We start from the raw sequence: 57,671 nt of genomic DNA, 5'->3' as shown, positions 1-57,671 counted from the left end.
CCGTCGCTGCCGCCAGCTACCGGCTGTTGCTGCGCCACCCGCCCGGCGGCGCGCAGCGGTGGTCGCGGCGCAACTTCCGCGGCACCGAGGTCAGCCTCCTGGCCGGCCCCGCTCTCGCTGCCGGCCTGGTCGCCGGCAGCGCGGTCGCGGGCGGGCGATCGGGGTGCGCGACGGCGATCGGCGTCGGCGGGGCCGCGGCCTTCGGCCTCCTCGACGACCTGCACGGCGGCACCCACGCCCGCGGCTTTCGCGGGCACCTGCGCGCGCTCGGCCGCGGCGAGGTGACCTCGGGGTTGGTGAAGCTCGTCGGCATCGGGGCTACCGGCCTGGTCGCCGGCCTGGTGATCGAGCCGCGGCCGCGGGACGCCGCCGTCACCGGCGCGCTCGTCGCGGGGACGGCCAACCTCGTCAACCTGCTCGACCTGCGTCCCGGCAGGGCGCTCAAGGCGGTGCTCGTGGTCGCGGTGCCCACCCTCGTGGGCACCGGCGCGGCGCCGGCCGCCGCAGTCGCCGGTGCGGCTGCGGCGCTCCTGCCGGAGGACCTGGGGGAGCGAGCGATGCTCGGCGACACCGGGGCCAACGCGGCCGGGGCGGCCTTGGGCACGGCGCTCGCCGCCGCTGCCCGGCCCGGCGCCCGGCGCACCCTGCTGCTCGGGGTCGTCGCCCTCACCGCCGCCAGCGAGCGCGTCAGCTTCACCGCGGTCATCGACGCCACCCCTGTCCTGCGGACGATCGACCGGCTCGGCCGCCGTCGGGACGGGCAGCCATGACGGAACCGGTCGTGCGTGACACGGCCCCGGTCGCGCGGCCCGGCGCCGGCCTCGCTCGCGCGGCGCTGATGATCACGGCAGTCGCGGTCATCGCGCGAGCCGTGGGCTTCGGCCGGGTCCTCGTCTTCGCCCGCACCGTCGGCCCGACGTGCCTGGGCGACACCTACTACACCGCCAACACGATCCCGAACATCGTCTTCGACATCGTCGCCGGCGGCGCGCTCGCGAGCCTGGTCGTGCCCGTGCTGGCGGGTGCCGTCGATCGCGGCGACGAGGAGGCGGCGCGGCGTACGTCGTCGGCCTTGCTCACCTGGGCCGTCGTCGGGCTGGCGCCGCTGGCGGTGGTCGGAGCTCTGCTCGCCCACCCGCTGATGTCGTTGCTCGTGGGGGGCGGGCACCCCGGCTGCGATCGCGACGCGGCCGTCGACGTCGGCGCGCGCATGCTGGTCGTCTTCATGCCCCAGGTGGTGCTCTACGGCATCGGCATCGTGCTCACCGGCGTGCTGCAGGCGCACCGCCGCTTCCTCGGTCCGGCGCTGGCGCCGTTGCTGTCCAGCCTCGTGGTGATCGCCGCCTACGTCGCCTACGGCGTGGTGTCGTCCGGCCAGAGCCACGACCTGCGTCACCTGCCGCTCAGCCAGGAGCTCCTGCTGTCGGTCGGCACGACCGTCGGCGTGGTGGCGCTGTCGTTGCCGTTGTTCCTGCCGCTCCGGCGTACGCCGGTGCGCCTGCGCCCCACGCTGTCGTTCCCGCCCGGAGTGGCGAGACAGGTCCGCCGGCTGGCGGTATCGGGAGCGGCCGTCCTCGCCGGGCAGCAGGTCGCCACGGCGGTCGTGCTGCGCCTGGCCAACGCCGGTGGGTCGTCGGGTGCCGTCGTGGTCTACGGGCTGGCCTGGACCCTGTTTCTCGTGCCGTGGGCCGTGCTCGCCGTGCCCATCGCGACCAGCGCGTTCCCGACGCTGACCGCCCGGCACAGCGACGGCGACGAAGCGGGATACGCCGACCTGGTGGCCCGCACCACCCGGATCGTGGTCATCGTCACGGCGGCCGCTGCCGCGATCCTCGCTGCGTCGGCCGGACCGGCGGCACGGGTGCTGGTGCTCGGCACCAGGGGCGGGGTCGACCCGGTCGAGCTGGCGCGCGCGATCGTCGCGTTCGCCCCCGGCCTGCTCGGCTACGGGCTGCTCGCGCACCTCAGCCGTGCGCTCTACGCGCGGGGTGATGCGCGCGGACCCGCGCTTGCCGCGATCGCCGGGTGGGCGAGCGTCATCGTCGCCGACATCGCCCTGGTCGCCGCGCTGCCCCGGCAGTGGTCCGTCGCCGGGCTCGGCATCGGCAACTCGATCGGCATGACGGTCGCCGGCCTGGTGCTGCTCGCCGCGCTGGCGCGCGCGACGGGTGGCGCGGGCATGCTCGGCCTGCCCAGGGCGGCGGGGGCGGGCCTGGTCGGAGGGGTTGTGGCCGGTGCGGCGGGGGTCGCGGTCGCTGCGGCCGCGGGGTCGGTGGGGGCGCTGGCGAGCGTCGGGCAGTGCGCGCTGGTCGCCGTCGTGGTGGCCGCCGTGTTCGCCGTCGTGGCGCTGCTGCTCGACCGGCCCGACGTCCTGGCCCTCGCCCGGCGGGTATCGCGTGCCTGATCCGACGACGGTGGCGCTCGTGCTCGCCACCAGCACCGGCGGCGTCGGCCGGCACGTGCGTTCGCTCGTCGACGGCTACGTGGCCCGCGGGGTCGGCGTACGCGTCCTTGCTCCGGCCGACACCGACGCACGCTTCGGCTTAAGCGCTGCCGGCGCGGAGTTCGTCGACGTGCCGATCGCCGCGGGCACCCGCCCGCTCGCCGACCTGCGTGCCGCTGCGGCGCTGCGGCACGGGCTCGGCGACGCCACCGTCGTGCACGCCCACGGCCTGCGGGCCGGGCTGCTCGCCGTGCTGGTCGGCGGCCCCCGGCCCGTCGTGGTCACCTGGCACAACCTGGTGCTCGGGAGCGCCCCCGCCCGCAGCGTCTATGCGCTGCTCGAGCGCGTCGTGGCCCGCCGCGCGACGGTCACCCTCACCGTCTCGCCGGACCTCACCGACCGCGTACGCCGCCTGGGCGGGCGCGACGTGCGCCCCACGCCGGTCGCCGCGCTGCCGGGGCGCGGTGCCACCCGCGACCGGGCCGAGACCCGCGGTGAGATGGGGGCCACCGATCGCCCGCTGGTGCTCGCCGCCGGACGGCTGCACCCGCAGAAGGGGTTCGACACGCTGATCCGTGCGTCCTGCGCCTGGACGACGAGACAATCTCCACCGGTGGTCGTGCTGGCCGGTGACGGACCGCTGCGCGACGAGCTGGCCGGGCTGGTCCGGCGGCTCGACGCCCCGGTGCGGCTGCTCGGCCATCGCGACGACGTGGCCGACCTCCTTGCCGCGGCCGACGTCCTGGTCGTGCCGAGCCGGTGGGAGGGACGCTCGTTGCTCGTGCAGGAAGCGATGCGCGCCGGCACCGCGATCGTCGCGGCCGCCACGGGTGGGACCCCCGATCTGGTTCAGGACGCCGCCCTGCTCGTGCCGGCGGGCGACGTCGCAGCACTCGTGGGCGGCGTGTCGGCCCTCCTCGACGATGCGGGTGAGCGGGCTGCGCTCGGAGCGCGCGCGCGCAAGGTCGCGGCAGGCTGGCCGAGTGCCGACGAGGTGGCCGCGCAGACGCTGGCGCTCTACCGCGAGCTGCTGGGGCCGGCGTGAGCACGCGCGCCCGGTCGGTCGCCGCCGTCGCCGGCTGTGTGGCGATCCTCGCCGGCCTCGTGACCACCCTGCTCGCAGGCGTCGCGAACGCCGCACCGCCGCCGGCGGCGTCACCGCTGACGAGCGTGCAGCACGTCGTCGTCGTCGGTGTCCCGGGCCTGCGGTGGGAGGACGTCACCGCGGCTGACACCCCCGCCCTCTGGTCCCTCGTGGAGCACGCCTCGGTCGGTGCGCTGTCGGTGCGCGCCGCGAAGTCCGTCACCTGCCCTGTCGACGGCTGGGCCACGCTCGGCGCCGGCAACCGCGCCCGCGGTCCCGCAAACCCGGGCCCGGGTTGCCCGGGCTCCGTGCCGCTCCTCGAGCAGGCACCGACCGGTGCCGCCCAGCAGGTGCTCCACGACGTCAACGACGGGCTGCTCTTCGGCACCCAGATCGGTGCGCTGGGCAACGCGATGCACGCCCGGGGGATGTGCACCGCGGCCGTGGGGGCGGGCGCCTCTCTCGCCGCGGCCGACGCCGCTGGTCGCGTGCGGCACCCGGGCGGTCCCGGCGACCCGGCCACCTACACCACCTGCCCGCTGACCGTCGTCGGCATCGACGCGATCGCGGTGCGCCCGCCGGCCTCTCCCGAGGACGGGGCAGCCGCGGATGCGAACGCCCGGCGCGCCGCCGTACGCAGCGCCGACGACGCTCTCGCGCGCATCCTCGCCGCCCGGCCCGCCGGCTCGTTGCTCATCGTCGCCGGCATCTCCGAGACCGGCCGGACCGCCGCGCACCTGCACGTCCTCGCCGTCGACGGCCCCGGCCTCGGCCACCGGCTGCTCGACAGCCCCTCGACCCGGCGAGCGCCCTACGTACAGCTCATCGACATCGCGCCGACCGTGCTCGCGGCGCTGGGGGTCCCGCGACCCGACGCGATGGTCGGCCAGCCCATCCGTGCGGGTGCAGCGGCCGCGCCGGTCGCCGAGCAGGTGGAACGGTTCGTGCGCCTGGAGCGGGCGGCGCTGCTGCAGAGCGATCTGGTGCCGCCGTTCTTCGCGATCCTGGTGGCCATCCAGGCCCTGGTCTACGGCGCCACCGCGCTGGTGCTCCGCTTCGGCGCGGCCGGCCGGCACCGCAACCGGCTGCTCATCGGCACCCGGATCGTCGCCGCGGCCGCGGGTGCCGGCGTCGTCGCCACCTACCTGGCGAACCTGCTGCCTTGGGCGCGGGCCGGTCACCCGCTGCCCGCCCTGCTCGGCGCCCTCCTCCTGTTCACCCTCGCGATCACCGCGCTGGCCCTCGCCGGGCCGTGGCGGCGCCGCCTGCTCGGTCCCTCGGCCGTCGTCGCGGGCGTCACGTTCGTCGTCCTCGCCGCGGACCTCGTCAGTGGTGCCCGGCTGCAGGTCGACAGCCTGGCCGGCTACTCGCCGCTTGTGGCGGGACGGTTCGCCGGGGTGGGCAACCTGGCGTTCGCGGTGTTCGCCGCCGCGGCCCTGCTGACCGCCGCCTTCGCGTGCAGCGGCCGTACGCCGCGGCAACGGCTGGTCATCGTGACCGTGATCGGCGTGGTCGCCACCGTGATCGACGGCGCCCCGATGTGGGGAGACGACTTCGGCGGCGTCCTCGCTCTGGTCCCCGCCTTCGCCGTCCTCGGCATGCTCATGACCCGCGGCCGGATCTCCTGGAAGCGGCTGGCCGTTGCGCTGCTCGCCGCGGTCGCGGTGGTCGCAGCCTTCGCGTTCGCCGACTACCTGCGTCCGGCGGCCGACCGCACCCACCTCGGCCGGTTCGTGCAGGACCTGCTCGACGGGCACGCCGGCACCGTCATCGTCCGCAAGGGGCAGGCGAACCTGCGGGTCCTGCGCACCAGCGTCCTCGCCGGCGCGGTGCCGCTCGCCGCGCTGGCGATCGCCGTGCTCGCCGGCCGGCCGTGGGGCGGGCTGGGGCAGGCGCTCGAGAACCGGCCGCAGCTGCGCGGCGGCCTGGTCGCCACCGCGGTCATGGCCGTCATCGGCTTCGCCGTCAACGACTCGGGCATCGCGATCCCGGCGATGGCGCTGGCGGTCGCGGTGCCGGTCGCAGTCATGGCGGCGGTCGAGACAGTGCGCCTCGACCCGCCGGACCGGCGCGTCGAGGCAGCCGCGCCGCCCGCTGCCGGTGTTACCCTGAAGTCCCGTGAGGGCGGCGTCTGAGCCGCTCGTTTTCCGATCACGGGGAGCCCCCTTTGGCACAGCCGCAGCACACCCGGCATGTGTTCGTCACCGGGGGCGTCGCCTCCAGCCTCGGCAAGGGCCTGACCGCCTCGAGCCTCGGTCGCCTGCTCAAGGCCCGCGGCCTGCGGGTCACCATGCAGAAGCTCGACCCCTATCTCAACGTCGACCCCGGGACGATGAACCCGTTCCAGCACGGCGAGGTCTTCGTCACCGACGACGGGGCCGAGACCGACCTCGACATCGGCCACTACGAGCGGTTCCTCGACGAGGACCTGCACGGCTCGGCCAACGTCACGACCGGCCAGGTCTACTCGACGGTCATCGCCAAGGAACGGCGGGGGGAGTACCTCGGCGACACGGTCCAGGTCATCCCGCACATCACCAACGAGATCAAGTCACGGATCCGCCGGATGGCCGGCGACGAGGTCGACGTCGTCATCACCGAGGTCGGCGGCACCGTCGGCGACATCGAGTCGCTGCCGTTCCTCGAGGCCGCCCGCCAGGTGCGCCACGAGGTCGGCCGGGAGAACGTGCTGTTCATCCACGTGTCGCTCGTGCCCTACATCGGCCCGTCCGGCGAGCTGAAGACCAAGCCCACCCAGCACTCGGTCTCGGCGCTGCGCTCGATCGGTATCCAGCCCGACGCGATCGTCTGCCGGTCCGACCGGCCGCTGCCGCCCGGCACGAAGCGCAAGATCAGCCTGATGTGCGACGTCGACGAGGAGGCCGTGGTCTCCGCGCCCGACGCCCCGTCGATCTACGACATCCCGAAGGTGCTGCACGCCGAGGGGCTCGACGCCTACGTCGTACGCCGCCTCGCGCTGCCCTTCCGCGACGTCGACTGGACCGACTGGGACTCCCTGCTCGAGCGGGTGCACCACCCCTCGCGTCGGGTCACCGTCGCGCTGGTGGGGAAGTACGTCGACCTGCCCGACGCCTACCTCTCGGTCACCGAGGCGCTGCGCTCCGGCGGGTTCGCCCACGACACCCGGGTCGAGATCCGCTGGGTCTCCTCCGACGACTGCGAGTCGCCGGCCGGCGCCGCCCGCGAGCTCGACGGCGTCGACGGCGTGCTGGTGCCCGGCGGGTTCGGCATCCGCGGCATCGAGGGCAAGCTCGGCGCGATCCGGCACGCCCGCGAGCACCGCATCCCGACGCTCGGGCTGTGCCTGGGCCTTCAGTGCATGGTCATCGAGGGTGCCCGGTCCCTGGCCGGGCTCGACGACGCCAACTCCGCCGAGTTCGACCCGGCCACGCCGCATCCGGTCATCGCGACGATGGCCGACCAGCGCGACGTCGTCGCTGGCGAGCGTGACATGGGCGGCACGATGCGGCTCGGGCTCTACCCGGCGAAGCTGGCCGAAGGCTCGCTGGTGCGGGAGGCCTACGGCGAGCCCTACGTGGAGGAGCGCCACCGCCACCGCTACGAGGTCAACAACGACTACCGGCGCCGGCTCGAGGACGCCGGGCTGGTCTTCTCCGGCACCTCGCCCGACGGCCGGCTGGTCGAGTTCGTCGAGCTGCCGCGCGACGTGCACCCGTTCTTCGTCGGCACCCAGGCGCACCCGGAGTTGCGGTCGCGGCCGACCCGGGCGCACCCGTTGTTCGCCGCGTTCATCGGGGCGGCCCTGGCCGGTGCGGAGAAGCGCGGCGTCGACCTCGCCACGACGCAGGCGTGAAGCTCACCGACGAGCCCGCCTCCTACCCCGTCGAACGCTCGCAGGTCGTCTACTCCTCGGGCCGCGTCATCGACGTGCGCTCCGACGTCGTCCGGATGCCCGACGGCGACACCGCCACCCGCGACGTCGTCGTCCACCCCGGCGCGGTCGGCGTCATCGCCCTCGACGACGACGGGCAGGTGCTGCTCGTGCAGCAGTACCGCCACCCCGTACGCCGCAAGCTCTGGGAACCACCCGCCGGTCTGCTCGACGAGCCCGGCGAGCCGCCGCTCGAGGCCGCGAAGCGCGAGCTCTACGAGGAGGCGCACCACCGGGCCCGCGACTGGGCCGTCCTCCTCGACGCGTTCACCTCACCCGGGATGAGCGACGAGGCGGTGCGCATCTACCTGGCCCGAGGCCTGACCGAGGTCGCCGACGACGAGCGCTGGACCGGTGAGCACGAGGAGGCCGACATGCCGGTCGCCTGGGTGCCGCTCGACGAGCTCGTCGCCGCCGCCCTCGACGGCCGGATGCACAACCCGCTCGGCGTCATGGGCGTGCTGGCCTGCGCGCGGGCCCGCGACGACGGGTTCGCCCGGCTGCGGCAGGCCGACGCGCCCTGGCCCGAGATCAGCGATTTCACCGGCAGCGCGGGCTAGACCTGGTGTGACCGGCAAGGTCTGAGCCGCCGCCGGAGGTCGCGGCTGTCTCTATGCTCGGCCTCGTGAAGATCGGCGTGCCGCGGGAGGTCAAGGACAGCGAGTACCGCGTCGCCATCACCCCCGCCGGGGTCCACGAGCTGGCGCGCGCCGGCCACGAAGTGGCCGTCGAGGCCGGTGCCGGTGCCGGGTCCGCGCTGCCCGACGGCGACTTCGCCGCAGCCGGCGCACGGGTCGTCGCGTCGGCGGACGACCTCTGGGCCGACGCCGAGCTCGTGCTCAAGGTCAAGGAGCCGGTGCCGGCGGAGTACCACCGCATGCGCCGCGGCCAGGTGCTCTTCACCTACCTGCACCTGGCCGCCTCGGCCGAGTGCACGAAGGCCGTGCTCGACGCGGGGGTCACGGCCATCGCCTACGAGACCGTGCAGGTCGCCGACGGCGCCCTGCCACTGCTCGCGCCGATGTCCGAGGTGGCCGGCCGGATGGCGCCGCAGGTCGGCGCACACTGCCTCGAACGCGAGGCCGGCGGTCGCGGCGTACTCATGGGTGGTGTTTCCGGCGTCTACGCCGCGAAGGTTGTCGTCGTCGGGGCGGGTGTCGCCGGCATGAACGCCGCCGCCATCGCGGTCGGCATGCAGGCCGAGGTGCTGCTGCTCGACCGGGACATCGGCCGCCTGCGGGAGGCCGACCGCATCTACCAGGGCCACGTGCAGACGGTGGCGTCCAACCGCTACGAGATCGAGAAGGCCTGCCTCGACGCCGACCTGGTGATCGGAGCCGTGCTGGTGCCCGGGGCCCGCGCACCGAAGCTCGTCACCGACGACATCGTGGCCCGGATGAAGCCCGGCGCCGTCCTCGTCGACATCGCGGTCGACCAGGGCGGTTGCATCGAGGGGTCGCGACCGACCACGCACTCCAACCCGACGTTCGTCCGCAACGGCTGCGTCTACTACTGCGTCGCGAACATGCCCGGTGCCGTGCCGAACACGTCGACGTTCGCGCTGACCAACGTCACGCTGCCCTACGCCGAGCGGATCGCGGCCCTGGGCTGGCGAGACGCCGCGCGCGCCGATCCGGCGCTCGCCAACGGGGTCAACGCGGTCGACGGGACACTCACGATCGCGCCCGTGGCCGAGGCGCACGGCCTGCCGGTGGTCGCACTCGACGAGGTGCTGCGCTGACCGGCCCGTCCCTCGAGCGTGCCGTCTCCGCCTATCTCGACCACCTCGCCGTCGAGCGCGGCCTCGCTGCCAACACGCTCACGTCCTACCGCCGGGACCTGCGCCGCTACCTCGAGGTGCTCGAGTCCCGGGGCATCACGATGCTCGATGCCGTCGGCGAGGACGACGTGGCAGCGTTCCTCGGCGCCCTGCGCTCCGGCACCGACGGCCGGACCGCCTTGCGGCCGAGCTCGGCCGCACGGGCCGTCGTCGCGGTCCGCGGCCTGCACCGCTTCGCCCTGCGCGAGGGCCTGGTGCCGGTCGACGTGTCCGTGGCGGTCAAGCCGCCGCCGCCCCCGCGGCGGCTGCCCAAGGCGCTGTCGGTCACCGAGGTCGAGGCCCTCCTCGCCGCCGCGGGAGCCGACGGGACGCCACGCGCGTTGCGCGACCGGGCGCTGCTCGAGTTGCTCTACGGCACCGGTGCGCGGATCAGCGAGGCGGTCGGGCTGGCCGTCGACGACCTCGACCAGGTCTCCGGGGCGGTCGTCCTGCACGGCAAGGGCGGTAAGGACCGGATGGTGCCCGTCGGCAGCTACGCCCGGAAGGCCGTCGACAGCTACCTCGTCCGGGGGCGCCCGGCGCTCGCCGCCGCGGGGCGGGGCACCAGCGCGCTGTTCCTCAACGCCCGCGGCGGTCGGCTGACCCGGCAGAGCGCGTGGACCGTGCTGCGCGCGGCGGCCCAGCGCGCCGGCGTACGCGCCGAGGTCTCTCCGCACATGCTGCGCCATTCCTTCGCCACGCACCTGCTCGACGGCGGGGCGGACGTACGCGTCGTGCAGGAGCTGCTCGGCCACGCGTCGGTGACGACGACGCAGGTCTATACGCTCGTCACCGTCGACCGGTTGCGCGAGGTCTACGCGGCGGCGCATCCGCGCGCGCTGGGGTGAACCCGACAGATCGGGCGCACGGCCGCCCCGGCCGCCCACCCCCTAGTAGGCTCGGCGCCGCCCCACTCCCAGAAACGAAGCCTCCAGTGACGATGTCGACACAGAGCCCGGTCGCCGGCGAGATCGGCCCCACCGGGCGTCCCCGGCCGCGGCTGCCAGAGCCCCGCCCGCTCCGCGAGCACGGGCCGGCCCGCGTCATCGCCATGTGCAACCAGAAGGGCGGCGTCGGCAAGACCACGACCGCGATCAACCTGGGGGCCGCGCTCGCCGACTACGGCCGGCGGGTGCTGCTCGTCGACTTCGACCCGCAGGGCGCGCTGTCGGTCGGGCTCGGGGTCAACCCGATGGAGCTCGAGCGCACCGTCTACAACCTGCTGATGGAGCGCGACGTCACGATCGACGACGTGCTGCTGGAGACCGGCGTGCCGGGCATGGACCTGCTGCCCAGCAACATCGACCTGTCGGCCGCCGAGGTGCAGCTGGTGGGGGAGGTGGCCCGCGAGCAGGCGTTGCAGCGCGCGCTGCGGCGCGCGATGCCGGCGTACGACGTGATCCTCGTCGACTGCCAGCCCTCGCTCGGCCTGCTGACGGTCAACGCGCTCACGGCCTCCGACGCCGTGATCGTCCCGCTGGAGTGCGAGTTCTTCGCCCTGCGCGGGGTGGCGTTGCTGATCCAGACGATCGAGAAGGTCCGTGAGCGGCTCAACCCCGACCTGGAGCTGATGGGCATCCTCGCGACGATGTACGACTCGCGCACGCTGCACGGCCGCGAGGTGCTCGCCCGCGTCGTGGAGGCGTTCGGCGACAAGGTCTTCCACACCGTCATCAACCGCACGGTCCGCTTTCCGGAGACCACGGTGGCCGGCGAGCCGATCACGTCCTACGCCCCGACCTCACCCGGAGCCGTCGCCTACCGCGAGCTGGCCAAGGAAGTGCTGATGCGCACGCGGGTCGGCGGGCGCTGACCCTTGCTGTACGCCGTCGCCCACCCGACCGCGCTGGTCGGCCTCGTCGTGGGCTTCCTCGCCGGCGTGGTCGTCCACGGGATGGCGCAGGCCTACGCCGCGAAGTGGCTCGGTGACCGCGCACCGGTCGCGTTCGGGCGTGGCAAGCCCGACCTTCGCCGGCACGTCGACCCGTTCGGGGCCGTCGCCGCGGCGATCGGCGGCGTCGGCTGGGGCAGCCACGCCGGCGCCGACCGGCGGCGAATGTGGCGAGGCCGCCGGCTGATCCTCGTCTCGATCGCCGGCCCGCTCGGCAACTTCGCCCTCGCGGCGATCGGCTTCGCCGGGTTCGTCGCCGCGGGCGGCGACTCGCGGGTGCTCGGCGAGCTGAACCTGTCCAACGCGGTGCACGGCGACTACGTCTTCCCCGCCGACCAGCTCACCCCACTGCTGTTCGCGATGGAGAACATGGCCATGGGGTTCCTGTCGTTCATCCCGCTGCCGCCGCTCGAAGGCTCGGCGCTGATGTTCGGCTACGCACCGCGGACGACCGGCTGGCAGAAGGCGGAGTACCGCCTGGTCGAGCAGAACTGGGGCGTCGGCATCCTGCTCGTGCTCCTCGTCGTGCCGTTCTCGTCGCGCGGCCCGCTGCTCATCGTGCTGCTCGACGCCATCATCCGGCCGTTGCTCGGCGCGGTCACGTGATGCGGGCCGGCCGCCGGGTTACCGTCGACCGGTGACGATCGTCGAGGAGGCGCCCGGCCGCTCCGGGTTCTCGGTCCGCCTCGACAACTTCGAGGGGCCGTTCGATCTGCTCCTCTCACTGATCGCCAAGCACCGCCTCGACGTCACGCTCGTCGCGCTTTCGCAGGTCACCGACGAGTTCATCGCCTACATCCGCGGGCAGGGCGACGGCTGGGACCTCGGACAGGCCAGCGAGTTCCTCGTCGTGGCCGCCACCCTCCTCGACCTCAAGGCCGCCCGGCTCCTGCCCGCCGCCGACGTGGAGGACGAGGACGACCTCGCCCTGCTCGAAGCCCGCGACCTGCTGTTCGCCCGGCTGCTGCAGTACCGCGCCTACAAGGAGGTCGCCGCGCTGCTCGAGGCGCGGATGGCCGACCACGGGCGCCGCTACCCGCGCGCGGTCGGGCTCGAGCCGCAGTTCGCTGCCGTGCTGCCCGAGGTGTTGCTCGGACTGGGGGCCGAGCAGTTCGCCGCGCTGGCCGCGCGGGCGATGACGCCGAAGCCGGCGCCGGTCGTCGCCGTCGACCACCTGCACGCGCCGCAGGTCAGCGTGCGCGAGCAGGCGGGCGTGCTGGCGGAGCGGCTGCGCAGCGCCGGGCAGGCGACGTTCCGCTCGCTGATCGCTGACTGCGACAGCACGCCACTGGTCGTGGGGCGGTTCCTCGCCCTGCTCGAGCTCTACCGCGAGGGCGTCGTCGGCTTCGAGCAGGTGACCGCGCTCGGCGAGCTGACCGTGCGCTGGACCGGCGGTGACACCGTGGTGGAGCCCGACCGCTGGAGCACCGACGAGTCGTACGACGGGGAAGGACCGGCCCATGACCGACCCGACGCCTGAGCCGAGCCTGCGCGCGGCGCTCGAGGCCGTGCTGATGGTGGTCGACGAGCCGGTGCCCGACGTGGTCCTCGCGCAGGTGGTCGAGCAGCCGCGTGAGCTCGTCGCCGAGACCCTCGCCGCGCTCGCCGACGAATACACCGCACAGGGCCGCGGCTTCGACCTGCGCCACGTGGCGGGCGGGTGGCGCCTCTACACGCGGCCCGAGTGCGCGCCCTACGTCGAGCGGTTCGTCGTCGACGGGCAGCAGGCGCGGCTCACCCAGGCCGCGTTGGAGACGCTCGCGGTGGTCGCCTACCAGCAGCCGGTGAGCCGCGCCCGGGTGTCCGGGGTCCGCGGCGTCAACGTCGACGGCGTGATGCGCACGCTGATCAACCGGGGTCTGGTCGAGGAGGCCGGCACCCAGAGCGACACCGGCGCGACGCTCTACCGCACGACGCAGTACTTCCTCGAGCGGCTCGGGCTCGACGACCTCGACCAGCTGCCGCCGCTCGCTCCGCACCTGCCGGAGCCGCACGACCTTGTGCTCGATGAGCTCAGCCTCACCGACTGACGCCGCGCCGCCCGGGATCCGGCTGCAGAAGGTGCTCGCGCAGGCCGGGCTCGGCAGCCGGCGCGCGTGCGAGCAGCTGATCGACGAGGGCCGGGTCGAGGTCAACGGCCGCGTCATCCGTGAGCAGGGGGTGCGGGTCGACCCGGAACGCGACGTCGTTCGCGTCGACGGCGGCCGCATCCCGACGGCGGCGGCCCGCACCTACGTCGCGCTGAACAAGCCGCGCGGGATGCTTTCGACGATGAGCGACGACCGCGGCCGGCCCTGCATCGGTGACCTCGTCGCCGGCCGGCGCGAGCGGCTCTATCACGTCGGCCGGCTCGACGCCGACTCCGAGGGGCTGATCCTGCTCGTCAACGACGGAGACCTCGCGCACCGCCTGATGCATCCGTCCTACGCCGTGCCGAAGACGTACCTCGCCGAGGTCGCCGGACCCGTGGCCCGTGACGTGGGTCGCCGGCTGCGCGCCGGAGTCGAGCTCGACGACGGCCCGGTGGCGGTCGACTCGTTCAAGGTGGTCGACGCGACCGGGCCCCGCATGCTGGTCGAGGTGGTCGTCCACGAGGGCCGCAAGCACGTCGTACGCCGACTGCTGGAGGCCGTCGGTCACCCGGTGCAGAGGCTGGTGCGCACCCGCATCGGACCGGTGCTGCTGGGCGATATGCGACCGGGGCGCACCCGGCCGTTGAACACCGCGGAGGTCGGAGCGCTCTACCGCGCCGTCGGCCTGTGACTCCTGCGGCCGGTAGGGTCGCTCGGCGGACAGGGAGGTGCGGAGTGGCGGTGCGCGCGGTGCGCGGTGCGACCCAGGTCGACGCCGATGACCGGGAGCTGATCCTCGACGGGATCCGCGAGCTGGTCACCGTCCTGCTCGAGCGCAACCAGCTGTCGCCCGACGACCTGATCAGCGTGGTGTTCACGGCCACGCCGGACCTGAAGGCGGAGTTCCCCGCCTACGCCGCCCGGCAGCTCGGCATCACCGACGTGCCCTTCCTCTGCGCGACCGAGATCGACGTGCCGGGCGCCATGCCGCGGGTGCTGCGGCTGCTCGCCCACGTGGAAACCGACCTGGAGCGGACCCAGCTGCGCCACGTCTACCTGCGCGGTGCGGCCGCCCTGCGCACCGACCTGCCGCAGTGACGGTGACGTCCGCGCTGGTGGTCGGGACCGGGCTGATCGGCACGTCGGTCGGGCTGGCCCTGCGCGCGGCCGGCTGGACCGTCCACCTCGTCGACGTCGACCCCGCTCGCGCCGCGCTGGCCGCCGACATGGGCGCCGGGGCCGCCGGCATCCCGGACTCGCCGGTCGACGTAGCCCTCGTCGCCGCCCCGCCGCGGCACACGGCCGCCGCGCTGGCGCAGGCGATCGGCGGCGGACTCGCGGGCACCTACACCGACGTCGCGTCGGTCAAGGAGCAGGTGCTGACCGACCTGCGGGAGCTCGGGGGCGACATCACGCGCTACGTCGGCGGGCACCCGGTCGCCGGGCGCGAACGCACCGGGCCGGCGGGGGCGAGCCACGACCTGTTCACCGGGCGCCCCTGGGTGCTCACGCCGCTGCCGGACCAGCGCGCGGACGACGTGGCGGTGGTGCGTGCGCTGGTGGTCGCGTGCGGTGCGTCGCCCGTCGTGATGAGTGTGGAGGAGCACGACCGGGCGCTGGCGACGGTGTCGCACCTGCCCCAGCTCGTCGCCTCGGCACTGGCCGCCGGCCTGCTCGACGCCGACCCGCAGGCCGTGCCGATCGCCGGGCAGGGGCTGCGCGACATGGTGCGGATCGCCGCGTCCGACCCTGAGCTGTGGGCCGACATCGCGGCCGCGAACGCCGATCCCCTGGCGGCGGGCCTGCAGGGCCTGATCGACCGGCTCGCGCAGGTGCAGCAGCGGCTGGCCGCCGGCGACCCGGCCACGGTCCAGGAAGCGGTGCGTCGCCTGCTGATCGCCGGCAACGAGGGCCAGGCGCGACTGCCGGGCAAGCACGGTGGCGCCTCCCGCGACTTCGCGACCGTCGCGGTCGTCGTCAGCGACCAGCCCGGGCAGCTGGCGCGGCTGCTCGTCGATGCGGGGGACTGCGGGGTCAACGTCGAGGACCTCCGGGTCGAGCACACGCCGGGGCGGCCCACCGGTGTGATCGAGCTGTTCGTCGAGCCCGGCGTGGCCGACACTTTGCGCACCGCGCTGCGGGAGCGAGGCTGGTCGGCCCACTGATTCGGCTGCGACTCGTCCGGCCGTCGTGGGGTTGCCCGCCCGCTTCCAGCGACGGCGGGCAAGTGGTCGGCCGCGCGCGGGTGCGGCCGCCGCCCGCGCCGATAGATTGGTCGGGTGGACGTCGGGATCGTGATCGCGGTCGACGGGCCGTCCGGCTCCGGCAAGTCCACCGTCGCCCGAGCCGTGGCCGCCCGGCGCGGCCTGCGCTACCTCGACACGGGGGCGATGTACCGCGCGGTCACCTGGGCCGTTCTCGACAGGCACGTGGACCCCTCCGACGCGGCAGCGGTCGCCGACCTCGCGCGCACCGTCGACCTGCAGATCAGCACCGACCCCGCGCCCGCGGTGGTGCACGTCGGGCCCGACGACGTGAGCGCCGCCATCCGGGGACCCGCGGTCACGACGGCGGTCAGCGCCGTCAGCGCCGTGCCGCAGGTCCGGACCCTCATGGTCGCGCGGCAGCGGGCGATCATCGGTGCCGGCGGCATCGTGGTGGAGGGCCGCGACATCGGGACGACCGTCGCCCCGGACGCCGACCTCAAAGTGTTCCTGACCGCGAGCCCGCAGGCCCGGGCCAGCCGGCGTACGCACCAGGTCGGAGACACCGACGTCGCCGCCACGCGCAGCGACCTCGAGCGCCGGGACCGCCTCGACTCAGGGCGGGCGAGCTCGCCGCTGGCGCAGGCCGCCGATGCGGTGGTCATCGACTCGACCGACATGACGGTCGACGAGGTGGTCGACGCCGTGCTCGCCCGGCTGCCCGCGCGGAGCGCGTCATGAGCCCCCGCCGGATGCCGGACCCTCGCCTCGGCGGGCACATCGTGCGCAGCGGGGCGGACGAGCCGCGCACGCTGCGGGCGGCGAGGCGCGGCGCGTCGGGGCTGCTGCGCGCCGCGTTCCGGCTGCGGGTGCACGGCCTGGAGCACCTCCCGGCGACCGGCCCGGTGATCCTCGCCGGCAACCACACGAGCTTCCTCGACGGCCCGTGCGTCTTCATCGTGCTGCCGCGCCCGTCGGCGTTTCTCATCAAGCACGAGATGTACGTCGGGCCGCTGAAGCCCTTCCTCGACCTGATCCGGCAGATCCCGGTGCACCGCGGGGTGCCTGACCGCACGGCACTGCGCCGCGGCCTCACGGTGCTCGCCGACGGGGGCGTGCTGGGCATGTTTCCCGAGGGCACGCGCGGGAGCGGCAACCTGGAGAACATCCAGCACGGGATCGGCTACCTCGCCCTCAAGGCCCGCTGCCCGGTCGTGCCGGTCGCCTGCTTCGGCACCGGAGAGGCGATGCCCACCGGTTCGCGGCTGCCCAAGTTCGGCACCTCGATCGACGTCGTCTTCGGCCCCGCGGTGCACCTTGACCTGCCGGCGACCCCGACGGCGTCGCGGCGGGCGATGGCCGACGCGGCGGAGCAGATCCGCGTCGCGCTGCTCGAGCACCTTGCGAACGCGACGACGTTGACGGGGCGTGGCTCCACCGGCGTACGCCGCAGCGCGTGAGCCGGCCATGAGGGACTCCGGTGACGCGCTGCCCGTCCTTGCCGTGGTGGGGCGGCCCAACGTCGGCAAGTCGACCCTGGTCAACCGCATCCTGGGGCGCCGGGAGGCGGTGGTCGAGGACGTGCCCGGCATAACCCGCGACCGGGTGGCCTACGACGCGATCTGGAACGGCCGGGCATTCATCGTGGTCGACACCGGCGGCTGGGAGCCCGACGCCCGCGGCCTGGCCGCACGCGTCGCTGCCCAGGCCGAGGTCGCGGTCGACGCGGCCGACGCGGTGCTCCTGGTCGTCGACGCCACGGTCGGGGCCACGGACACCGACGACGCGGTCGCCCGGGTGCTGCGTCGCGCCGGCAAGCCCGTCGTACTCGCCGCCAACAAGGTCGACGACGAGCGCACGGAGGCGGACGCGCAGGGCCTGTGGTCGCTCGGGCTCGGTGAACCGCACCCGGTGAGCGCGATCCACGGTCGCGGCAGCGGTGACCTGCTCGACGCCATCCTCGCGGCGCTTCCCGACGCGCCGGCGGACCGCGATGACGATGCCGGGCCGCACCGGGTCGCCTTGGTGGGACGGCCGAACGTCGGCAAGTCCTCGCTGCTCAACCGGCTGGCGGGGGAGGAGCGCGCCGTCGTCGACGCCGAGGCCGGCACCACCAGGGATCCGGTCGACTCCCTCGTCGAGCTGGGCGGCGAGGTCTGGCGGTTCGTCGACACGGCGGGCATCAGGCGGCGGGTGCGGGAGGCGTCGGGCGCGGAGTACTACGCCCACCTGCGCACGGAGGCGGCCATCGACAAGGCCGAGGTGGCCGTCGTGCTGCTGGACGCCTCCGAGCCGATCACCGAGCAGGACCAGCGGGTGATCGGGACCGCGGTCGAGGCCGGCCGGGCGCTGGTCGTCGTGCTGAACAAGTGGGACCTGGTCGACGAGGACCGGCGGCTGCGCCTGGAGAAGGAGATCCGGCGCGATCTGGCCCGGGTCGCCTGGGCCCCCCGGGTCAACGTGTCGGCCCGGACCGGGCGGGCCGTCGACAAGCTCGTCCCCGCCCTGCACACGGCGCTGGACGGGTGGGCCCAGCGGGTGCCCACCGCCCAGCTCAACGCCTGGCTGGGCGAGGTGGTCGCGGCGACCCCGCCGCCCGTGCGCGGCGGCAAGCAGCCCAAGGTCCTCTTCGCCACCCAGGCCGCGACCCGACCGCCCCGTTTCGTCGTCTTCACCAGCGGGTTCCTGGAGGCCGGCTACCGGCGCTTCCTGGAGCGCCGGCTGCGGGAACGCTTCGGCTTCGAGGGCACGCCCGTGGAGATCAGCGTCCGCGTCCGCGAGAAGCGCAGGTCGTGACGGCCTGAGATAGATTGGTCGACGTTCGGCGCCCGTGGCGCCGGTCGCGGGCTGTGGCGCAGCTTGGTAGCGCACTTGACTGGGGGTCAAGGGGTCGCAGGTTCAAATCCTGTCAGCCCGACTTTTTGATCTTGGTATCGTCTCGGCCCGGTGGCCGCCTCACCCCGGGGTGCTCGCCGTCGGGCGGTGCCAGACGAGGCTGTAGCGGAAGAACAGGTGACGCCTGATGTCCGCCGCTGGAAGCTGCTGACGGACGGCCGCGCGCACGTGACCGTACGTCTCGTCCGGGTCTCGCACCGGCATGCCAGGCGGCGCGTGACCGATCGTGCCGCGGATGTTGCGCCACACGCCGATCGCGATGTTGGCCGGCACCGCGGCAGCCGCCAGCGCGTAGCCGGCGGCCGAGTCCTCGCGCGCGAGACCCAGCACGGCGAGGACCCCGCCGGGGCGGACGAGCTGCGACAGCCGGTCGAGCGCCGGCGCGAGCGGCAGGTGGTGCAGGCTCGCGATCGCGGTCACCGCGTCGTACGACGCGGGCTCGAGCTCGTGCTGCATCACGTCCCCCAGCAGCCAGGCGACGTTGACGGCGTCCGGCTGCGCCCGTGCCGCGGCGATCATGTCCGCGGAGGCGTCGATGGCATCGACGTGCGCGGCCCGCTCCGCCACCAGCCGGGCGAACCGCCCGTCGCCGCAGCCGACGTCGAGTGCCCGGTCCATGTGACGAGGGAGCCGCTGCAACAGGAAGTCGTGGTAGTGCGCGTTGTGGTCCCAGCGCAAGGTCTTGGGAATCTCCGGCAACGAGAGCCTCATGGAAGCGCAGTATCGGCCTCGGCCACCACCGGCGAGCGCACGGCGGGACCCTCCTACCTCCGTTGATCCTCGCGGCTCGTCGCACGACAGTTGGCGCCATGTCCCGGCGTCGCCTTCCCGCGCTCGTCGCTGCCCTGGTTTCGCTCGTCGGTGCACTTGCCGTTCCCGCGCTCGCCGGGTCACCGGTCACGACCCCTGCCTTCACCGACGCCGACGGCATCCACGTCGTGTCCCCGCAACGCATCGACGACCGGCAGTACGACGTGACCGTGAGCACGGCCGCCCTCGGCCGCACGGTGGACGTCCGCATCCTGGTCCCCGCCGACTACGGCACCCGGCCGACCGCCCGCTACCCGGTGCTCTACCTCTTCCACGGCACCAGCGGCCGGGCCTCGGACTGGGTGAACTCCGGCAACGCCGAGCAGGCCACGGCCGGCCTGCCCCTCATCGTGGTCATGCCCGACGCCGGCTTCGACGGCGACGGCGGCGGATGGTGCACCAACTGGTACGACGCGAAGACGGCCAAGGGACCGGCGCAGTGGGAGACCTTCCACGTGACGCAGCTCGTCCCGTGGATCGATGCCAACCTCGACACGGTCGCGGATCGAGACGGCCGGGCGATCGCCGGGTTGTCGCAAGGCGGCTTCTGCGCGTCGTCGTACGCCGCCCGCCACCCCGACACGTTCCTGTCGTTCGGCTCCTTCTCGGGTGCCCCGGACATCGACTACGACCCGCTCGTGGCGATCGGCGCCAACGCCGTCATCTCGGCCACCGCCGTCGGTCTGGACGGGGTCGAGCCCGACGCGATGTTCGGCCCGCGGGCAACGAACGAGATCAACTGGCAGGGTCACGACCCCGCGGACCTGGCCGAGAACCTGCGCTGGACCGACATGTGGCTGTTCACCGCCACCGGTGCGCCCGGCCCGCTCGACCCGGTGCCACCGAGCCCTGCCGCCATGGGCATCGAGGCGGCCACGCACGGGTCGACGATGAGCTTCTGGGAACGGCTGCAGACGCTCGGCATCACGAGCCATCTCGACGACTACGTCCTCGGGACGCACAGCTTCCCCTACTGGGCGCGCGACCTGGAGCAGTACCTTCCGCCGCTGATGCACCTCTTCGCCCACCCCCCGGCGGAGCCCCGGACCGTCAGCTACCAGTCGATCGACAAGCACTGGACCCAGTGGGGGTGGGACGTCGACCTGCACCGGCCGTCGGCCCAGCAGTGGAGCGGGCTGAGCGGCGCCGACGCGCGCGGCTTCACGTTGAGCGGGGTCGGTACGGCGACCGTCGTCACGCCGGCCTTCTACCGGCCCAACTCGCCGGCCACGGCGACGCTGTCGACCGGCGCCACCCAGCACCTGATCGCCGATCAGGGCGGCCACCTGCACCTCACGGTCCCGCTGGGCGCCACGGCCGACCCGGGCAGCGCGGCCGTCGTGGGCGTGCCCGTCCCACCGGACACACCGCCCATGGGCACCGTGACGGTGACGATCAGCGGCACGCCCGCGCCCGCGCCGGGCGGCTGACCCGAGCCGCGACATCCCGACGCCGTATCGTGCGCCGGATGAAGGCGCTGCTGTGCAAGGAGTTCGGTCCGCCCGAGTCGCTCGTCGTCGAGGAGGTGCCGGACCCGGTCGCAGGGCCCGGGCAGGTCGTCGTCGACGTCCACGCGTGCGGGATGACGTTCCCCGACCTGCTGATGATCGAGGACAAGTACCAGTTCAAGCCGCCGATGCCGTTCTCACCCGGCAGCGAGGTCGGCGGCGTGATCGCGGCGGTCGGCGACGGGGTCGACACGGTCCGGGTCGGCGACCGGGTGCTCGCCTCGGCTACCTGGGGCGGCTGCGCGGAGAAGGTCGCGCTCGCCGCGCAGGCCGTGCAACCGGTGCCCGACGGGATCGACCTCGTGCACGCGGCGGCATTCCTCTACGCCTACGGCACGTCCTACCACGCACTCGTCGACCGGGCGAAGCTCCAGCCGGGGGAGTCGCTGCTCGTCCTCGGCGCCGCGGGCGGCGTGGGGCTCGCCGCCGTCGACATCGGTCGCGTGCTCGGCGCGCAGGTGATCGCGGCGGCGTCCAGCGACGACAAGCTCGAGCTCTGCCGCGAGTACGGAGCCACCGAGACCATCAACTACTCGACCGTGGACCTGCGCGGCCGGCTCAAGGAGATCACCGGCGGCCGCGGCGTCGACGTCGTCTACGACCCGGTCGGCGGGCCGTTCAGCGAACCCGCCCTGCGGTCGACCGCCTGGGAAGGTCGCTTTCTCGTCATCGGCTTCGCCAACGGCGAGATCCCGCGCATCCCGCTCAACCTGCCCCTGCTCAAGGGTTGCGAGATCGTCGGCGTCTTCTGGGGGTCGTTCGCCGGACGGGAGCCGGCCCGCAACCGGGCCAACGTCGAACAGCTGCGGCGGTGGTGGACCGACGGCCGGATCCGGCCGCACGTCGGCGCCACCTACCCGCTCGAGCAGGCCGTGCAGGCACTGCGTGACATCGCCGATCGCAAGGCCAAGGGCAAGGTCGTCGTCGTCACCGACAACGCCCGGCAGGGCTAGGCACTACGCCAGCCAGGTCGACGCCGGGTAGACGAGTCCGTGGTACCCGGTCAGCGCCGGGCCGCTGTCGCTGTCCGGCAGCGTCGGGTTGACGAAGTTCATGACGTTGGGCCGGGCCATCGCCGAGCCGACCGAGCGGCTCGCCCAGATGAAGGGCAGGTCGTCGGCCAGTCGGGACATCACCGTCTGGTAGGCCGCGGCGCGGTCGCTCGACTTGCTGCTGGCCCGGCCCTTCTCCAGAGCCGCCTGGATCTGCGGGTCCTTGTTGCGCGCGAAGTTCAGCGACAGGCTGCCGACGGGCGCGACGGTGTCCTGGCTCCACCAGACGAAGTTCTGGTCCGGGTCCGAGGCACCGAACTGGATCCAGCCGTAGACCTGGTAGCTGCCCACGAGGGCGTTGGTGATGTACGACGCCTGCTCCACCACGTCGATGTCGACGTCGAGGCCGGCCGCGCGCCACATCGCCTGCACCAGCTGGGTGTTCTGCACGTTCGTCGGGTCGTTGGTCGTGCCGAGCTTGAACTTCGGCGCGCTGCCCTTGTCCTTCACGTAGTCCTGCACCAGCGACTTGGCCTTCGCGAGGTCGGGCTTCGCCGGGTAGCTCGTGCGGGCGTAGTAGGGCGAGCCCTTGTCGAACGGCCCGGTGATCGGCAGGAACTGCAGACCGACGCCGAGACCTGCGACCTTGACCAGCTTCTCCTGGTCCGTCGCGTAGGCCATGGCCTGCCGCACGCGGATGTCGTCGACGGGCGGCACCGCGGTGTTGACCATGAAGAAGACCAGCGTCGGCTCGCCGAGCGTGGAGTTCATGTCGTCGACGTACGTGACGTTCTTGTCGTTGCGGAAGTCGACGATGTTCTGGGCGGTGCTGCCGTACATCACGTCGATGTCGCCGGCGCGCAGGCTGTTGCCGCGCGCCTGCGAGTCGGGGATCGGTCGGAACGTCACCGTGTCGAGGTAGGGCAGGCCGCTGCGCCAGTACGACTGGTTGCGGGTCGCCGTGAAGTGGTCGCCGACCTTCCACTCCTGGAAGACGAACGGCCCGGTGCCGACGGGTGCGGTCGAGACCTTGCCGCCCTCGATCGCCTTGGGCGACACCATGTAACCGAGCTGGCTGCCGGGCACCAGGTAGGTGTCGAACGGCACCCACGGCGACTTCATCTTGACCACGACGGTGTCCGGTGCCGTTACCTGGACGGCGGCGACGTTGGCGAGTGCCGACCCGGTCAGCGGCGAGGCGATCGACCGGTCGAGGTTCGTCTTCACCGCCGCCGCGTCGAGCTGCTCGCCGTCGTGGAACTTGATGCCCGCCCTCGTGACGATCGTCCACTCGGTGTAGTCGGCGTTGTGTTCGATCGACTTCGCCAGGTACGGCTTGACCTTGAGATCGGCGCCGTAGTTCGCCAGCGAGTCGTAGATGCACACGGCATACGTGTGGCCGGTCTGGTCCCAGTGGTTGCTCGCGGGATCGAAGCCGTCGATCTCCGAGCCGACCCCGACGCGCAGCTTGCCGCCGCGCTTCGGCTGAGCCGTCGAGACGCCGGCGTTGGCTGCCGGCGTCTGCTGCCCGCCGCCCGTCTTCCCGCCGCTGCTGCTGCAGGCGGCGAGCAACGCTCCGCTGCCCGCCACGCCGGCGGCCGCGACGGCGGCGCGGCCGCTGCCGACGAGGAAAGCGCGACGGTCCAGCGGCTGCGCCACGATGCTCACCTTCCCGTTGGGGTGTTGGCGCGGACTATAGGGTTGGATGTGTCCGTGTCGCAGCAGTCCGCGTCGACCGCCGTGGTCGAGCCGGTGCCCGACACCTCGCGCGTGCTCACCGTCCCCAACGCGCTGAGCGTTCTTCGGCTCCTCGGCGTACCGCTGTTCCTCTGGCTGCTGCTGGGACCGCACGCCGACGGCGCCGCCATCGCGGTGCTCGCGCTCAGCGGCATCACCGACTACCTCGACGGCAAGATCGCCCGGCGTTTCAACCTCGTCAGCCGGCTCGGCGAGCTGCTCGACCCTGCCGCCGACCGCCTCTACATCGCCTCGACGCTGGCGGCCTTCCTCGTCCGCGACGTGATCCCGTGGTGGCTGGTCGTGGTGCTGGTCGGCCGCGAACTCGTCATCCTGTGCACCGTGCCGGTGCTACGACGTCACGGGCTGCTCGCCCTTCCCGTGCACTTCATCGGGAAGGCCGCGACGTTCAACCTGCTCTACGCGTTCCCGCTGCTCCTCGTCGGCGACCCGCACGCGCTGGACGTCGACTGGGTGCGCCCGATTGCATGGGGGCTCGTCGGGTGGGGGACCGCACTCTACGTGTGGGCGGGCGTGCTCTACCTGTGGCAGACGGTGCTGATCGCGCGAGGTGAGCCGGGGTCATGAGGAGCGTGTCGTGAGGGCGGTCGTGATGGCCGGCGGTGAAGGCAGCCGGTTGCGCCCCATGACAGCCAACCTCCCCAAGCCGTTGCTGCCCGTGGCCAACCGGCCGATCATGGAGCACGTCCTGCGCCTGCTCCGTCGCCACGGCTACGACGAGACCGTCGTGACCGTGCAGTTCCTCGCCTCGCTGATCCGCAACTACTTCGGCGATGGCGACGAGCTCGACATGGCGCTGCGCTACGCGACCGAGGAGCTGCCGCTCGGCACCGCCGGCAGCGTCAAGAACGCCGAGGACGCGCTGCGCGGCGAGCCGTTCCTGGTCATCTCGGGCGACGCGCTCACCGACATCGACCTGACCGAGATGGTGCGCCTGCACCGCGAGCGCGGGGCGCTGGTGACCGTCGCGCTGAAGTCGGTGCCCAACCCGCTGGAGTTCGGCATCGTCATCACCGACGCCGACGGCCGGATCGAGCGCTTTCTCGAGAAACCCACGTGGGGCCAGGTGTTCTCCGACACCGTCAACACCGGCATCTACGTCATGGAGCCGGAGATCCTCGACCACGTGGCCGACGGCGTGCCCGTCGACTGGTCCGCCGACGTGTTCCCTGCGCTGCTCAAGGCCGGCGCCCCGATCTACGGCTACGTCGCCGACGGCTACTGGGAGGACGTCGGCACCCACGAGAGCTACCTCAAGGCGCACGCCGACGTGCTCAACCGCCAGGTCGACGTCGACATCGACGGCTTCGAGCTGGCTCCCGGGGTGTGGGTCTGCGAAGGGGCCGAGGTCGATCCCGACGCGGTGCTGAAGGGGCCGATCCTGATCGGCGGCTACGCCAAGGTGGAGGCCGGCGTCGAGCTGCGGGAGTACACGGTGCTCGGCAGCAACGTGGTCGTGAAGAGCGGCGCCTTCCTGCACCGCGCCGTCCTGCACGACAACGTGTTCGTCGCCTCGCACGCGAACCTGCGCGGCTGCGTCGTGGGCAAGAACACCGACATCATGCGGGGCGCCCGCATCGAGGAGGGCGCGGTCGTCGGCGACGACTGCGTCGTCGAGGAGGAGGCCTTCCTCACCGTCGGGGTGAAGGTCTACCCGTTCAAGACGATCGAGGCCGGCGCGGTCGTCAACACCAGCGTCATCTGGGAGTCGCGCGGTCAGCGCAACCTCTTCGGGCCGCGGGGCGTGTCCGGTCTGGTCAACGTCGAGATCACGCCCGAGCTGGCGGTGCGGCTGGCCAGCGCCTACGCCACCACCCTGCGCAAGGGCAGCACGGTCGTGGCCGCCCGCGACGCCTCCCGGGCCGCCGTGGCCCTCAAGCGGGCGGTGGTCAGTGCATTGACGGCCAGCGCGATCGACGTCCGTGACCTGGAGCTGTCGCCGACGCCGGTGACGCGCTTCGAGACCCAGCACAGCGACGCGGTCGGCGGCGTGATGCTGCGCACGACCCCGGGCGACGCCCAGGGCGTCGACATCGTCTTCCTCGATCCCCAGGGCGCCGACCTCTCCCAGGCGGCGCAGCGGCGGCTGGAGCGGGTCTTCGGCCGCCAGGAGTTCCGGCGCGCCTTCCCGGGCGAGATCGCCGAGCTCACCTTCCCCGGCCGGTTCCTCGACAACTACAGCCAGGAGCTGCTCGCCTGCGTCAGCGTCGACGAGATCCGCGACGCGGACCTGCGCGTGGTCATCGACACCGCGGGGGGCGCCGCCACCCTTGTGCTCCCGACGCTCCTCGGCCGCCTCGGTGTCGACGCCTTGACCGTGAACGGCCGCCTCGACGAAATCGCGCCGACCGAGACGATCGTCGAGCACATGCGTGGCCTCGAGCGGCTGGGCGAGCTGGTGTCGTCGTCCCGTGCCGCCTTCGGCGTGCGTTTCGACCCGGTGGGGGAGCGGCTCGCGCTCATCGACGAACGCGGCGAGCTGGTCCACGACGAACGCGCCCTCCTCGTCGTCATGGACCTCGTCGCCGCCGAACGCCGGGCCGGCGCGGTCGCCCTGCCGGTCACGACCACTCGCGTCGCGGAGCAGGTGGCGGCCTACCACGGCTGCGGCGTGCGCTGGTCGACGATGTCCGCCGACGACCTGTCGAGCGCGGCCTCCGAACCCGAGGTGATCTTCGCGGGCGACGGGCGCGGCGGCTTCATCGTCCCGGAGTTCTCCCCGCACGTGGACGGGATCGCGGCGTTCGTGCGGCTGCTCGGGCTGGTGGCACGGACGAAGCTGACGTTGAGCGAGATCGACGCACGCATCCCGCAGGCCCACGTCGTACGCCGCTCCGTGCCGACCCCGTGGGCGGCCAAGGGCACGGTCATGCGCCTGGTGGTCGAGGCCGCGGGCAGCCGCGAGATCGACACCACCGACGGCGTCCGGATCGTCGAGCCCGACGGTCGCTGGGCGCTCGTGCTTCCCGACCCCGCGGAGGCCGTCACGCACCTGTGGGCCGAAGGAGCCGACACGGCCGGCGCCACCACGCTGCTCGAGGACTGGGCGCAGGTCGTCGCGCGGGCCGGCACCTGAGCCTCGGCCGGACGGTCCCCGTGTCCGCTACGCCTGGTTGACACGCCCGCCGGCAACACCCCAACCGCTGCGAGCCATCACACAATGGACCGGTGAGCCGGGCTGAGACCACAGTCGGGCGGCGCGTCGACTTCACGATGTCGCTGCTCGTCGACACGATGGCCGCCAGCCTGGATCCCGCCTACGCCGAGGCGGCGAAGCGCCGCGATGCCGCCCCCGCCGCCTCGCGCCGGCCGTGGGCCGTGGTCGGGGTGGCCGCGGTCGCGGTCGGCCTGGTGCTGGCGATCGGCGCCGTGCAGACCCACGACCGCGCGCCGGACGCCGCGCGCACCCGCGCCCGGCTGGTCGACGCGGTGCAGGCGCGCACGCACACCACCGAGACGTTGCAGCAACAGCTCGACCGGTTGCGCACGCAGACCAGCAACGACCGCGCCCGGCTGCTCGCAACCTCCGGCGCCGGCGCGGCGCTCGACGACGAGGTCAACTCGCTCGAGGCGGCCGCCGGCACCGTGCCCCTGCACGGCGACGGCCTGCGCGTGCGCCTCGACGACGCCCCCGCCGCCGACAACAGCAACCCGCTCGGCGGCACCGACCCGCGCGCCGGCACGGGCGATGCCGTCAGCCGGGTGCTCGACCGCGACCTGCAGCAGGTGGTCAATGCGCTCTGGGCGGCCGGAGCGCGGGGCATCGCCATCAACGGCGAGAGGTTGACCGCGCAGACGGCGATCCGGTCGGCCGGCTCGGCGATCCTCGTCGCCTACCGGCCGCTCTCGCCGCCCTACGACATCACCGCCGTCGGGGACCCGGTCGGGCTCGAGACCCGCTTCGGGACGAGCGCGACCGCCGACCGGTTCCGCGCCTACCACGACCTCTACGGCCTGCGGTTCACCTATGTTCGCGTGCGGGGGGTCACCCTGCCCGCCGCGTCGGCGCTGTCCTTGCGCTACGCCGCCCCCGCATCCGGGAGCCAACCGTGATCATCCTTCTCGCCCTCGCGGTCGGCATCGGCGTCGGTCTCTACGTCGAGCCCACGGTGCCGCTCGGCCTGCAGCCCTACCTGCCGATCGCCGTCGTCGCCGCGCTCGACGCGCTGTTCGGGGCGGTCCGCGCCCAGCTTGAGGGCATCTTCGACGACAAGGTCTTCGTCGTCTCGTTCATCGCCAACGTCCTCGTCGCCGCGCTGATCGTCTTCCTCGGCGACCAGATCGGGGTCGGCGGTCAGCTGTCGACCGGCGTCGTCGTCGTCTTCGGCATCCGCATCTTCTCCAACGCCGCCGCCATCCGGAGGCATCTGTTCCGTGCCTGACACGAAGCCTCGTACGACGTCGGCGGCGGACTCCGACACCGCGCCGGAGGTGTCGCCCGCGCCCGGCTCGCCGTGGCGTGCACTCGTGCGGCTGCGTGCGACGCGTGCCCAGGCCATCGTCGCGCTGCTGTGCGGGCTGCTCGGCTTCGCACTGGTGACCCAGGTGCACACCCATGAGTCGTCCGGCGGCCTCGCCGCTGCCCGCCAGGAGGACCTGATCGGGATCCTCAACGACCTGAGCGCCCGCGAAGACCGGCTGCGCACCGAGATCGACGGGCTCGAGACCAGCCGGGCGCGCCTGCTCTCCGGCTCCGACCAGCGCCAGGCGGCGCTCGAGGAGGCGCAGCGGCGGGCGCAGACCCTCGGCATCGTCGCCGGCACCATCGCCGCCCAGGGGCCGGGCATCGTGCTGACGATCGACGACCCGAAACGCACCGTCGGGTCCGACGTGCTGCTCGACGCCATGGAGGAGCTGCGCGACGCGGGCGCCGAGACCATGCAGGTCGGCTCCGTGCGGGTCGTCGCCTCCACCTACTTCACCCAGGGTGCGGACGGCATGGCGGCCGACGGCCAGCCCCTGCAAGCGCCCTACCGCTTCATCGTCATCGGGGACCCCCGCACGCTCGCGGCCGCGATGACGATCCCCGGTGGTGTGATCGACACCGTCGCCGCGGCCGGCGGCGGCGCGAAGGCGGCGGTGGCCTCGTCCAACCACCTGGTGGTGAGCGCCTTGCGACCCCCACAGCGGGCTCGTTAGGCTCGCCCGGCTCGGCTTGCCGGGCACGTCGACGGTCACGAGTCCCGGGTGAGGTGCAGTGTTTCCCGACGATCTGCGTTACACGGCCGAGCACGAGTGGGTCCGCCGAGTCGGCGATGACACCGTTCGCGTCGGCATCACCGCCTATGCCCAGGACCAGCTCGGCGACATCGTCTTCGTGTCGCTGCCGACCGCGGGCACCGACGTGGCGGCGGGCCAGTCGCTCGGCGAGGTCGAGTCGACCAAGAGCGTCTCCGAGATCTACGCGCCGCTCGCCGGCACCATCGCCGAGCGCAACGAGACGCTGAGCGCACAGCCGGAGCTCGTCAATGCCGATCCCTACGGCGACGGCTGGATGGTGGAGATCCGACTTGCAGACGCCGCCGCCGTCGACGGCGCGCTGGCCGGGCTCATGGACGCCGATGCCTACCGGACCACGGTCGACACGGCGTGAATTCCGCGTCACTCTCCACCTGACGTTGATGCCGGCGAGCGGTTACCCGGCGCGTCCGCGCCGACACGCGGACGGGTCCCGGCAACCGATTCGATCCGGTTGACCGTGCCTCGACCTGCCGTCTAGGTTCGGCTCGCGCCCCTCGGGGCTCACCGTCAACCTTCAGTGCCGGTCCAGACTCCGGGAGGCAGCGCCGCGATGGCGATGGTGTTCTGCACCCAGTGCGGCCAGCAGAATCCCGGGGACAGCCGCTTCTGCGCCCGGTGCGGGTCTCCACTGGCGCACCCCGGGGGAGGGGAGCGGTCGGCCGAGCAGACGTCGACGATCTCCCTCGGCAGCCTCGAGAGCCTCGAGCACGCGGACGTCGACGACGAGGCGTTGCCGGGCGACGTCGTCGCCGACATGCCGCACGGCGCGGCGTTGCTCGTGGTCAAGCGCGGGCCCAACGCCGGCAGCCGGTTCCTGCTCGACAAAGACGTCACCACGGTCGGCCGGCACCCGGAGAGCGACATCTTCCTCGACGACGTCACGGTCTCGCGCCGGCACGCGGAGTTCACCCGGGCCGGCGACGGCTTCGGCGTCCGCGACGTCGGCAGCCTCAACGGCACCTACCTCAACCGCGAGCGGATCGACGAGGCCTCGCTGACCAGCGGCGACGAGGTGCAGGTCGGCAAGTTCCGGCTCATCTTCCTGACCGGTGCGACCGGCACCGGCGAGCATGCCGGGAGTGACGCATGACGGCGAGCCCCCAGCCCGCCCACCGGCAGCCGGCCACGCCGAGAGGCCGGCCGTTCCTGAGCATCGGCGAGGTCCTCGCCCAGCTGCGCGGAGACTTCCCCGACGTCACGATCTCGAAGATCCGCTTCCTCGAGGCCGAGGGCCTGGTGCGGCCCCAGCGCACGCCGTCGGGCTACCGCAAGTTCTCGCGCGACGACGTCGGGCGGCTTCGCTACGTGCTGACCGCCCAGCGCGACCACTACCTGCCGCTGCGGGTGATCAAGGAGCACCTCGACGCGATCGACCGCGGTCTCGAGCCCCCGGCACTGACCGGTGGCGGGCCGCGGGTGCCGCGCGCGCTGGTCGCGGCCGAGGGGCTGCCCGGCCCCGATACGTTCCGCCGTGAGCCGACCGAGCTGCGCCTGTCCCGGAGCGAGCTGATGGACGCCGCCGGTCTCGACGAGGCAGGGCTCGGCAAGCTCGAGGACGCCGGGCTCGTCTCCACCCGGCCCGGCTCCAGCCACTACGACGGCGATGCGCTGCTGATCGCCAAGAGCGCCGCGGAGCTCGCGCGGTTCGGCATCGAGCCACGCCACCTGCGGTCGTTCCGCGCGGCCGCCGACCGGGAGGTCGGGCTCATCGAGCAGGTCGTCACCCCGATGGTCCGGCAGCGCCACCCCGAGGGTCGGGCCCGCGCCGAGGAGGTCGCCCGGGAGATCGCCGCCCTGTCGGTCACGCTGCACGCGACGCTGGTCAAGGCCGGGCTGCGGCCGGGGCTCGGACGTTGACCGAGGGCTCTCGCGGCCGCTGTCGGCGGCCCGGGCAACGGGGTACCGTGGCAGCGTGAACGAGGTCAGCGTGGTCGGCGTCCGCGTCGAGCTGCCCAGCAACCAGCCCATCGTGCTGCTCAAGGAGACCTCGGGAGATCGCTACCTGCCGATCTGGATCGGCGCGGTCGAGGCCACCGCCATCGCGTTCGCCCAGCAGGGGGTCGTGCCGGCCCGTCCGCTCACCCACGACCTGTTCAAGGACGTCCTCGAAGCGCTGGAGACCCCGCTTCAGGCGGTGCACATCACCGAGCTGCGCGACGGCGTCTACTACGCCGAGCTGCACTTCCCCGACGACGTCACCGTCTCCGCCCGCCCCTCCGACGCGATCGCGCTGGCGATCCGAGGCGGCACGCCGATCTTCGCCGCGGAGGAGGTGCTCGACGAGGGCGGCCTCGCGATCCCCGACGAGCAGGAGACCGAGGTCGAGAAGTTCCGTGAGTTCCTCGACTCGATCTCGCCCGAGGACTTTCAGACCGGCTCCTGATCCGCCGATATATCTAAGGCTCGACCTGAGGTTGAGAGTTTTGACGCGCCGTCGGAGGACGTTGACGGCGTACGACGGCCTCCATACCGTCAGTCGTCCGATGCACGAGCGGAGGTTCCCCGTGGAGAGCAGGACGACCGGACGCGTCGGCGACCCGAGCGCAACGACCGGTGCCCAGCCGACGGGGGAGCAGCAAGAGCTTTTCGAGCTCGACGATCCGCACGGCGGCGCGACCGACAACGTCGGCTACCGCGGCCCGACCGCCTGCTCGGCCGCAGGCATCACCTACCGGCAGCTCGACTACTGGGCGCGCACCGGCCTGCTCGAGCCCAGCGTCAGGCCGGCCCAGGGGTCCGGCACGCAGCGGCTCTACTCCTTCCGCGACATCCTGGTCCTGAAGGTCATCAAGAAGCTGCTCGACTCGGGCGTCTCGCTGCACAACATCCGCACCGCCGTCGAGCACCTGCGCCGACGCGGTGCGCAGGACCTCGCGCAGATCACGCTGATGAGCGACGGCACGACCATCTACGAGCTGAGCTCACCCGACGAGGTCGTCGACCTCCTGCAGGGCGGTCAGGCCGTGTTCGGCATCGCCGTCGGTCGCGTGGTCCGCGAGGTCGAGGGCTCGCTCGCCGCGCTGCCGGCCGAGCGGGCCGACGACTCCGGCCAGACCGTGCCCGTGACTGAGGGAGCCGACGAGCTCGCCCACCGCCGCCGCCGCCGCACCAGCGCGTAGGCGGTTCGCGCGGGGCCGCTGCTAGCGTGATGGTGCTGTGACCGACCGCACCTCACTCACCCGGCTCGCGTCGGCACGACCGTTCGCCCTCCGCCACATCGGCCCCTCTGCCGACGAGCAGGCGAAGATGCTGGCCACCCTCGGCTACGACTCGCTCGATGCGCTGACCGACGCCGCCGTCCCGGCCAGCATCCGCGAGCGCGCCCCCTTGGAGCTGCCGCCGGCAGCGACCGAGGAGGAGATGCTCGCCGAACTGCGCGAGCTGGCCGGGCGCAACCGTGTCATGACCTCGATGATCGGCACCGGCTACTACGACACCTTCACGCCGCCGGTGATCAGGCGCAACCTGCTCGAGAGCCCCGGCTGGTACACCGCCTACACGCCCTACCAGCCGGAGATCTCGCAAGGCCGGCTCGAGGCGCTGCTCACGTTCCAGACCATGGTCGAGGACCTCACCGCCCTCCCGGTCGCCAACGCCTCGCTGCTCGATGAGGCAACCGCGGCGGCCGAGGCGATGGCGCTGTGCCGGCGGGCTGCCGGCTCCTCCTCTGACCGGTTCGTCGTCGATCGCGACTGCCATCCGCAGACGATCGACGTCGTCAGGACCCGCGCCGAGCCACTCGGGATCGAGGTCGTCGTGGCCGACCTCGCGCAGCCGCTGCCGGCGGGTGACCTGTTCGGCGTGCTGGTGCAGTACCCCGGGTCCAGCGGTGCCGTCCGCCCACTCGTCCCGGTCGTCGACGCGGCGCACGCGCGCGACGCGCTGGTCGCGGTCGCCGCCGACCTGCTCGCCCTCACCCTGCTGCGGCCGCCGGGGGAGGCGGGCGCCGACATCGCCGTGGGCAGCGCCCAGCGCTTCGGCGTACCGCTGGGGTTCGGCGGGCCGCACGCCGCCTACATGTCGGTGCGCGCCGACCTCGCCCGCTCCCTGCCCGGGCGGCTCGTCGGCGTCACCGTCGACGCCGACGGCAACCCCGGCTACCGGCTGGCCCTGCAGACCCGCGAGCAGCACATCCGCCGGGAGCGCGCAACCAGCAACATCTACACCGCGCAGGTGCTGCTGGCCAACATCGCCGCCATGTACGCCGCCTACCACGGGCCCGATGGCCTGACGGAGATCGCCCGCCGCACGCACCGCTACGCCGCGATTCTGAAGGCGGGCCTGCAGGCCGGCGGGGTCGACGTCACACCCGAGCCGTGCTTCGACACCGTCACCGCCCACGTGCCGGCCCGGGCCGACGAGGTCATCGCGGCCGCGCGGGCCGGTGGCGTCAACCTGCGCCGGGTCGACGGCGACACCGTGGGGGTCAGCTGTGACGAGACCACCCGACCCGAGCACGTCGTCGCGGTGTGGGCGGCGTTCGGCGTGTCCGGGACCGACGTCGACGCAGCGACGCCTCCCGAGCTCCCCAGCCAGCTGCTGCGGACCTCGCCGTTCCTCACCCATCCGGTCTTCCACGAGCACCGCTCGGAGACCGCGATGCTCCGCTACCTGCGGCGCCTGGCCGACCGCGACATCGCCCTCGACCGGGCCATGATCCCGCTCGGCTCCTGCACCATGAAGCTCAACGCGGCGGCCGAGATGGAGCCGATCAGCTGGCCGGAGTTCGCCGGGCTGCACCCGTTCGCGCCGCTCGAGCAGGCCGGCGGATACCTCGAGCTGATCGCGGGACTCGAGCGCTGGCTCGCGGAGATCACCGGCTACGACGCCGTGTCGCTGCAGCCCAACGCCGGCTCCCAGGGCGAGCTCGCCGGCCTGCTCGCCATCCGGGCCTACCACCGCGACCGCGGCGAGGGGGGACGCAACGTCTGCCTGATCCCGTCGTCGGCGCACGGCACGAACGCCGCCAGCGCCGTGATGGCGGGCATGCGGGTGGTCGTCGTGGCCTGCGACGACGGCGGCAACGTCGACCTCGAGCACCTGCGCGGCACGGCGGCCGAGCACCGCGACGACCTCGCCGCGATCATGCTGACCTACCCGTCCACGCACGGCGTCTACGAGGAGCACGTGCGGGAGGTGTGCGACGTCGTCCACGAGGCGGGCGGGCAGGTCTACCTCGACGGGGCCAACCTCAACGCGCTGGTCGGCCTGTCGCGACCCGGCAGGCTGGGCGCCGACGTCTCCCACCTCAACCTGCACAAGACCTTCTGCATCCCGCACGGCGGGGGTGGACCCGGGGTCGGCCCGGTTGCCGTGCGGGCCCACCTCGCGGCGTACCTACCCACGTCGGCGCTGCGCCCGGAGGCCGGGCCAGCCACCGGCATCGGCGCGATCGCTGCGGCACCGTGGGGCTCGGCGGGGATCCTGCCGATCTCGTGGGCCTACATCCGGCTGATGGGAGCCGACGGGCTGCGGCAGGCCACCCAGGTCGCGATCCTCGCCGCCAACTACGTGGCGCACCGCCTGGCCAGCCACTACCCGGTGCTCTACACGGGCCGGGCCGGGCTGGTTGCCCACGAGTGCATCGTCGACCTGCGGGCGCTCACCAAGGAGACCGGGATCAGCGTCGACGACGTCGCCAAGCGCCTGATCGACTACGGCTTCCACGCGCCGACGATGTCGTTCCCGGTGGCCGGCACGCTGATGATCGAACCGACCGAGTCAGAGGACCTGGCCGAGGTCGACCGGTTCTGCGACGCCATGATCGCGATCCGAGGGGAGATCGCGCGGGTGGCGGCAGGGGAGTGGGACCGGCTCGACAACCCGCTCAAGAACGCGCCGCACACGGCAGCCATGCTGGCGGGCCCGTGGCCGCACGCCTACGAGCGGACCGTGGGGGCGTTCCCCGCCGGGGGAGATCCGCGGGACAAGTACTGGCCGCCGGTCCGCCGGCTGGACCAGGCGCACGGGGATCGCAACCTGGTCTGCGCCTGCCCGCCGGTCGAGGCCTTCCAGGAGCGCTGAGCGTCAGGCGGCGTTGACCGGGTGGCTCTCCGGCTGGCTCTCGAGCGGGCGGCGAGGGGCGACGACGCGCCCGTCGGGCAGCAGGTCACCGGTGTCGTCGAAGGAGACGACGCCGTTGCAGAGCAGGCTCCAGCCTTGCTCGGGGTGGCTCGAGACGACGCGTGCGGCATCGCGGTCGGCCGCGTCGGCGGCTGGGCACTGCGGCTCGTGTGGGCACATGTGTGCCTCCGGTGCTGGTCCTCGGGCGGCCGAGGGTCGCCCGGTCGCACTTCTTGGTCGCTCCGGCAGGCGAAGCGGTTGATGTCCATGTCGGCAGATCTACTGGTCCACCGAATAGCACGGCGACCACTTTTGTGGACCATTCCGGGTCGAACGATGCGTTTGGGCTAGTGACTGTGGACGAACGGCGTAGCGGGCTCCTACGTCCGGCCCCTACGTCCGGCCTTGACCTTCCTGGGCCGCTCGCAAGGTCACACCACTCGCCGCGTCCTCCGCCATCCAGTCGGCGTGGCGGACCGGCCAGCCCGCCCCGCGCATCGCGGCGCAGACCTCGGCGTCGTCGTCGACGACCAGGGCGACCTGGCGCCCCTTCGCCAGCGCACGGACCAGCTCCGGCTTCGCCAGCCGCGCCGGGCGCCGATCGCGGGCGCGGCGCATCACCAGCCGCCCGGGCGGAAGGCCGTGCCGGTCGAGCCACCGCTGCGTGTCGCCGCGCGTCTGCTCGGGCCGACCCGTGACGTAGACCAGGTCGTAGACCGCCGCCAGCTCGCGCGCCAGCGCGATGCCGTCGGCCAGCGGCGGGTCGTCCGGGATGGCGGCGAAGAACGCATCCCAGTCCTTCGGCCGGCCCCGGACGTGGTGCAGCCGGTGCCGCACGTCCGCGACCACCCCGTCGATGTCGACGATCGCCAGCGGGCGTTCGGTCACGCGGGGAGGGTACGCCGAACTCGACTTGACATAATGTCCATTATCGGCACACGGCGGGTGAGGACGAAAGGGGCTCGGGAGGGGCTACCGCTGCCGGCGTACGCGATCTCATGCGTGCCGCGCCGCGAGATACAGCTCGGCGGCCACCGATGCCGCGGCGAACGCGGCGATCAGCGTTGCGGGGCGCGCCGGCAACCGGCCGGTCACCGCGGCGTGCGCCAACGTCGCCGCATCGCCGGAGTCCGCGGCCACCTGTGCCAGGAACGCGCCGCGAGCACCGCCGCCGCCGCCGTAGGCCCCGGCAAGGGCCACGACCCCGAGTGCCAGCTCCCGGGCACCGACCATGCGGGTCAGCCAGTTCGCGGAGCGCGCGGTGTCGACGTCGGCACCCAGCAGCTGCGCCGACAGCTCCGGCAACAGCAGCATCCCGCCGCCGAGCCCGGCCCGGACCGCACTGATCGCCTGCAACGAGAGCCGGCCCAACCCGTCGGACCGGTCGCGACGCCGCGCCGCGACGCGCACCGCGTCCGCGACTCCGACGGCAGGTGCGGTAGCCTGTTTCCACCCGCGGGCGCTCATCTATGGGCCTCCTCAAGACTGCGGTTGGCGCGAGCCGACATTGCGGCAGGCGGGTTCTCGTGGTCGATGACGGGAATCCTTTGCTGCGTTGGCTCGTTCCCGATAAGAGACATCCAACGCCCGGGAGGCAAGCAAACATGGGCGAGCGAGTTCTCCGAGGCACCCGCCTCGGTGCGATTAGTTACGAGACCGACCGGCACACCGAGCTGGCACCGCGTCGCGACGTGGCGTTCGACTGCCCACGCGGTCACAAGTTCACCGTGCCTCTCGCCGCCGACGCCGACATCCCGGCCACCTGGGAGTGCAAGGCGTGCGGGGCCATCGCGATCCTCGTCGACGGCAGCCTGCCCGAGGAGAAGCCCGCGAAGCCGCCGCGCACGCACTGGGACATGCTCATGGAGCGGCGTACCACCGAGGACCTCGAGGAGGTCCTCGCCGAGCGCCTGGCAGTTCTGCGGGGTCACGACCGCAAGTCGGCCTGATCGACTGCCGGCCCACCGCCGGCACCTAGGACCGCCAGGTCACGTGTTCGACCCCCCCCGAATGCGTGACCTGGCTCTTTCATGTCCGCCCTCGACGTGGGTGCGGCGTGGTGTCGAGCGGCGGCCGGTGATCCCCCAGGCCGTCACCCGCCACAGCGCCTCCGCGACGATCGTGCGGCTCATCTTGCTCGCTCCGGCGGTCCGCTCGACGAACGTGATCGGCACCTCGCGCACCCGGAAGCCCGCCTGCCAGGCCCGCCAGGCCAGGTCGATCTGGAAGCAGTAGCCCTGCGAGGCGACCCGGTCGAGCGGCAGCGACTCGAGCACCCGCCTGCGGTAGGCGCGGTATCCGCCGGTGGCGTCCTTCAACGGCAGCCCGAGCATGACCCGGGTGTAGACGTTGCCGCCCCGTGACAGCAGCATGCGGGCCGCCGGCCACTGCCGCACCTCGCCACCGCTGACCCACCGCGAGCCGAGCACCAGGTCGGCGTCGGCCAGCGCCTCGAGAAGCCGTGGCAGCTCCTCGGGCGCGTGCGAGCCGTCGGCGTCCATCTCCACGACCGCGTCGTAGCCGCGTTCCAGCGCCCACCGGAACGCCGCGATGTACGCCGCACCGAGGCCGGCCTTCTCACTGCGGTGCATGACGTGGACCTGCGGGTCGCCCGCGGCCAGCTCGTCGGCCAGGTCGCCGGTGCCGTCGGGGCTGCCGTCGTCGACGACGAGGACGTCGGCCGAGGGCACGGCGGCGCGCAGCCGGGCAAGCGTGTGCGGCAGGTTGTCACGCTCGTTGTAGGTGGGCATCGCGACCAGCACCCGGTCGATGTGGTCGTTCACCCGTGCTGCTCCCCTGTCTGCTGACGGCGGCGGAGGGCGACGGCGACGGCCAGGACGACCACACCCGTCAACGCGATCCCCCGCTCGGGCCAGGCGCCCATCCGGTCGGCAAGGGTGCGTTCGCTGCGCAGCGGCACGTCGGCGGAGAGCATCGCCGGCCGGAAGACCCCGGTGCGCTGCAGCACGGTGCCGTCGGGAGCGACGACCGCACTGACGCCGCTCGTGGCGGCGACGACTGCGGCGCGACCGTGCTCGACCGCGCGCAGCCGGGTGATCGCCAGCTGCTGCGCCGGTTCGCCGCCGTAGCCGTCGTCGGTGCGGTGCTCGTAGGTGGCGTCGTTGGTCTGCACGACCAGCAGCCGGCCGCCGCCGTTGACCGCCTCGCGGACCACGCCGTCGTCGGCCACCTCGAAGCAGATGACGTCGGCGATGGTGGCGGGCCCGAGGGTGAGGACGCCGGGCCGGTGGCCGGGGACGAAGTCGTTGGGCACCAGCGACAGCCGGCCGATGAGTCCGCCGAGCTCGGCGCGGAACGGCACGTACTCGCCGAACGGCACGAGGTGCTGCTTGACGTAGATCTGGGTCGCACCCTTGACGGGGTCCCACACGATGCCGGTGTTGCGGACGTGCCGCGGGCCCGGGCCGTTGAGCACCGCGCCCACCAGGGTCGGCACGCCGATCGACCGGACCGCCCCCTCGATGAGCGCGCGGGTCTGCGCGTCGACGAACGGGTCGAAGTCCGAGGAGTTCTCGGGCCACACGACTACCTGCGGCGCCGGACGGCGGCCGGCCTGCACCTCGGCGGCGAGCCGCTCGGTGACCGCCGCGTGGTTGCGCACCACGGCGCGGGCCTGCGCGAACTCGTCGAGGCCCAGCCGCGGCACGTTGCCCTGGACGATCGCGACCCGGAGGTGGCGCGCTCCCCCGGTGCCCACGGGCACGGCAAGCCCGGCGAGGACCACGGCGGCGAGGCCGGCGAGTGCCGGCAGGACCAGTCGGACGTCGACGCGGCGGCGTACGCCGGACAGCACGAGCCACGCGAGCAGGCCACCGCCCAGAGCGACGGCGAACGTCACCAGCGGAGCGCCGGCGACGGCGGCGTAGCGGAGCAGCGGGCCGCCGTCCTGCCCGAAGCCCAGGCGCCCCCAGCTGAAACCGCCGAACGGCACCCGGCTGCGCCCGAACTCCTCGGCCACCCACAACGCGGCGCCCCACAGCGACCAGGCCGGCAGCCGCCCGACGGCGGCCAGGCCGGCGCCGAGCGCGGCGAGCCAGATCGCCTGGGTGAGCGCGAGGACCAGCCAGGCGTCGATCCCGATGACGCGCAGCCAGGTCAGCAGGCAGACGAATTGCACCAGCCCGGCCACCAGCCCGACGAGGGCCGCGACCCGGGCCCGGGCGCCGTAGCAGGCCAGCCAGAGCAGCGCGACCCCGGCGAGCGCGAGCGGCCACAGGTCCAGCGGCGGGAACGAGGTCCAGACTGCCAGTCCCCCGACGGCGCCGGTGGCGACCCGAGCGGGAACCGACCAGCGCAGGACGCGGGTGCGCGAGGGGCGACGGTGCCGGCCGCGCACGGCTTCCGGTTGCAGCGCGGTCAGCGTGCCGGTCACCCCGTCGAGGCTACCGGCAGGGCGCGGCGCGGACGTGACGGGTGCAGGGCCCAGGCGGCCTTCGGACCAATGTCTTCCCACCGGCTGTGGGGACGGACACTGTTGTCTACTGGCCGCCCGGACCCTCCCCTGCCTGCGCGCCCGCACTCCGGGGGCGCAGCGCTGTTTCCGGCGAAGCCTGGCACCACACGACGCTTGCGCGCCGCGCTGACCTCGCCGGAGCCTCCGGGCGGAGGCCGTCCCCGTACGTGCGGTGTCCTACTGGACCGGGGCACCGTACAGACTCGGGCCCCTTTCCTGTCAACCGGTGTCCTGACCTGCGCAAACGCGCGTCGTTGCAGGTCAGAGCGGCGTTCTGCGCTCCTGATACCGGCAAAATCAGCCGTAAGGAGGATGTCCGGCCGAAGCCCGTGGCTCGCTCTCGCTAGCCTTCGGCCCCGTGACGTCGCCCACCGGCGCGCCGTGGTGGCGCGACGCCGTCTTCTACGAGATCTACATCCGCAGCTTCGCCGACGCCGACGGCGACGGGGTCGGTGACCTGGCCGGCATCCGGTCGCGGCTGCCGTACCTGCGCGACCTCGGTGTGGACGCGCTGTGGCTCACGCCGTTCTACCGCTCCCCGCAGGCCGACCACGGCTACGACGTGGCCGACCCGCGCGCGGTCGACCCGCTGTTCGGGACGCTGGACGACTTCGACGCCCTGGTCGCCGACGCCCACGCCGCCGGCCTGCGCGTCACCGTCGACGTGGTGCCCAACCACAGCAGCACCGCGCACCCGTGGTTCCAGGCGGCGCTGCGCGACGGGCTGTCCGGTGCGGCCCGGGCCCGCTACCTGTTCCGCGACGGCCGCGGTCCCGACGGAAGCGAGCCGCCCAACAACTGGCGGTCGATGTTCGGCGGGCCCGCGTGGACGCGGCTGCCGGACGGCCAGTGGTACCTGCACCTGTTCGCCCCCGAGCAGCCCGACCTCGACTGGCGGCACCCGGACGTGCCCGCCGACTACGAGCGCACGTTGCGGTTCTGGCTCGACCGCGGGGTCGACGGCTTCCGGATCGACGTGGCGCACATGCTCTTCAAGGCCGCCGGGCTGCCCGACGACCCGACCGGCACGCCGAACCTCATGGCGGACCGGCTCGACCCCACCCCGATCTGCAACCAGCCCGAGGTGCACGACGTCTACCGCGCCTGGCGGCGGGTTCTGGACTCGTACGCCGGAGACCGGATGGCCGTCGGCGAGGTCTGGCTCGGCGACGCCCACGAGGTGGCGAGGTACGTCCGTCCCGACGAGCTCCAGCTCGCCTTCAACTTCCGGCTGCTGTTCGCGCCCTGGTCCGCCGGCCGGCTGCGCACGGCGATCGATCGGTCCCTCGCCGAGCTCGGCACCGTGGGCGCCCCGACCACGTGGGTGCTGGCGAACCACGACGTCCCGCGCGCGGTCTCCCGCTACGGCGCCGGCGAGACCGACGGCGCACTCGGGCTGCGGCGCGCCCGCGCGGCCGCCCTGCTGCTGCTCGCCCTGCCCGGCCCGGCGTACCTCTTCGCCGGCGAAGAGCTGGGGCTGCCCGACGCGGACCTGCCCGACGAGGTCCTGCAGGATCCGGTGTGGGAGCGCTCCGGCCACACCATCCGCGGCCGCGACGGATGCCGGGTGCCGATGCCGTGGTCGGGTGACGCCCCGCCCTACGGTTTCTCGCCGGGCCCCGTCGGCACCTGGCTGCCCCAGCCGGCCAACTGGTCGCAGCGCACGGCGGCGGCGCAGGACGGCGACGCGGGCTCGACGTTGACGCTCTACCGCACCGCTCTCGGCCTGCGCCGCAGCGAACCGGCCCTCGGCGACGGCGCGCTGCGGTGGTTGGACGCCCCGCCGGACGTGCTGGTGTTCGCGCGGCCCGCACCCGCCGGCGGGCGGGCGATCGTCTGCGCGGTCAACCTCGGCGCCGAGCCGGTCGACGTGCCTGCAGGCGACGTCCTGATCAGCAGCGGCGACCTGCTCGACGGGCGGCTGCCCACCGACACGGCGGTGTGGGTGGCCGGCTGAGCCGGTGGCGGCGTACGTCGGCGAGCCTGGAGGGATCCGAACGGCAGGGTGGCCGCGCTGCCCACCATCACCGCGTTAGCAGCGATGAACGCGACCGACCCCTGCCGTTCGGTACAGGACCGTGTCCATGAGTGCTCCCGTCCCCGCCGGGCCCGAGGGTCCGACACTCGGGACGAGCCGGTCTCGCCACTCACTCCCCGAACGACTCAGGCGACCGTATTCGCCGGGGCTCTCGCCCCGACACGCCGTTCGGATCTCCGTGTCCCGTCCGTCCCCGGCGGCGCCGGGAACGAGAGCAACGTCGGCCGATCCCCCCGTGGACTTGAGCCGCCGAAGGGGTCGATCGAGGGCCGAGACGGTCAGGGGCTGGCCAGCACGCCGGTGATGACGATGCCGGCCACCGCGAAGACGAGCATGACCAGCAGGACGATGCGCATCTGCCGTTCGGACTTGTCGTTGGCCACGGCAGATTCCTGCCACGATCCGCCCGCGATCATGCAAGATGAGACGGGACGCAAGGCAGGACGGAGTGAAGGTCATCTCCACCACGGACGGTTCGACCGGTCGGCACCGTAGGCGCCGCCGGCTCCCGTGGCTCACCGCGGTCGCCGTCGTCTGCGTGCTGCTCGGCGGCTACCTGATCGCGCACGTCATCCTCTACCGCGACCACAGCAGCTCGGCCGGGCATGCCCTGGTCGAGCGCGCAACCCGCAACATCGACCGGGTGCTCGCCAGCCCGACGCCGGGGTGCGCCCGGCCGCCTGACCCGAAGAAGGTCCACCCCGGCGACCTCGTCGGTGTGCTGAAGATCCCGGCCCTGAAGCTGACCGCACCGGTCGTCGAGGGCGTCGAGGAGGGTCAGCTGTCGATCGCCGTCGGGCACCTGTCGACGAGCGCCTGGCCGGGCAGCAAGGGCACCAGCGTCCTGGCGGCGCACGACGTCACGTGGTTCAGCCGCATCGACCACCTGCGCCCCGGTGACGAGTTCACCCTGCAGCACGGCTGCGCCGTCGACACCTACCGCGTCAGCGAGCACAAGGTCGTGAAGAAGGGCTCACCGCTCTACCACGCTGCCACGCCACAGGTCGTCCTCGAGACCTGCTGGCCGACGACCGCGCTCTACTGGACCAACGACCGCTACCTCGTCTTCAGCGACCTCGTCGACACGAAGGTCGCGCTCGGGGTGGCCCAGGACCAGCTGCCGCCGGAGGGCGACCCGTTCGTCGACGACACCGTGGAGCGGGTGGCGCAGGGCAGCCCCTCGGTGCCGCACGGCACCCTGCAGATCACCGGGACCGCCGACGACGGCTGGCGGCAGTCCAACCAGCCGCTGCTGCTCGCGCACGCCGCCATCTCCAACTACCGGGCCGGCCTGGTCGCGCTCACCGAGGAGAACGACAGCATCTGGCGGCACGTCGACCCGCACCAGCCGCGACCCGCGCTCGCGCACCCCGGCAGGTCGAGCATCGGCGAGCACCTCCAGCAGCTCGACATCCAGGCGGAAGTGGTCGGTCAGGTCGTGCGCGCGGTGCGCACCACCTCCGCCGTCCATCTCCTCGGCCAGGGCTCCTACCGGATCACCACGCGCCAGGTCGTCACGGAGGGCAAGCTCCGGGTCGCCAACTGGTCGATGACGCTGCTGTCGGCCGACCCCTACTCCCCCACGCCGACGCCTTCGGCCAGCGCGACGCCGACGAAGGCACCCGCGCCCGCGACTTCGACCACCAAGCCCGCGCCCAAGCCCACGAGCCCCACGCCGACGGCGACCTCTCCCAAGCCGTCGCCCAAGCCGACCACTCCCCCGCCGAGCCCACCGCCCAGCGTCCCGCCGAGCGAGTCACCCACTCCCACGGCGACGGGCACACCCTGACCGGAGTCTCCCGCTAGGGCTGGGTGAGATGGCGGCCGATGACCATCCGCTGGATCTGGTTCGTTCCCTCGAAGATCTGCATGACCTTCACCTCGCGCATGTAGCGCTCGACCGGGAAGTCGGCCGTGTACCCCGCGCCGCCGAGCACCTGCACCGCGTCGGTCGCCACCCGCATGGCGGTGTCGGTGGCGAGGAGCTTGGCCATGGACGCCTGGGCCGAGTAGGGCTTGCCGGCGTCCCGGCGCCGGGCGGCCGTGAGGTAGAGCGAGCGGGCCGCCTCCACCCCCGTCGCCATGTCGGCGAGCAGGAACGCCACGCCCTGGAAGTCGGCGATCGGCTGGCCGAACTGCCGCCGCTGCCGCGCGTAGGCGACCGCTTCGTCGAGGGCCGCCTGCGCCACCCCGGTGGCGATGGCGGCGATGCCGAGGCGCCCGCCGTCGAGGGCCGACAGCGCGATGCGGAAGCCATCCCCCTCGGCGCCGACGAGCCGCCCGGCCGGGACCCGTGCCCGGTCGAGCACGACCTGCGCGGTGGGGCTGGCGCGCAGCCCCATCTTGCGCTCCGGCGGCTGGGGCACCAGGCCCGGCGTGTCGGCCGGTACGAGCAGCGTCGAGATGCCCCGGGTGCGGTGCTCGCCGGTGCGGCAGAAGACGTTGTAGAAGTCCGCGACCCCGCCGTGGGTCACCCACGCCTTGGTGCCGTCGAGCACGTAGTCGTCCCCGTCGCGGACCGCGCGGGTCTGCAGTCCCGCCGCGTCACTTCCCGACTGCGTCTCGGACAGGCAGTAGGCGCCCACCGACGACCCGTCGAGCATCGCCGGCAGCAGGTCGCGGCGCTGCTCCTCGGTGCCGAACTCCGCGACGGGGTACGCCGCGAGGCTCTGCACCGAGACGCCGAGGGCTACCGCGGCCCAACCGGCCGCCAGCTCTTCCAGCACCTGCAGGTAGACCGTGTAGGGCTGGGCGCCGCCGCCGTAGCCGACGGGATAGGTGAGGCCCAGCAGCCCCGCCTCGCCGAGCAGCCGGAACACCTCGCGCGGGAACTCGCCCCGCTCCTCGTGCTCCGCCGCGCGCGGCTTGAGCTCGCGCTCGGCGAGGTCGCGGGCCAGGCCGACGATGGCACGGGCCTCGTCGCTCGGGAGCTCGCGGTCGACCGGCATGTCAGAGGGTCACGAGGTCGCGGCGTACGACGTTGAGCCGGTCGACCCCGTCGTCGGTGACGGCGACGATGTCCTCGATGCGGGCGCCGTGCCGGCCGGGCAGGTAGATCCCCGGCTCGATCGAGAAGCACATCCCCGGCGCGAGCAGCTCCTCGTTGCCGTCGACGACGTAGGGGTCCTCGTGCTCCTCGAGGCCGATGCCGTGGCCGGTGCGGTGCACGAAGTAGGCGCCGTAACCGGCGGCGTCGATGACCTGCCGCGCGGCCCGGTCTATCGAGGCGGCACTCACCCCGGGGCGGACGGCCGCGCAGGCCGCCTCCTGCGCCTCCTGGAGCACGGCGTAGTAGTCGGCGAAGTCGCGCGGCGGCGTGCCGACGACGTAGGTGCGGGTCTCGTCGGAGCAGTAACCGTCGGCGGTGGTCCCGCCGATGTCGACGACGACCGGGTCGCCGGCTTCGATCGTGCGGGAGCCGGTGTCGTGGTGCGGGCTCGCCCCGTTGGGTCCCGAACCGACGATCACGAAGTTCACCGCCGCGTGCCCCTCGTCGAGGATCGCCTGGGCGATGTCGCGGCCGACCTCGCGCTCGGTGCGACCCGGGCGCAACCACTCCCCGATCCGTTCGTGCACCCGGTCGATCGCCTCGCCGGCGCGGCGCAGGGCCGCCACCTCCGCGACCGTCTTGCGGATCCGCAGGCGGCGCATCACCTCCCCGGCGAGCTGGTGCTCGGCGGCCGGCAGCGCGCGGCGAAAGCGCATCTCCTGCTCGGCCCACATCCGGTCGGCCACGGCGACCCGCGCGGGTTCGCGACCCAGGGCGGCCCGCACCCGGTCGGCGACGGTCGCATAGGCGTCGCCGGTCTCGCCCACACCGACGATGTCGATGCCGAGGCGGGCGGCAGGGCTGGCCAGCGCGGCAGGGCGTTCGAGCTCGGGCACGACCAGGACGGGCTCGCCGGAGGCCGGGACGGCGAGGCAGGTCAGCCGCTCCAGCGGCAGGGCGGCGTAGCCGGTGAGGTAGCGCAGGTCGGCGCCGGGGGTGAGCAGCAGGACGTCGATGCCGGCCGTCGCGGCCGCCTGCCGGGCCCGGTCGAGGCGGTCGCGGGGGTAGAGCCCGTCGGAGTCCACCACGTCAGCCTAGGCGCACGATCAGGGCCACTCCCGGCGTGCACGAACCACGCAGGAGTGACCCTGGTCGAGCGGGAGCAGGATCGCCGAGGCTACTTCGGCGGCATCCGCAGGGCGCCGTCGAGCCGGAACGTCTCGCCGTTGAGGTAGTCGATCTCGGCGATGGCGCGCACCAGCTTGCCGTACTCCTCCGGGCGGCCGAGTCGCTTCGGGAACACGACGTCCTTGGCCAGCGCGGCCTTCTGCTCGTCGGGGAGCATGCCGAGCAGCGGCGTGTCGAACAGCCCGGGGGCGATGGTGCAGACCCGGACGCCCACCGGCGCGAGGTCACGCGCGGCCGGCAGCGTCATGCCGACGATGCCGCCCTTGGACGCCGAGTAGGAGATCTGCCCGATCTGGCCGTCGAAGGCGGCGACCGAGGCGGTGCCGACGAGGACGCCGCGCGAGCCGCTCTCCAGCGCCTCGGTCTGGCTGATCGCCGAGCCGGCGATGCGCCAGAAGTTGAACGTCCCGATCAGGTTGACCTCGACGATCTTCTTGTAGGCACCGAGGTCGTGGGGGGTGCCGTCGCGGCCGACGATGCGGGACGCCCAGCCGATGCCGGCGCAGGCCACGCCGATCCGCAGCGGCGCGCCGGTGGCGACCGCCTGGTCGACGGCGTTCTGGACCTGGCCCTCGTCGGTCACGTCGGTCGAGACGAAGACGCCGCCCAGCTCGTCGGCGAGGGCCTTGCCCTTGTCGGCGTTGAGGTCGGCGATGGTGACCTTGACACCCGCCGACGCGAGGACGCGTGCCGTCGCCTCACCGAGACCGGACGCGCCACCCGAGATGATGGCTCCTGCACCGTTGATATCCATGCGGGGGAATGTAGCCCGACACCGTCGTCAGGTTGATCGCGGGTCGCCCCGCTGCGCCATGCTGGCCGGGTGACCGCCGACCGCCTGATGGTGCTCGACGCACCTTCCCTTTACTTTCGTGCGTTTTTCGGCGTACCGGAGTCGGTGACCGCGCCCGACGGCACCCCGATCAACGCGGTCCGAGGGCTCGTTGACATGACCGCGCAGCTGGTCCGGAAGTACCGACCGCAGCGGCTGGTGGCGTGCATGGACGCCGACTGGCGGCCGGCGTTCCGGGTGGCCGCGCTCCCGGCGTACAAGGCTCACCGCGTCGGTCCGGGTGGCGGCGACCAGGCGCCGGAGGCGCTCAACGTGCAGGTGCCGATCATCGAGCAGGTGCTCGCCGCAGTCGGCATCCCGTGCGTGGGCGTTGCGGGCTTCGAGGCCGACGACGTCATCGGCACTCTGGCCGAGGCCCACGGCGGACCGGTCGACGTCGTCACCGGCGACCGTGACCTCTTCCAGCTGGTGCGCGACGACAAGCCGGTGCGGGTGCTCTACACCGCGCGTGGCGTTGCCCGGCTCGACGTGGTCGACGAGGCGGCGATCACCGAGAAGTACGGCGTGCCCGGCCGGTCCTACGGCGAGTTCGCGATGTTGCGCGGCGACCCGTCGGACGGCCTGCCCGGGGTTCCGGGGGTCGGCGAGAAGACGGCCGCGGCACTGGTCACGAAGTACGGCACGGCCGCGGAGGCGGCGCAGCACGAGCCGAAGGTGGCCCGGCACGCCGACTACGTGGCGGCTGCGGAGGTGGTCGTGCGCGTGGTGACCGACGTGCCGCTGCCGGTCTACGACGACCTGCTGCCGACCGCCCCGGCCGATCCCGAGGGGCTGGTCGCGCTGTGCGACCGCTGGGGTCTGGACAGCGCGTTGAACCGGCTCGGGGCCGCCCTTGCGTGGCAGCATGGAGGAAATGGCTGACGGTCCGTTCACGCTGCGCAACCGCCAGGACGCGATCGCGTCCGCGACCGACGGGGTGCTCGACGTCCTCGTCGTGGGGTTGGGCGCCACCGGCGCCGGCGTCGCGCTCGACGCGGCCAGCCGCGGTCTGCGGCTCGCCGCCGTGGAGATGGGCGACCTCGCCAGCGGCACCAGCAGCAAGTCGAGCAAGCTCATCCACGGCGGCCTGCGCTACCTGGAGCACTACGAGTTCGGCCTCGTGCTCGAGGGCGTCACGGAGCGCCAGCTGCTGATGCGCCTCGCGCCCCACCTCGTGCGGGCGATGGACTTCGTCTACCCGGTCTGGCCCGACACCGCGAAGCGGCGCCTGCTCGGCCTCGGCATGACGACCTACGACGTCTTCGCGGGCATGCGCAACGTCCGCCGGCATGACCGCATCACCGCCGAGGAGGCGATCGCGCTCGCGCCGGCCCTCGACGGTTCGGGTTGCGCCTACGCCTACGTCTACGGCGACTCCGCCACCGACGACGCCCGGCTGGTGCTCGCCGTCGTGCGGGCGGCCCGTAGCTTCGGGGCGAGCGTGCTGACCTACACCGAGGCGACCGGCCTGCTCTTCGACGGCGACGGCTCGGTGTGCGGGGCGACCGTGACCGACCGGCTGAGCGGTGACTCCTACGAGATCCGCGCGCGGCACGTCGTCAACGCCACGGGCGTGTGGGTCGACCGCCTGCTCGGGATGGCCAACCCGGGTCGCGGCGACCTCGTGCAGCCGAGCAAGGGCGTGCACCTCGTCGTACCCCACGCACGGTTGCCGCTCGACGACGCGAGCGTGCTGCTGCCGAGCAAGCAGGGCGACCAGCGGTCGATGTTCGCGATCCCCTGGGGCCGCCAGACGATCCTCGGCACCACCGACACGCCGTACGACGGCGCCCTCGACGAGGTGTCGGTGACGCAGGACGACCTCGACTACGTGCTCGCCGCCGGCAACGCCGTCTTCGACCGCGGGCTGACCGCCGACGACGTCGTGGGCGCCTGGGCGGGCGTGCGGCCGCTGCTGCGTTCGGGCGACGACCCCGAGTCGATGAGCGACGTCTCCCGGCGCCACGTGCTCTTCGACGACGACAACGGCCTGCTGACGATCACCGGCGGCAAGCTCACCACCTTCCGCCGGATGGCCAAGGACGTCGTCGACCGCATCGTGGAACGCGACGACAAGAAGGCCCGCTGCCGCACCGACGAGATCAACCTGGGGATGCACCACCGGCTGGCCGACTTCATCCGGGAGGTCACGGTGGTCGCCGACCAGCTCGGCCTTTCCGAGCAGGTGGCCAAGCTCCTGGTGCGCCAGCACGGCGACCACGCGCCCGACGTGCTCTCGCTCGTGGCGGCCGACCCGTCGCTCGGCGAGCCCCTGTCTCCCGCCGCCGACCACATCGCGGCCGAGGTCGTCTACGCGGCCCGCGCCGAGGGTGCGGCGACGCTCGACGACGTGTTCAGCCGCCGCACGCGGTTGTCGTTGCGCGATCGCGACGCGGCCCTGCCGTCGGCCGGCCGGGCCGCGCGGCTGCTCGCCGAGGAGTTCGGTTACGACGAGCGGTGGGTGGCGGGGCAGCTCGACGCCTACGTCGACGCCGTACGCACCGAGCGTGGCGTCGTCGGCCTGCCGACGCCCTCCGCGGCCTGAAAGCCGCGCCGTCAGCCGACCGAGGAGTAGGCCACCACACCGCGGTCCAGGGCCCGGATCGCCGCGCGGGCGGTCGCACGTAACGGTTCCTCGGCGACGTCCTCGATCTGACCGAGCAGGTCGAGCAGCTGCTTGACCCAGCGCACGAAGTCGCCCGCCGGCAGGTCGGTCTCCGTGAGCACGGTGTCGAGCGGGTGGCCGCTCGCCCAGCGGTGCGCCGCCCAGGCGAAACCCGCGTCGGGCTCGCGCAGGAAGTTGAGCCGGTGGTCGCTCTCGGCGTCCTTGAGCCGCACCCACAGCCGCTGCATCTCGGTGAGGGTGGGGCGCACCCGGCCACCGGGCAGCCTCGGCGGCCCGGCTTCCTCGCGGCGGGCCTCGTAGGCCACCGAGGACACGACGGCGGCCAGCTCCGGCGCGGACAGCCCGTCCCAGAGCCGCCGGCGAATGCACTCGGCGACGAGCAGGTCGGCGTCGTTGTAGATGCGCGCGAGCTGCGCGCCGGCCGGAGTCACCGTGTCGCCGTCGAGGTAACCACCGTCCTGGAGCAGCCGGCACACGCGGTCGAAGGTGCGGGCGATGGTGTTGGTGCGGCCCTCGACGCGACGTTCGAGCGCATCGGTCTCCCGGCGCAGCCGGTGGAAACGTTCGGCCCAGCGGGCGTGGTCCTCGCGCTCGGGGCACCGGTGGCACGGGTGGGCGCGCAGCTCGGCACGCAACCGGGCGATCTCCGGGTCGTCGGCCGCGCCCGACGCCTGCCGCCGGGGCCGGCCGGTGCCCTCCTCGACTCCGGTGTTGCGCATGCTCGAGACCAGGTCCCGCCGGCTCTTCGGGTTGCGGGAGTTGAAGCTCTTCGGCACCTTGACCCGCGCGAGCGGTTCGACCGGCACCGGGAAGTCGTGCACGGTCAGCTTCTTCACCTGCCGGTCCGCCGTGAGCACGGTCGGGCGCGGACCCTCGAGCCCCTCGGCCAGGCCGGGGTCGAGGACGACCGCGAGCCCCGCCCGTCGGCCGGCGGGGATCCGGATCACGTCGCCGGTCCGCAGCCGCTCCAGCGCGTTCGCTGCCTCGGCCCGCCGTGACGCGGCGCCCCGCCGGGCCAGCTCGGCCTCGCGGTCGGTGAGGCGACGCCGCAGTCCCGCGTAGTCCGCGAAGTCGCCCAGGTCGCAGGTCATCGCCTCGCGGTAGCCCTCGAGCGCCTCTTCGTTGCGGCGCACCTGGCGGGCCAGGCCGACGACCGAGCGGTCGGCCTGGAACTGCGCGAACGACGACTCCAGCAGCTCGCGCGCGGTGTGCCGGCCGACCTTGCCGACGAGGTTGACGGCCATGTTGTACGACGGGCGGAAGCTGGAGCGCAGCGGATAGGTGCGGGTGGAGGCGAGGCCGGCGACGTGCTTGGGGTCGACGCCCGGCGTGTAGAGCACGACGGCGTGCCCTTCGACGTCGATCCCGCGCCGGCCGGCGCGACCGGTGAGCTGGGTGTACTCCCCCGGCGTGATGTCGACGTGGGCCTCGCCGTTCCACTTCGACAGGCGCTCGAGCACGACCGTGCGCGCGGGCATGTTGATGCCGAGTGCCAGGGTCTCGGTGGCGAAGACCGCCTTGACCAGCCCCCGGACGAACAGCTCCTCGACCACTTCCTTGAACGTCGGCAGCATGCCGGCGTGGTGGGCGGCGAGCCCGCGCTCGAGCCCGTCGAGCCACTCGTGGTAGCCCAGGACGCCGAGGTCCTCGTCGGGTAGGTCCCGGGTCCGCTGCTCGACGTGGTGGCGGACGTCGCGGGCCTCGGCGGCCGAGTTGAGCCGCAACCCGGCGCGCAGGCACTGCGCCACCGCCTGGTCACAGCCCTGCCGGCTGAAGATGAAGGTGATCGCGGGCAGCATGCCCGCGCGGTCGAGCTCCTCGACCACGTCGGGCCGGGCCGGTACCCACGGGCCTCGCCGGGGCCGTGGCCGGTCGCCGGGCCGGCTGCGCCGCGACCCACCGGGCCGGCCGAACCGGTCGTCCTCGCGGGCCACCCGCAGCAGCTCGGGGTTGACGTCGCTGTGCGCGTCGTCGGCGTAGAGGTCGTAGAGCCGGCGGCCGACCAGCATCGACTGCCACAGCGGCACCGGCCGGTGCTCCTCCACGATCACGGCCGTGTCGCCCCGCACCTCACCGAGCCACTCGCCGAACTCCTCGGCGTTGCTCACCGTGGCCGACAGCGAGACCAGGCGTACGTCGTCCGGCAGGTGGATGATCACCTCTTCCCAGACCGCGCCCCGGAACCGGTCGGCCAGGTAGTGCACCTCGTCCATGACGACATAGCCGAGTCCGCGCAGCGTGTCCGACCCGGCGTAGAGCATGTTGCGCAGCACCTCGGTCGTCATGACGACCACCGAGGCGTCGCCGTTGATCGAGTTGTCCCCGGTCAGCAGGCCCACGTCATCAGGCCCGTGCCAGGCCGACAGGTCGGCGTACTTCTGGTTCGACAAGGCCTTGATCGGCGTCGTGTAGAAGCACTTGCGTCCGGTCTGCAGCGCCAGGTGGGCCGCGAACTCACCGACCACCGTCTTGCCGGCGCCGGTCGGGGCGGCGACGAGCACGCCGCGGCCCGCCTCCAGGGCGCGGCAGGCCTCGTCCTGGAACGGGTCGAGGCCGAAGGAGTAGCGGGCGAGGAAGTCGGCCAGCACCGGCGACTGGCCGCGCCGCCGAGCGGCGGAGTAACGCTCGGCGGGGGAAGCCACGCTCGAAGGCTACCCAGCAGGCAGGCGCCGGCCGGGAGCCGAAGCCCCTACTGCGAGGGCTCCATCTCCAGCGGCGTCGCCTCGTCGTCGGGCACGTTGGCGTAGGGCGCCTCCGCCTCCTGGCGTGCCTTGCGGGCGTCGTGCGAGCGGGCGATCAGCAGCGCGACACCGAACAGCAGGCACATGGGCAGCGCCATGCCCGACATCGTGAACGGGTCGCCGGTCGGCGTGGCGACGGCGGAGAACGCGAAGATGCCGAACACGATTCCGCGCCACCAGCTGCGCATGCGCGCATAGGACAGCACGCCGGCCAGGTTGAGCAGGACGAGCGTCAGCGGGAACTCGAACGCCAGGCCGAAGGCCATCGCAAAGGTCGTCATGAACGACAGGTAGCTGTCGATCTTCAGTGCGGGCGTCAGGTTGCCCGACGCGAACCCGAGCAGGAACTCCAGGCCGTAACCCAGCATCAGGTAGGCCATCGCCACGCCGCCGGCGAACAGCGCGGTCGACGCGCCGACGAACGTCAACGCGTACTTGCGCTCGTTGGAGAGCAGCCCCGGCGTGATGAAGCGCCACAGCTGGTAGAGCCAGATCGGTGCGGCGACCAGGATGCCGGCGTACAGCGACACCTTCAGGCTCACCTGGAAGCCCTCGAGCACGCCGGTGACGATCAGCGAGCAGTCGTGCCCGCCGGTCAGGCGGTGCGCCTCCGGCAGCTTGCAGTAGGGCTTGGTGAGGAACAGCAGGATGCGTTCGTGGACGGCGAACGCACCAACTGAGGTGATGACGACCGCGACGCAGGACTTGAAGAGCCGGGAGCGCAGCTCGCCGAGGTGCTCGACGAGCGTCATGCGCCCGTCCGGTGCGGGCCGCGCCGTGCGCCGTCGAGGCATGGCCACGACGGCGGCCGGTCAGACGCTCTCGGAGTGCTGCGACGCGGCCGGCTGCGCGGCGGGTGCTGCCGGGGCCGCGGGTGCGGCGACCGGCTGCGCCGTTGCCTCGATCGCCGGCGGCGGGGCAACGGGTGCCGATGTCGCGACCGGAGCCGGCGGCATAGCGGTCGGGGTCTCGTCCTCGTGGAGGGTCTTGACCTCGGCCTTCAAGATCCGCATCGAGCGGCCGATGGACCTGGCCGCATCGGGCAGCTTCTTCGCGCCGAACAGCACGACGAAGACAACGGCGACGATGAGCAGGTGCCACGGGCTGAACTCGCCCATTGGACCATCCTTCCGGCGGGGAACCGACGCCCTGATCGTACGACGCAAAGTGCGCGACAGGGCCTCGACGCAGAAGTCCCCCGCGGAATCTTCCGCGGGGGACCTCTCGAGGGGGTGTGTCGGACTTACGAACGGGCGCCCGCGGTGGCGAGTGCCGCGAGGCGGTCGTGCCGCGAGAGCTGGAGCACGAAGTCGAGCAGGTCGTCGTAGGAGATCGTCGGGCCCGCCTTGGGCTCGAGCGCCTCGGCCGGGATCTCGAAGACCTGGGCGCGCACCCCGCCGGACATGAGCAGCGAGACGACGTGGTCGTCGGCCGGCTTGCGGACCTCGTCGCGGCACGTCGGGCAGACGAACGAGTAGTAGGACAGCGGCGCGTGGTTGCAGACCTGCAACGTGATGTCGGCGCTGGTCAGCTCGACTTCCCCGCAGCCCGGGCAGGACGCCTTGATCGTGGTCACGGCGGTGTCCTTTCGCACTCGCTGTCACCCTGATGGGTGAGTTCGATGACTGCATCGGCGGTGGTGCGAAAGTCCTTGAGTGCCGGTCGGCGCAACGTGACTAGTCACGAGGACCAACCCGGACCAACCCGGGCGTAGCGGCTCGGCTCAGCCCCCGTCGTACGCCGCAAGGGCGTCCGCGGCGTCGGCGCGCACCTGTGCGGCGAGCTCGTCGGGGGCGGCGACACGGCCGTGCGCGCCGAGCCGCAGCAGCAGCCGGCGGACCCAGCCGGTGTCGGGAGTGCGCAGGGCTACCCGCAGCCCGCCGTCGGGCAGCTCCTCGACCGACTCGCACGGGTAGTAGTCGGCGACCCACCGGGCGGCTGCGGCGAGCTCCAGGGTGACGAGCAGGTCGTCGGGCGCAGCGGTGAACACGCCGGCACTGAAGTCGTGCGGCCGTGCCTCCGCGGGCACCTCGGCGGGGACGTCGAGCAGCGTCAGGTCGAGCACGCGGTCGAGCCGGAAGAGGCGTACGTCCTCGACCCTCCGGCACCACGCCTCGAGGTAGGTGCGGCCGCCGGCCAGGACCAGCCGCATCGGGTCGACGTCGCGCTCGGTGGTCTCGTCGCGGCCGGGGACGTAGTAGGTGAGATGTATCCGCCGCCGCTCCTCGAGGCCGCGGGTAGCGACGGAGACGACGTCGGCCTCGCTCTCGACCGCCACCGCGACGCGGCCGGCCGGACCCGCCTCTCCCCCCACGGCGGACTCGACCTTCGCCAGGGCGCGGCGGACCGCGTCACTCGCGTCGACCCCGGGCACCTCCGCCAGCGTCCGCAGCGCCACGACCAGCGCGAGCGCCTCGTCGGCGGTGAGGCGCAACGGCCGGCTGATGGCGTCGGCGTTGTGCACGGAGACCCGGTCACCCTCGTAGACGACGTCGATCAGGTCACCCGGCCCGTGCCCGGGGAGGCCGCACACGAAGAGCAGGTTCAGGTCGGCCTCGAGCCGGGTGGGCGTGACCCCGAACTCGGCGGCGACGTCGGTGACCCGCTCCCCCGGGTGCGCGAGCAGCCATGGCACCAGCGCGAGCAGGCGCGGCAGCTGGTCGCCGGCGGCGGCCATCAGACCGCACCTGCGGCTGCCCGCAGGCGCCGGATGACGGCGTCGCGTACCTCCGCCGGCTCGAGGACCACGACGTCGGCGCCGTAGCCGGCGATCCACTCCGCGAAGCGGTCGGCATCGGCGTAGTCGTGGGTCACGACGTCCCAGCCTTCCGCGCTGCTCTCCTGCTGCGCGTTGCGACGCAGGTCGGCGGCGCGGCCGGCGCGGACCCGCAGGCGTGCGGTTGCCGCGGGTTCCTCGTGCGCGATGCCGGCGACCTCGCGGACCAGGTCGACGTCGGCGGGAGGCACGACGGCCCCCTCCGCGCCGACCGGTCGCACGTCCCCGGTGACCCGGCTGAGGCGGAACACCCGGGTCGCCCCGCGGTCGCGATCGTGGCCGACGGCGTACCAGCGACCGCGCCAGCTGACGATGCCCCACGGCTCGACGTGGCGCTCGGCCGCGGCGGCCGCGCCCACCGGGCGGTACGGGAACCGGACGGCCTGACCGGCCCGCACCGCGGCGAGCAGCGGCGCGAACGCATCCTCGGTCGCCTCTACCCGCGGCTCGAGCGCGCCGCTGACCCGCCCGTCGGTCTCGATCCCGGCGGCCTGCAGCTTCAGCACCGCCCGCGACGCCGGCTCTGACAGCACCGCCGTCTGCCACAACCGGGCGGCCAGCCCGATCGCGGCGGCCTCGTCGGCCTCCAGCGCGATGTCCTGCAGCTCGTAGTCGCCCCGCGCGATCCGGTAGCCCGGCTCGTCGTCCCAGACGCTGTCGGAGCCGGTCTCCAGCGGGATGCCGAGGTCGCGCAGCTCCTCCTTGTCGCGCTCGAACATCCGCCGGAACGCCTCGTCGCTCGCGCAGTCGTCGTACTGCGGGACGGCGCGGCGGATCTGCTCGGCCGTGAGGTGCCGGCGGGTGGCGAGCAGGCAGATCACGAGGTTGAGCAGCCGCTCGGTCTTGCGGGCGGACACGGTTGGCCACGCTAGCGCGGGCCGGCCGGATCGCTAGCCTCCGACGCGTGATCCGGTGGCGAGCGGGGCAGGTGCGCGCCATCGCCCGTTCCTGGCCTGGTGCCGTCGAGCTGGACGTCGAGGTCGACGACGGGGTGATGCGAGCGCTGGCCTACCCCTCGCTCGTCGGGCATCCGGGCGTGGGGGACACGGTCCTGCTGAACACGACCGCTCTCGACCTGGGTCTGGGCACGGGCGGCTACGCCCTGGTCGTCGCGCTGCCCGAGCGGTTGCCATCCGACACGGACGAGCCCGGGCACCTGGTCAAGGCGCGCTACACGCCGATGCAGACGGTGGTGCTCGGCGTCGACGAGCAGGACTCGCCGCACCACCCGCTTCTCGCGGACGGCGACGACATCGCCGCGATGCCGGTCGTCGTCGCCGACCTGCACTCGGCTCTCCCCGCCGTGGTCGCGGGTCTGCGCGATCGCCGGCCGGACGCCCGCGTCGTCTACGTCATGACCGACGGCGGGGCGCTGCCGCTCTGGTTCTCGCGCACGGTGGCCGCACTGCGTGACGCGGGCTGGCTCGCCGGCGCGGTCACGGTCGGACAGGCCTACGGCGGCGACGTCGAGGCCGTGACCGTGCATACCGGTCTGCTGGCCGCCCGCCTGGTGCTCGGCGCGGACGTCGCGGTCGTGGCCCAGGGGCCGGGCAACCTCGGCACCGGCACGCGCTGGGGTTTCTCCGGCGTCACCGCGGGTGAGGCGGTCAACGCGGCGGCGGTGCTCGGCGGGCGCCCGATCGCCGCCCTACGGGTCAGCGAGGCCGACACCCGGGAGCGGCACCGTGGGGTGTCACACCACTCGCTCACGGCCTACGGCCGGGTCGCTCTCGTTCCGGCGGACGTCGCCGTCCCGTTGCTGGACGGCGACCTCGGCGCCCGGGTGCGAGAGCAGGTGGTCGCGTTGGGCGAGCGGCACCGGCTCGTCGAGGTCGCCGTCGACGGTTTGTACGACGCGCTGCGCGGGACTCCCGTCCCGTTGTCGACCATGGGCCGCGGGCTCGACGCCGATCCGTCGTACTTCCTCGCGCAGGCGGCGGCCGGGCGGCACGCCGCCGCGCTGCTCACATCGACGCGATGAGCTTGTCGACGCGTTCGTCGACCGCGCGGAACGGGTCCTTGCACAGCACGGTGCGTTGGGCCTGGTCGTTGAGCTTGAGGTGCACCCAGTCGACGGTGAAGTCGCGGCGCTTGTCCTGCGCCCGCTTGATGAAGTCGCCGCGCAGGCGGGCCCGCGTCGTCTGCGGCGGTACCGACTTCGCCTCGAAGACCGCGAGGTCGGTGCTGACCCGCGCGACCGCGCCCTTGCGCTCGAGCAGGTAGTAGAGGCCGCGGTCGCGGTTGACGTCGTGGTAGGCGAGGTCGAGCTGCGCGACGCGGGGGCTCGACAGCGGCAGGTTGTGCTTGGCCCGGTAGCGCTCGATCAGCTGGTACTTGGTGATCCAGTCGATCTCGCGGGCGACCGGGTCCAGGTCACCGGACTCGATCGCGGTGAGGGTGCGGCCCCAGAGGTCGAGCACCCGCTCCGCCGTCGCGTCGCCGCCCCGGCGCTGCACGAAGTCGTTGGCCTTGGCGTAGTACTCGAGCTGGATCTCCAGCGCGCTGGCCTCGCGACCGTTGGCGAGCTTGACCCGCCGCCGACCGGTCATGTCGTGGCTGATCTCGCGAATCGCCCGGATCGCGTTGTCGAGGGTCAGGTCGCGCATGACCACGCCCGCCTCGAGCATCCGCAGCACGAGGTCGGTGGTGCCGATCTTCAGCAGGTTCGTGGTCTCACTCATGTTGGAGTCGCCGACGATCACGTGCAGGCGGCGGAACCTCTCGGCGTCGGCGTGCGGCTCGTCGCGGGTGTTGATGATCGGGCGGCTGCGCGTGGTGGCGCTGCTCACGCCCTCCCAGATGTGCTCCGCCCGCTGGCTCACGCAGTAGACGGCGCCGCGCGGGGTCTGCAGCACCTTCCCGGCGCCGCAGATGATCTGCCGGCTGACGAGGAACGGGATGAGTACGTCGGCCAGCCGGCTGAACTCCCCGTGCCGGCCGACCAGGTAGTTCTCGTGGCACCCGTAGGAGTTGCCGGCGGAGTCGGTGTTGTTCTTGAACAGGTAGATATCGCCGGCGATGCCCTCCTCGCGCAACCGCCGCTCGGCGTCCATGAGCAGACCTTCGAGGATCCGCTCCCCCGCCTTGTCGTGCGTGACGAGGTCGACGACGGTGTCGCACTCCGGGGTGGCGTACTCCGGGTGGCTGCCGACGTCGAGGTAGAGCCGCGCGCCGTTCTTCAGGAAGACGTTGCTCGACCGGCCCCAGGACACGACGCGTCGGAAGAGGTAGCGGGCGACCTCGTCGGGGCTCAGGCGGCGCTGGCCCCGGAACGTGCACGTGACGCCGTACTCGTTCTCCAGCCCGAAGATGCG

The 57,671-nt window shown here is 73.1% G+C and carries 54 protein-coding genes and 1 tRNA gene (1 of these 55 running past the window's edge); 38 read left to right on the top strand and 17 right to left on the bottom strand.

The features are described from left to right. From VFJ21_03220 to VFJ21_03130, 19 genes are all read left to right on the top strand, one after another. Positions 1-770: the 3' portion of a hypothetical protein gene (locus VFJ21_03220; GenBank protein HET7406132.1), read on the top strand. The gene continues 55 nt to the left of window position 1, outside the view; only the last 770 of its 825 coding nucleotides appear in the window; its start codon lies off the left edge, out of view; the stop codon is at positions 768-770. Next, the gene (locus VFJ21_03215; GenBank protein HET7406131.1) at positions 767-2,404 is read left to right on the top strand and encodes a lipid II flippase MurJ; all 1,638 of its coding nucleotides are present in this window, start codon (positions 767-769) and stop codon (positions 2,402-2,404) included. Before VFJ21_03220 ends, VFJ21_03215 begins: the two co-directional genes overlap by 4 nt. Beyond that, the gene (locus VFJ21_03210; protein ID HET7406130.1) at positions 2,397-3,488 is read left to right on the top strand and encodes a glycosyltransferase family 4 protein; all 1,092 of its coding nucleotides are present in this window, start codon (positions 2,397-2,399) and stop codon (positions 3,486-3,488) included. Before VFJ21_03215 ends, VFJ21_03210 begins: the two co-directional genes overlap by 8 nt. Then, positions 3,485-5,662 (top strand): hypothetical protein, encoded by a 2,178-nt coding sequence (locus tag VFJ21_03205; GenBank protein HET7406129.1) that lies wholly within the window; start codon positions 3,485-3,487, stop codon positions 5,660-5,662. The genes VFJ21_03210 and VFJ21_03205 overlap by 4 nt, the downstream gene beginning before the upstream one ends. Before the next feature lie 32 nt (positions 5,663-5,694). After that, entirely contained in the window at positions 5,695-7,362 is a 1,668-nt protein-coding gene (locus VFJ21_03200) for a CTP synthase (GenBank protein ID HET7406128.1), read from the top strand. Beyond that, positions 7,359-8,000 carry an NUDIX hydrolase gene (locus VFJ21_03195; GenBank protein ID HET7406127.1) on the top strand — a complete coding sequence of 214 codons (642 nt, stop codon included), beginning with the start codon at positions 7,359-7,361 and terminating at the stop codon, positions 7,998-8,000. Before VFJ21_03200 ends, VFJ21_03195 begins: the two co-directional genes overlap by 4 nt. Positions 8,001-8,065: 65 nt before the next feature. Next, positions 8,066-9,181, top strand: coding sequence for an alanine dehydrogenase (gene ald / locus VFJ21_03190; GenBank protein ID HET7406126.1), 1,116 nt, complete (start codon positions 8,066-8,068; stop codon positions 9,179-9,181). After that, positions 9,178-10,107 (top strand): site-specific tyrosine recombinase XerD, encoded by a 930-nt coding sequence (xerD, locus tag VFJ21_03185; protein HET7406125.1) that lies wholly within the window; start codon positions 9,178-9,180, stop codon positions 10,105-10,107. Before ald ends, xerD begins: the two co-directional genes overlap by 4 nt. Before the next feature lie 92 nt (positions 10,108-10,199). After that, positions 10,200-11,072, top strand: coding sequence for a ParA family protein (locus VFJ21_03180; GenBank protein HET7406124.1), 873 nt, complete (start codon positions 10,200-10,202; stop codon positions 11,070-11,072). 3 nt (positions 11,073-11,075) lie between these two features. Then, positions 11,076-11,756, top strand: a complete 681-nt coding sequence (locus VFJ21_03175; GenBank protein HET7406123.1) for a hypothetical protein — start codon at positions 11,076-11,078, stop codon at positions 11,754-11,756. 31 nt (positions 11,757-11,787) lie between these two features. Continuing rightward, positions 11,788-12,630, top strand: a complete 843-nt coding sequence (locus VFJ21_03170; protein HET7406122.1) for a ScpA family protein — start codon at positions 11,788-11,790, stop codon at positions 12,628-12,630. Beyond that, positions 12,611-13,180 carry an SMC-Scp complex subunit ScpB gene (gene scpB / locus VFJ21_03165; GenBank protein HET7406121.1) on the top strand — a complete coding sequence of 190 codons (570 nt, stop codon included), beginning with the start codon at positions 12,611-12,613 and terminating at the stop codon, positions 13,178-13,180. Before VFJ21_03170 ends, scpB begins: the two co-directional genes overlap by 20 nt. Then, entirely contained in the window at positions 13,158-13,913 is a 756-nt protein-coding gene (locus VFJ21_03160; protein ID HET7406120.1) for a pseudouridine synthase, read from the top strand. Before scpB ends, VFJ21_03160 begins: the two co-directional genes overlap by 23 nt. A gap of 44 nt (positions 13,914-13,957) precedes the next feature. Beyond that, entirely contained in the window at positions 13,958-14,320 is a 363-nt protein-coding gene (gene aroH / locus VFJ21_03155; GenBank protein HET7406119.1) for a chorismate mutase, read from the top strand. After that, a complete protein-coding gene (locus tag VFJ21_03150; protein ID HET7406118.1) occupies positions 14,317-15,387 on the top strand; it encodes a prephenate dehydrogenase in 1,071 nt (356 codons plus the stop codon). The genes aroH and VFJ21_03150 overlap by 4 nt, the downstream gene beginning before the upstream one ends. A gap of 114 nt (positions 15,388-15,501) precedes the next feature. Further along, positions 15,502-16,167, top strand: a complete 666-nt coding sequence (gene cmk, locus VFJ21_03145) for a (d)CMP kinase (protein HET7406117.1) — start codon at positions 15,502-15,504, stop codon at positions 16,165-16,167. Further along, positions 16,164-16,886 (top strand): lysophospholipid acyltransferase family protein, encoded by a 723-nt coding sequence (locus VFJ21_03140; GenBank protein ID HET7406116.1) that lies wholly within the window; start codon positions 16,164-16,166, stop codon positions 16,884-16,886. Before cmk ends, VFJ21_03140 begins: the two co-directional genes overlap by 4 nt. A gap of 7 nt (positions 16,887-16,893) precedes the next feature. Continuing rightward, positions 16,894-18,222, top strand: a complete 1,329-nt coding sequence (gene der / locus VFJ21_03135) for a ribosome biogenesis GTPase Der (GenBank protein HET7406115.1) — start codon at positions 16,894-16,896, stop codon at positions 18,220-18,222. A 47-nt stretch (positions 18,223-18,269) separates the two neighbouring features. After that, positions 18,270-18,343, top strand: a tRNA-Pro gene (locus tag VFJ21_03130). A gap of 38 nt (positions 18,344-18,381) precedes the next feature. Here the strand turns inward: VFJ21_03130 and VFJ21_03125 are convergent. Beyond that, the gene (locus VFJ21_03125) at positions 18,382-19,032 is read right to left on the bottom strand and encodes a class I SAM-dependent methyltransferase (protein ID HET7406114.1); all 651 of its coding nucleotides are present in this window, start codon (positions 19,030-19,032) and stop codon (positions 18,382-18,384) included. A 98-nt stretch (positions 19,033-19,130) separates the two neighbouring features. Between VFJ21_03125 and VFJ21_03120 the strand changes: the two genes are divergently transcribed. Beyond that, on the top strand, positions 19,131-20,561 hold the full coding sequence (locus VFJ21_03120) for an alpha/beta hydrolase family protein (GenBank protein ID HET7406113.1): 1,431 nt from the start codon (positions 19,131-19,133) through the stop codon (positions 20,559-20,561). Between the two features lie 38 nt (positions 20,562-20,599). Beyond that, on the top strand, positions 20,600-21,592 hold the full coding sequence (locus VFJ21_03115) for an NADPH:quinone oxidoreductase family protein (protein ID HET7406112.1): 993 nt from the start codon (positions 20,600-20,602) through the stop codon (positions 21,590-21,592). A 3-nt stretch (positions 21,593-21,595) separates the two neighbouring features. Here VFJ21_03115 and VFJ21_03110 read toward each other — a convergent pair whose 3' ends face one another. Continuing rightward, a complete protein-coding gene (locus VFJ21_03110) occupies positions 21,596-23,290 on the bottom strand; it encodes an ABC transporter substrate-binding protein (GenBank protein ID HET7406111.1) in 1,695 nt (564 codons plus the stop codon). 54 nt (positions 23,291-23,344) lie between these two features. Here VFJ21_03110 and VFJ21_03105 point away from each other — a divergent pair, with 54 nt between their 5' ends. From VFJ21_03105 to gcvP, 11 genes are all read left to right on the top strand, one after another. After that, the gene (locus tag VFJ21_03105; protein HET7406110.1) at positions 23,345-23,956 is read left to right on the top strand and encodes a CDP-alcohol phosphatidyltransferase family protein; all 612 of its coding nucleotides are present in this window, start codon (positions 23,345-23,347) and stop codon (positions 23,954-23,956) included. A 10-nt stretch (positions 23,957-23,966) separates the two neighbouring features. After that, positions 23,967-26,465, top strand: a complete 2,499-nt coding sequence (locus VFJ21_03100) for a mannose-1-phosphate guanyltransferase (GenBank protein HET7406109.1) — start codon at positions 23,967-23,969, stop codon at positions 26,463-26,465. Between the two features lie 92 nt (positions 26,466-26,557). Then, positions 26,558-27,442, top strand: a complete 885-nt coding sequence (locus VFJ21_03095; GenBank protein ID HET7406108.1) for a DUF881 domain-containing protein — start codon at positions 26,558-26,560, stop codon at positions 27,440-27,442. Beyond that, complete coding sequence (locus VFJ21_03090) at positions 27,439-27,771, top strand: small basic family protein (protein ID HET7406107.1); 333 nt, start codon at positions 27,439-27,441, stop codon at positions 27,769-27,771. The genes VFJ21_03095 and VFJ21_03090 overlap by 4 nt, the downstream gene beginning before the upstream one ends. Continuing rightward, the gene (locus tag VFJ21_03085) at positions 27,764-28,528 is read left to right on the top strand and encodes a DUF881 domain-containing protein (protein HET7406106.1); all 765 of its coding nucleotides are present in this window, start codon (positions 27,764-27,766) and stop codon (positions 28,526-28,528) included. Before VFJ21_03090 ends, VFJ21_03085 begins: the two co-directional genes overlap by 8 nt. A 58-nt stretch (positions 28,529-28,586) precedes the next feature. After that, complete coding sequence (gcvH, locus tag VFJ21_03080; protein HET7406105.1) at positions 28,587-28,982, top strand: glycine cleavage system protein GcvH; 396 nt, start codon at positions 28,587-28,589, stop codon at positions 28,980-28,982. A gap of 165 nt (positions 28,983-29,147) precedes the next feature. After that, on the top strand, positions 29,148-29,720 hold the full coding sequence (locus VFJ21_03075) for an FHA domain-containing protein (GenBank protein HET7406104.1): 573 nt from the start codon (positions 29,148-29,150) through the stop codon (positions 29,718-29,720). Further along, the gene (locus VFJ21_03070) at positions 29,717-30,487 is read left to right on the top strand and encodes a MerR family transcriptional regulator (protein HET7406103.1); all 771 of its coding nucleotides are present in this window, start codon (positions 29,717-29,719) and stop codon (positions 30,485-30,487) included. The genes VFJ21_03075 and VFJ21_03070 overlap by 4 nt, the downstream gene beginning before the upstream one ends. 55 nt (positions 30,488-30,542) lie before the next feature. Further along, the gene (locus tag VFJ21_03065) at positions 30,543-31,013 is read left to right on the top strand and encodes a bifunctional nuclease family protein (GenBank protein ID HET7406102.1); all 471 of its coding nucleotides are present in this window, start codon (positions 30,543-30,545) and stop codon (positions 31,011-31,013) included. 121 nt (positions 31,014-31,134) lie between these two features. Then, positions 31,135-31,749 (top strand): MerR family transcriptional regulator, encoded by a 615-nt coding sequence (locus VFJ21_03060; protein HET7406101.1) that lies wholly within the window; start codon positions 31,135-31,137, stop codon positions 31,747-31,749. A 37-nt stretch (positions 31,750-31,786) separates the two neighbouring features. Then, complete coding sequence (gene gcvP / locus VFJ21_03055) at positions 31,787-34,654, top strand: aminomethyl-transferring glycine dehydrogenase (protein ID HET7406100.1); 2,868 nt, start codon at positions 31,787-31,789, stop codon at positions 34,652-34,654. Positions 34,655-34,657: 3 nt separating this feature from the next. Here the strand turns inward: gcvP and VFJ21_03050 are convergent, their stop codons facing one another. From VFJ21_03050 to VFJ21_03040, 3 genes are all read right to left on the bottom strand, one after another. Continuing rightward, on the bottom strand, positions 34,658-34,873 hold the full coding sequence (locus tag VFJ21_03050) for a DUF5999 family protein (protein ID HET7406099.1): 216 nt from the start codon (positions 34,871-34,873) through the stop codon (positions 34,658-34,660). Between the two features lie 213 nt (positions 34,874-35,086). Then, on the bottom strand, positions 35,087-35,581 hold the full coding sequence (locus tag VFJ21_03045) for a hypothetical protein (protein HET7406098.1): 495 nt from the start codon (positions 35,579-35,581) through the stop codon (positions 35,087-35,089). Positions 35,582-35,689: 108 nt separating this feature from the next. Beyond that, a complete protein-coding gene (locus VFJ21_03040) occupies positions 35,690-36,160 on the bottom strand; it encodes a hypothetical protein (GenBank protein ID HET7406097.1) in 471 nt (156 codons plus the stop codon). Positions 36,161-36,297: 137 nt separating this feature from the next. Here VFJ21_03040 and VFJ21_03035 point away from each other — a divergent pair, with 137 nt between their 5' ends. After that, positions 36,298-36,642, top strand: a complete 345-nt coding sequence (locus tag VFJ21_03035; GenBank protein HET7406096.1) for an RNA polymerase-binding protein RbpA — start codon at positions 36,298-36,300, stop codon at positions 36,640-36,642. A 39-nt stretch (positions 36,643-36,681) separates the two neighbouring features. On the opposite strand, the gene VFJ21_03030 is transcribed toward VFJ21_03035, so the two are convergent. Further along, on the bottom strand, positions 36,682-37,476 hold the full coding sequence (locus tag VFJ21_03030) for a polyprenol monophosphomannose synthase (GenBank protein HET7406095.1): 795 nt from the start codon (positions 37,474-37,476) through the stop codon (positions 36,682-36,684). Then, positions 37,473-39,086 carry an apolipoprotein N-acyltransferase gene (gene lnt, locus VFJ21_03025; protein ID HET7406094.1) on the bottom strand — a complete coding sequence of 538 codons (1,614 nt, stop codon included), beginning with the start codon at positions 39,084-39,086 and terminating at the stop codon, positions 37,473-37,475. The genes VFJ21_03030 and lnt overlap by 4 nt, the downstream gene beginning before the upstream one ends. Before the next feature lie 439 nt (positions 39,087-39,525). Between lnt and VFJ21_03020 the strand changes: the two genes are divergently transcribed. Next, entirely contained in the window at positions 39,526-41,124 is a 1,599-nt protein-coding gene (locus tag VFJ21_03020; GenBank protein HET7406093.1) for a glycoside hydrolase family 13 protein, read from the top strand. Positions 41,125-41,653: 529 nt separating this feature from the next. Beyond that, the gene (locus VFJ21_03015; GenBank protein ID HET7406092.1) at positions 41,654-42,994 is read left to right on the top strand and encodes a sortase; all 1,341 of its coding nucleotides are present in this window, start codon (positions 41,654-41,656) and stop codon (positions 42,992-42,994) included. A 13-nt stretch (positions 42,995-43,007) separates the two neighbouring features. On the opposite strand, the gene VFJ21_03010 is transcribed toward VFJ21_03015, so the two are convergent. From VFJ21_03010 to VFJ21_03000, 3 genes are all read right to left on the bottom strand, one after another. Next, complete coding sequence (locus VFJ21_03010; GenBank protein HET7406091.1) at positions 43,008-44,153, bottom strand: acyl-CoA dehydrogenase family protein; 1,146 nt, start codon at positions 44,151-44,153, stop codon at positions 43,008-43,010. A 1-nt stretch (position 44,154) separates the two neighbouring features. Further along, positions 44,155-45,279, bottom strand: coding sequence for a Xaa-Pro peptidase family protein (locus VFJ21_03005; protein ID HET7406090.1), 1,125 nt, complete (start codon positions 45,277-45,279; stop codon positions 44,155-44,157). A gap of 92 nt (positions 45,280-45,371) precedes the next feature. Beyond that, entirely contained in the window at positions 45,372-46,136 is a 765-nt protein-coding gene (locus VFJ21_03000) for an SDR family NAD(P)-dependent oxidoreductase (GenBank protein HET7406089.1), read from the bottom strand. Between the two features lie 87 nt (positions 46,137-46,223). Here VFJ21_03000 and VFJ21_02995 point away from each other — a divergent pair, with 87 nt between their 5' ends. Both VFJ21_02995 and VFJ21_02990 read left to right on the top strand, forming a co-directional pair. After that, complete coding sequence (locus tag VFJ21_02995) at positions 46,224-47,096, top strand: 5'-3' exonuclease H3TH domain-containing protein (protein HET7406088.1); 873 nt, start codon at positions 46,224-46,226, stop codon at positions 47,094-47,096. Further along, on the top strand, positions 47,089-48,759 hold the full coding sequence (locus tag VFJ21_02990; protein HET7406087.1) for a glycerol-3-phosphate dehydrogenase/oxidase: 1,671 nt from the start codon (positions 47,089-47,091) through the stop codon (positions 48,757-48,759). Before VFJ21_02995 ends, VFJ21_02990 begins: the two co-directional genes overlap by 8 nt. 11 nt (positions 48,760-48,770) lie before the next feature. Here the strand turns inward: VFJ21_02990 and VFJ21_02985 are convergent, their stop codons facing one another. The 6 genes from VFJ21_02985 to VFJ21_02960 form a co-directional block, all read right to left on the bottom strand. Then, positions 48,771-51,482 (bottom strand): DEAD/DEAH box helicase, encoded by a 2,712-nt coding sequence (locus tag VFJ21_02985; GenBank protein ID HET7406086.1) that lies wholly within the window; start codon positions 51,480-51,482, stop codon positions 48,771-48,773. 47 nt (positions 51,483-51,529) lie between these two features. After that, a complete protein-coding gene (tatC, locus tag VFJ21_02980; GenBank protein ID HET7406085.1) occupies positions 51,530-52,333 on the bottom strand; it encodes a twin-arginine translocase subunit TatC in 804 nt (267 codons plus the stop codon). Between the two features lie 60 nt (positions 52,334-52,393). Beyond that, the gene (gene tatA, locus VFJ21_02975; protein HET7406084.1) at positions 52,394-52,699 is read right to left on the bottom strand and encodes a Sec-independent protein translocase subunit TatA; all 306 of its coding nucleotides are present in this window, start codon (positions 52,697-52,699) and stop codon (positions 52,394-52,396) included. A 125-nt stretch (positions 52,700-52,824) separates the two neighbouring features. Next, a complete protein-coding gene (locus VFJ21_02970; protein ID HET7406083.1) occupies positions 52,825-53,157 on the bottom strand; it encodes a hypothetical protein in 333 nt (110 codons plus the stop codon). Positions 53,158-53,304: 147 nt separating this feature from the next. Next, positions 53,305-54,258 carry a WYL domain-containing protein gene (locus tag VFJ21_02965; protein ID HET7406082.1) on the bottom strand — a complete coding sequence of 318 codons (954 nt, stop codon included), beginning with the start codon at positions 54,256-54,258 and terminating at the stop codon, positions 53,305-53,307. After that, on the bottom strand, positions 54,258-55,214 hold the full coding sequence (locus VFJ21_02960) for a WYL domain-containing protein (GenBank protein HET7406081.1): 957 nt from the start codon (positions 55,212-55,214) through the stop codon (positions 54,258-54,260). The genes VFJ21_02965 and VFJ21_02960 overlap by 1 nt, the downstream gene beginning before the upstream one ends. A 47-nt stretch (positions 55,215-55,261) precedes the next feature. Here VFJ21_02960 and VFJ21_02955 point away from each other — a divergent pair, with 47 nt between their 5' ends. Then, positions 55,262-56,338: a DUF3866 family protein gene (locus VFJ21_02955; protein HET7406080.1), complete on the top strand. Its 1,077-nt coding sequence runs from the start codon at positions 55,262-55,264 to the stop codon at positions 56,336-56,338. On the opposite strand, the gene pafA is transcribed toward VFJ21_02955, so the two are convergent. Further along, positions 56,322-57,671: Pup--protein ligase (gene pafA / locus VFJ21_02950; GenBank protein ID HET7406079.1), on the bottom strand; the 1,350-nt coding region annotated here is incomplete at its 5' end. The two genes, VFJ21_02955 and pafA, sit on opposite strands and share 17 nt — an antisense overlap.

The sequence above is a fragment of the Mycobacteriales bacterium genome (assembly GCA_035690485.1).
Classification (GTDB): Bacteria; Actinomycetota; Actinomycetes; order JAFAQI01; family DASSKL01; genus DASSKL01.
Note: the sequence above shows the minus strand (reverse complement) of the source record. Positions and strands in the feature narration are given on the sequence as shown.

Excerpts from the sequence above, each read along its gene's own strand:
- VFJ21_03215 (HET7406131.1), top strand. The coding sequence starts at position 767 with ATGACGGAACCGGTCGTGCGTGACACGGCCCCGGTCGCGCGGCCCGGC.
- VFJ21_03070 (HET7406103.1), top strand. The coding sequence starts at position 29,717 with ATGACGGCGAGCCCCCAGCCCGCCCACCGGCAGCCGGCCACGCCGAGA.
- VFJ21_02990 (HET7406087.1), top strand. The coding sequence starts at position 47,089 with ATGGCTGACGGTCCGTTCACGCTGCGCAACCGCCAGGACGCGATCGCG.
- VFJ21_03040 (HET7406097.1), bottom strand. The coding sequence starts at position 36,160 with ATGAGCGCCCGCGGGTGGAAACAGGCTACCGCACCTGCCGTCGGAGTC.
- VFJ21_03120 (HET7406113.1), top strand. The coding sequence starts at position 19,131 with ATGTCCCGGCGTCGCCTTCCCGCGCTCGTCGCTGCCCTGGTTTCGCTC.
- VFJ21_02995 (HET7406088.1), top strand. The coding sequence starts at position 46,224 with ATGGTGCTCGACGCACCTTCCCTTTACTTTCGTGCGTTTTTCGGCGTA.
- VFJ21_03050 (HET7406099.1), bottom strand. The coding sequence starts at position 34,873 with ATGTGCCCACACGAGCCGCAGTGCCCAGCCGCCGACGCGGCCGACCGC.
- VFJ21_03035 (HET7406096.1), top strand. The coding sequence starts at position 36,298 with ATGGGCGAGCGAGTTCTCCGAGGCACCCGCCTCGGTGCGATTAGTTAC.
- VFJ21_03180 (HET7406124.1), top strand. The coding sequence starts at position 10,200 with ATGTCGACACAGAGCCCGGTCGCCGGCGAGATCGGCCCCACCGGGCGT.
- VFJ21_03115 (HET7406112.1), top strand. The coding sequence starts at position 20,600 with ATGAAGGCGCTGCTGTGCAAGGAGTTCGGTCCGCCCGAGTCGCTCGTC.
- tatA (HET7406084.1), bottom strand. The coding sequence starts at position 52,699 with ATGGGCGAGTTCAGCCCGTGGCACCTGCTCATCGTCGCCGTTGTCTTC.
- VFJ21_02965 (HET7406082.1), bottom strand. The coding sequence starts at position 54,258 with ATGGCCGCCGCCGGCGACCAGCTGCCGCGCCTGCTCGCGCTGGTGCCA.
- VFJ21_03160 (HET7406120.1), top strand. The coding sequence starts at position 13,158 with ATGAGCTCAGCCTCACCGACTGACGCCGCGCCGCCCGGGATCCGGCTG.
- tatC (HET7406085.1), bottom strand. The coding sequence starts at position 52,333 with ATGACGCTCGTCGAGCACCTCGGCGAGCTGCGCTCCCGGCTCTTCAAG.
- VFJ21_03140 (HET7406116.1), top strand. The coding sequence starts at position 16,164 with ATGAGCCCCCGCCGGATGCCGGACCCTCGCCTCGGCGGGCACATCGTG.
- VFJ21_03125 (HET7406114.1), bottom strand. The coding sequence starts at position 19,032 with ATGAGGCTCTCGTTGCCGGAGATTCCCAAGACCTTGCGCTGGGACCAC.
- VFJ21_03000 (HET7406089.1), bottom strand. The coding sequence starts at position 46,136 with ATGGATATCAACGGTGCAGGAGCCATCATCTCGGGTGGCGCGTCCGGT.
- VFJ21_03010 (HET7406091.1), bottom strand. The coding sequence starts at position 44,153 with ATGCCGGTCGACCGCGAGCTCCCGAGCGACGAGGCCCGTGCCATCGTC.
- scpB (HET7406121.1), top strand. The coding sequence starts at position 12,611 with ATGACCGACCCGACGCCTGAGCCGAGCCTGCGCGCGGCGCTCGAGGCC.
- der (HET7406115.1), top strand. The coding sequence starts at position 16,894 with ATGAGGGACTCCGGTGACGCGCTGCCCGTCCTTGCCGTGGTGGGGCGG.